The sequence below is a fragment of the Candidatus Woesearchaeota archaeon genome (assembly GCA_030651135.1).
Lineage (GTDB): Archaea > Nanobdellota > Nanobdellia > Woesearchaeales > JACPBO01 > JACPBO01.
Map to the genome: position 1 here is coordinate 217,869 of JAUSCS010000013.1, position 54,319 is coordinate 272,187.

Sequence of the window (54,319 nt, forward strand, 5' to 3'; positions counted from 1 at the left end):
GAGGTACGGAGAGAATATATGATAGATGCGATGATGCTGATACCTATAGCTGTACAAAGACCAATACGCCCTATTCTCTCCATCGATTTAGATTCAGCTAGTTGTGTCTCTAATGATTCAATACGCTGATCAATTTCACTTTCTTCAGTCATTTTGTTTTCCTCCAAACTATTTATTCACTTAATAGTGATAAGTATATTCTAACAGATATATAAAACTTTTCATTGATTTTTTTACGATTTAACCAAAAAGTATATAAATAATAGTCAATTAGTAGGTTAAATGGCTTATAAATTAGATAAGAAAGATAGGCTAATCCTGTATCAGCTGGATCTCAACAGCAGGCAGAGCTTTAACCAGATCGCAAAAAAGGTAAAGCTGAGCAGGGAGGTAGTGCAGTACCGCGTCAAACAATTAGAAAAAGCAGGCATAATTAAGGGCTACCAAACTTTAATTGATGTAAGCAAACTGGGGTATCTTAATTGCAGATTCTTCATAAAGTTCCAAAAAGACACGCCTGATGAGGAAAACGAAGTTATTGAATATTATAAGAAACATCCAAGATTCTGGTGGGTTGACAGTATTGATGGCTTCAGAGACTTAGGAATTGCATGCTGGGTAAAAAACATGTATGAATTCTTTGAAATCAAAGAGGACTTAATAAAAAGATTTGGAAACTACATTTATGATTTAGATATTTCAGTTTATTATAAATTCCATATTTACAAGAGAACATATTTATTGGATGATAAAAAAATCGAATCCCCTCCGGCAAAAAGCATGTTTTCACCAGAAACAGCTGAATTTGATAACAAGGACATGGAAATATTGAGGTTAATCGCCCCAAACGCAAGGATAAGTTCTGTTGAAGTTTCGCAAAAAACAGGAATAAGTGTTTCTAATGTTAATTACAGGATTAAAAAAATGGCTGAAAGGGAGATTATTACAGATTTCAGGGTGATTATCGATTTAGGGAAAATCGGCTATTACTGGTATAAAATTGAAATGCAGTTAGATGACTTAAAGATTAAAAAATCCATGCTTGAATACTTCCATCAGCACCCCAATATAGTTTATGCATATGAAACAGTAAGTGATAATGATCTTGAAGTAGAAATGGAAGTGCAAAGCTATGAGGAGTTTAGAAATGTTTTAGGTGAAATAAGAAACCTATTTGGAAAGCACATTAAAAAATATCATCACTTATTGTGGTACAAGGAGCATAAATTTTTATTTATGCCTTAAACTAGATAGATTTAAATATTAAAAACAAAACAAAGAACACATGATCTCCATAATACTCCCCACATTCAACGAAGAGCATACAATAGAAAGCTCCTTGAGGCAGTTTATTAAGCTGAAAAAGAAATTTGACCTTGAGCTTATTGTTTCTGACGGCGGAAGCACAGATAATACAGTTAAGATCGCAAAAAAGCTTGTTGACAAGATTGTTGTCCATCAAAAAAGCTGGGTAAAAACAATATCGGAAGGAAGAAACAAAGGGGCAGCAAAGGCAAAGGGCGACATCATTATCTTCTTCGATGCTGATGTAAGGCTCGAAAATCCTGAGAAGTTTTTTAACGCTGTTATTGAAAAATTCAAGGATCCAAAAATAGTCGGTGCAACATGCAGGACTCGCGCTCATCTTGATGAAGAAAAAACATTCGACAGGATTTTCTATTCAACAATGTCAAGTTACATAATGTTTCTTAATTTTATTGGAGTGGGAGCTTCATGGGGATGCCAGATGGTGAGAAAAAAGACCTTTGATAAGCTTAAAGGGTACGATTGTTATCTTGTCGCAGGCGAGGATTTTGAATTTTTCCATAGGCTCGCAAAGGAGGGCAGAATATATTTTTTCAATAAGCTCATTATAAGAAAAAGTCCAAGGAGATTTAGGAAACTGGGATATCCAAGAGTGCTATGGCAATGGTTTTTAAACTACTTGTTTTCATTTTTTGGAAAAGCTTACTCAAAGGAATGGAAGCCAGTCAGATAATGACAAGAATAATCTATTCAGTGAATGGCGAAGGATTGGGCCATGCAACAAGAAGCAAGCCCATAATCGAGCATCTGCTCAAGAAGCACGATGTTAAGATCCTCGCAGGCTACAGGGCGTATGATTACTTATCAAAATTCTTTAAAGTTGACAGGATACACTCCCCAGATATAATCTACAAAAGGGATTCTGTCAACATAACTGCGACAGCATTGAAATGGATTTTATCTTTCCCGTTCATTACAATACCGACTCTCTTCAAAGTGATGTATATGTTTTTGAAATTCAAGCCTGACATTGTAATATCTGATTTCGAGCCTTATTCCAATTGGGCCTGCAATATTTTAAGGGTTCCTTCAATATGCTACGACAACCAGCACATTGTAACCAATGCAAAAGTCGAGTTTCCTCCAAGATATTGGTTCAGCGCATTCCTCGACACATTCATAATTGTAATGTTCATGGCATTTTCTGAATACTATCTTATAACAACTTTCTTTTACCCTGAAGTCAGGTCAAAAAGAACATTTCTTTTTGCGCCTATTGTAAGGAAGGATGTATTGAAATTGAAGCCGCAAAAGAAGGATCATTTTCTTGTTTACCAGACATCGCATTCTTATGATTATTTGATACCTATATTGAAGCAGCTGAAGAATGAAAAGTTCATGATCTACAAGTCAGCGCATCATGGTGTAGATCAAAATGTTGTTTACAGGGAGTTCAACGAAGAGAATTTCCTGGAAGATCTCAGGACATGCAAGGCGATAATAACAAATGGCGGCTTCAGCTTAATAAGTGAAGCGCTTTATCTCAAAAAGCCGATCTTGTCTGTTCCTGTAAGAGGCCAGTTCGAGCAGATCCTGAATGCAATCTATTTGGAGAAAGAAGGCTTTGGAAAGTTCTATGGGAAATTGAGCAAGGACGCTATTGAAAATTTTGTTAAGAATCTCGAAAAATACGAGAAGAGCCTCAAAAAGTTCAATAAGGTTGGGAATGAAGATGTTATAAGGAAGATGGAAGAGATAATAAAATCGCATAAAAATAAAACCTAAAATGATCACCATCATAATCCCGGCATTGAACGAAGAAGAGTATCTTCCTGTTTTATTGAAATCCATAGAAGAGCAGGGCTTAAAGGATTATGAAATAATAGTTGCTGACGCAGGATCAAAAGACAAAACAAGGCATATTGCAAAAAGCTTTGGGGCAAAGGTTGTAAAAGGAGGGCTGCCTGCAGCAGGAAGAAACAGAGGCGCTAACGCTGCAAAAAAAGAGCTACTGCTGTTTCTTGACGCTGATGTAAAGCTGCCAAAAGGATTTCTTAAAAAAACAATAGATGAGTTCCATAAAAGAAAGCTCGATGTTGCAACTTGCTTCTATAAGCCGCAGAGCAGGCATCTGGCAGATCATGCCATAATGAACATAATGAATGTCTGGACTTACTTATCGCAGTTCTTCTGGCCGCATGCAATCGGAGTGTGCATATTTGCAAAAAGCGATGTGCATAAAAAGCTCAATGGGTTTGATGAAACTATAAAGATAGCTGAGGACATGGATTATGTGAACAGGGCAGGGAAGATCGGGAAGTTCAGGGTAATGCATGCGCATCATGTGCTTGTTTCAATGAGGAGATATGAGAAGAAAGGCAGGCTTAAGATGGTAATTTCATATCTTAAAGGATTTTTCTATAGAATGTTGTTTGGCGAGATAAGGGATGGCAAAGTAATGGAATATGAATTTGGAAAATTTAAAAAGAAATAACTCATCGAAATCTATTTAAATTATCGTATATTAAATGATAATATGAGCCCCTTATTAATCTTTATTTGGATATTCATTGCAATGACTGCTGCAGCTTTTTGGGAATCTTATGCAGAAGGAAGAAACGCTTGGCATAAAGGTAAATTGGGCTGGAAAATAAAATTAGGCAATTCTTTTATATTGACTGCTTATCATTTTTATCTTTTTTGGATTATGTGGCCGATATTATTAACGCTGCCATTTATAATCTACGGATGGAATTTTAAATTATTCGGAGTTTTGGTCAGCGCATATTTTTCCGGACTCGTCTACCAAGACATTATGTGGTTCATAGTAAACCCAGTTGTAAATTTTTCAGAGCTGAATCCTAAATTTGCAAATTATTATCCTTGGATCAAGTTGGGAAGGTTCAAGGTACCGCTCTTTTATGCCGTAGAATTGTTCATAGCTTTTCTATCATGGTTTTTTATATGGAGGTAACTTAGGTGTTCGTAAGTTTTTACTTGTTATTTTTCCTTTGGCTTAAAAATAAATAAGAGAACAATATAAATCATCAATAAAATCATCTCAACAATCAGCTGAAGTTTTTTTGCCGGGGCGCCAAGCTGAACGAAATCAATCTTCCACAGTTGCCAGATATTGGCAATGACTGTAAGAATTCCTCCAACTATTACAACTTTGAGTGCATCAATATTTTTTATCGGATTTTTTGCAATAACAAACAATAACATTGAAATGACTATTGCGACTAATGCGACCATCGTGTCGTGGTATGGGGAATAAAGTTCTTTTACAAAGAAAGGGAAGATAGTTAAGCCAAAGAAATGGGCAATAGCCCCGATTAGATAATATATAGATCCCAGAATCAGTAATATTTGAAGGAATTTTGTTTTATTAAATGCCATGAAAGTTGTTCGCATTAAATTGTATATAAATGTTTCTAAAGGCAAATGAAAATGATTCTACTTCAGTAAGATGCCGTGAAAACGCCAACTAAGCAGCAATTAAAAATAGCTTACTCAATGAAGCCCATCAATAAATCTTCAATGACTTCATGATTTTATTGAGTTTTTCGTTAATTTGCTCAAATTCGTTTCTATATGGGTCTGATCTATACGAATCCTGGCTGGGCCTTCGTGATTCAGAATTTTCGCCTTTTCTAAAACAATCACTGCAAAAAACAGGCTTGTCTCTTATTGGCCTGAATGGAACCTGACATTGTTTCCCGCATTTATCGCAAGTAACATCATGCATTTCAAGAGGCCTTCTTTCAGAGCTACCTGAATCTCTTCTGTCAAACCTTGGCTCATCTGATCTTGAAGTTCTTCTTCCGAATTTACTTTCCCTATTGAAATTTTTCATTTTTCACCCATATTGTTGAATGTTTCACGTTCGTATATAAACTTATCTGTAAAGAGCGCTAATGCCAAACCCTCACATAACTGTTTAAGCTAAAAAACAAAAAAAATAATAAAAAAACTAAGAAAAACTAAAATCTTTTCTTCCTTTTCATGAAGCAGTCTTTGCAAAAAACTGGCTTGCCTTCGGTTGGCTTGAATGGAACTTCGCATTCCTGATTGCATTCCGAGCAAGTTGCCTTATGCATTTCCCTTGGTCCAAAATCTCCTCGTGGCCCAAAATCTCTTCTGGGTTCCCTATTAAATTCTCCCATTTTCGTTCGTTCCTCCTCGTATATTATTGGCATAAAGAAAACATTGAAAAAGTAAATTTTCAAAGCCTCCCCTATGCTGTTACGCAGAAAAGCCCTTTGTTTTATAAATCTTTGCTATTTTGTCACGCTCGCCTTGACATTCTTCTCCTTCAAAGCAGCCTGGGCAGCAGCCAATATCGCTATCGGCACCCTGAATGGAGAGCAGCTCACATAATCCAGGCCAAGCTCATGGCAGAACTCAACTGAGTTCGGGTCTCCGCCATGCTCCCCGCATATTCCTATTTCAAGCTCATGATTCGCTTTTCTTCCCTTTTCAATGCAGAGCTTCATCATTCCGCCCACTCCTCTCCTGTCAATTGTCTGGAATGGGTCCTTTTCAAATATCTTCTGCTCCACATACTTTGGAATAAATTTGCCTGCATCGTCCCTTGAAAAGCCCAATGTTGTCTGCGTCAGGTCATTTGTCCCGAAAGAGAAGAATTCAACTTCTTTTGCCAAATCATCAGCAACAATGCATGCTCGAGGCAGCTCAATCATTGTTCCGATCTTGTAATCAACCTTTACTCCTGATTTCCTGATAAGCTCATCTGCTATTCTCTTCACCATTGGCTTTAAATTCAGTATCTCTTCATTAAAGCCGACAACAGGAATCTCAATCTCAGGAATTGCCTTTCCGCCTTTTTTATTGACTTCAATTGCAGCATTTATTATTGCCCTGACCTGCATTTCAGAGATCTCAGGATAAACAACACCTAAGCGGCATCCTCTAAAGCCAAGCATTGGATTGAATTCATGCAGTGATATGACTTTATTCTTTAATTTTTCAACAGGCACTTTCATCTCCTTTGCAATCTCTTTTATATCCTCTTCTTCTTTTGGCAAAAACTCGTGCAACGGAGGATCAAGCAGCCTTATTGTAACTGGGTAGCCGCTCATAACCTTAAAAATTCCTATAAAATCTTCCTTCTGCATTGGCTCTATTTTTGCCAATGCCCTCTTCCTCTCTTCAGCAGTTTCTGCCAGAATCATCTCTCTCACTGCTTTAATCCTGTCTTCCTGGAAGAACATATGCTCTGTTCTTGTCAAGCCAATTCCTTCTGCGCCGAATTTCCTTGCCACTTCGCTGTCATGCGGCGTATCTGCATTAGCCCTTACTTTCAATTTTCTTACTGCATTCGACCATTCCATCAAAATTTTGAATTCGCCCTTTAATTCCGGATCAACAGTCGGAACCTTGCCAAGAATAACTTCGCCTGTATTTCCATTCAAAGTTATGTAATCGCCTTCTTTTACAACTTCACCGCCAACAACAAACTCGCCTTCATCTTCTTTTACAATAACTTTTTCACATCCTGAAACGCAGCATTTTCCCATGCCTCTTGCTACAACTGCAGCATGTGAAGTCATTCCGCCTCTTGCAGTCAATATTCCTTCTGCGGCATTCATTCCTTCAATATCTTCAGGAGAAGTTTCCTGCCTTACAAGAATAACCTTTTTGCCGTCTTCAGCCCAGTCATGGGCTCTTTCAGAATTAAAAACAGCCTGGCCAACAGCTGCTCCTGGAGACGCTGGCAGGCCTTGCGCAATAACTTTCATTTTAGCTTTTGGATCAATTGTTTTGTGCAATAACTGGTCAAGCTGCTTTGGCTCGAGTCTCATCAATGCTTCATCTTTAGTTATAAGCCCTTCTTTCACCATATCAACTGCAATCTTAACTGCAGCCTGCGCTGTTCTCTTTCCGTTTCTTGTCTGCAGCATGTATAATTTTCCTGTTTCAATTGTAAATTCAATGTCCTGCATGTCCTTATAATGTTTTTCAAGCTTATGATAAATTTCTTCAAGCTGCTTGTAAGCATGCGGCATTTCTTTTTTCAAATCAGTTATTGGATGCGGAGTTCTTATTCCTGCAACAACATCTTCTCCCTGCGCATTCATCAGATATTCGCCGTAAAAATGATTATCTCCTGTACTTGGGTTTCTTGTAAAGGCAACTCCTGTGCCGCAATCATCGCCCATATTGCCGAACACCATTGTCTGCACATTGACCGCTGTTCCTAGATTGTTTGGAATGTCGTTCAATCTTCTGTATGTTATCGCCCTTTCATTGTTCCACGAGTTGAAAACAGAATCAATCGCCATCTTCAGCTGCTTTTTTGGATCTTCCGGGAAATCTATGTTTGCTTCCTGCTTTATTGCTTTCTTATACAGGCTGATGATCTCTTTGAGCTCTTCAATATTAAGCTCTGTGTCTAATTTTATTTTCCTCAGATTTTTCACTTCATCAAGAACTGATTCAAAAACCTCGCGTTTTACTCCTAAAACAACATTGCCGAACATCTGGATGAATCGCCTGTAGCTGTCAAGTGCAAATCTTTCGTTTCCGGTTAATTCTGACAATCCTTCAACTGCATCTGGGTTTATTCCGAGGTTAAGGATAGTGTCCATCATTCCCGGCATTGAGAATTTTGCCCCAGACCTTACAGAAACAAGCAACGGATTTTTATCATCTCCGAACTTCTTGCCTGTTTTCTTCTCCAGCTCTTTCAGCTTTGTCTCAACCTGGTCCATTGCTCCTTCAGGATATTTTTTTCCAAGCTTGTAGAACAAAACACATGCTTCTGTTGTTATTGTAAATCCAGGCGGAACTGGAATTCCTAGATTTGTCATCTCAGCAAGATTAGCTCCCTTGCCGCCAAGAAGATCCTTCATCTTTGCATTTCCTTCTTCAAATGCATAAACATATTTTTCAGTATTGTTTGCCATTTTAAATCGCCTTTTGTATTAGATGCGGATTATTACTAAATTCAGAATGGGCGGTTTATTTATAAAGATTGTGGTGGTTTTTTATGCTTTATTTTTAGAAATTTTTATAAACAAGCAAAATAAATAACAAAAATAATGAAAAACCTCGAAATCGCAGCATTGTTCTATGAAATAGCAGATATGCTCGAAATGCAAAATGTGCAGTGGAAGCCTCAGGCATATAGAAAGGCTGCAAAAGGATTAGAAGCATTAGGCGAGGATGTTGAGGAGATCTATAAAAAAGAAGGCATAGACGGCTTCAGAAAAATTCCCGGTGTCGGCGAAAATCTTGCCCTGAAAATAGAGCAGTACATCAAGACAGGCAAAATAAATGAATATGAAAAATTAAAAAGATCAATGCCTGCTCATCTTAATGATCTGATGGCAATTTCATCTCTTGGCCCGAAAAAAGCCATTATTCTGAATAAAAAATTAGGCATTAAAAGTGTTGGTGATTTAGGAAGAGCGATAAAACAGCACAGGATTGCAAAATTATTTGGGTTCGGGGCAAAAACAGAGGAAAACATTTTGAGAGGAATTGAGCTGATGAAAAGAGGCCAGGAGAGAAAATTGCTTGGTATTGTGCTGCCAATTGCCCGCGATATTGCTGCTAAATTAAAGAAACTGAAAGAGGTTGATAAGATTGAAGTCGGCGGCAGCATCAGAAGAAGAAAAGAAACAATAAGGGACATTGACATTTTAATAACATCAAAAAAGCCCGCTCCTGTGATGGATCTTTTCACATCTCTGCCTGATGTTGATAGAGTTTTAGCTAAAGGCATTACAAAATCTTCAGTTATCTTAAAAAACAATATGCAGGTTGATTTAAGGGTTCTCGATCCAAAATGTTTTGGCGCAGCATTGCAGTACTTTACAGGCAACAAAGAGCACAACATAATATTAAGGGAAAGGGCAATCAAAAAAGGATTAAAGTTAAGTGAATATGGCTTGTTTAACAAAAAGACAAACAGATTAGTCGCTGGCAAAACAGAGGAAGAAGTCTATAAAAAATTAGGTTTGCCTTATATCGAACCAGAGTTAAGAGAAAATACAGGCGAAATAGATGCTGCATTAAATAAAAAACTGCCTAAAGTAATCGGCTATAATGACATCAAAGGGGATTTGCACGTGCACAGCAAATATTCTGATGGTGATGACAGCATAGAAGATATTGCGAATTACGCCAAAAAAATTGGTTACGAATATATTTGCATTTCAGACCATTCCAAAAGCCAGCATATCGCGCATGGCCTTGATGAAAACAGATTGTTAAAGCAGATTGATGAAATTAAAAAAATAAACAAAAAACTGAAAAATTTCAGAATACTGATGGGAAGCGAAGTTGATATAAAATCAGACGGCAGCCTGGATTTCAGCGACGATATTCTTAAAAAATTGGATGTTGTTATTGCATCTGTCCATTCTGGGTTTAAATCTCCAAAAGAAGAAATGACAAACAGAGTTGTTAAAGCCCTTAAAAATGAAAATGTTGACATCTTCGGCCATCCAACAGGAAGGCTGATCAATGAAAGAGAGCCTTATGAAATCGATCTTAATGAAGTCTTTGATGTTGCAAAAGAAAGAAAAAACCTCTTTTTGGAGATCAATGCTTCTCCTTCAAGAATGGATCTAAATGATGCAAACATAAAACTGGCAGTAAGCAAAGGGTTAAAATTGGCAATAAACACAGATTCTCACAGCATAATGCAGCTTCATTATATGGAGCTAGGCATAGCAGCTGCAAGAAGAGGATGGGCTGAAAAGAAAGACATTATTAATTGCCTCGGATTGAAAGAAATAATGAAAATCTTCAGAATAAGTAATTATCTTAATTCCGCGCCTTCTCTGGCTTCAACAGCAACTTCACTGCTTACAATCCTTCCCGAAAGAAAGTCTAAAATTTTTCTGCCGCCCCGCCTTAATGACCATCTAGTTCCTCTTAAGTAATCATCCAAATAGTTAGCTCCTTTTGATTCGACAACAGCAGGCGGCCCAGTGATGTCAAGAAAGGGCTCTATGACTTTTTTTATATTTTCTGCTTCTCCCCTTAAATGAACCGAGTACCTTGAAAGAGGAAGATTATAAAAATAATCCTGCCGCCCTTCTTCTGTAGTGATCCAGTATTCAACTCCTTCTTGTTTTAGTTTATCACCCACTTCTTTTAATGCTTCAAAAAATGCAATATGATCATCAATTCCAGAAGGGCATTCATAAGTCACATAAAATTGTTCCATATTAAAATAGAATTATTTAAAACTATATAAATTTAACGGCACGGCTCTGTCATAACTCGAAAATATATAAATTTCATTACTCTCAGATAGTTTTAAAAAGATAAAGCTCTTCTTGTGGGATGTGAAACAATATTTAGATGACAAGCTATTAAGGATTGAAAAAAGTTTGCAAAGATTTTATAATAAATTAAAATCCAGTGATTTGCTTGATAATTTAGCTACAATTGGGTCAATTAACAAGGATACTTTTAGAAAAGCGATTTATGAGCCATCAAAGGAGGCCGTAGTTGTTACTGGTGGAAAAAGGATAAGGCCTGTTTTGGTTTACCTTGCTCATGATATAGTTGGAGGATCATTCAAGCACATTGATGATTTGGCCATTCTTCCAGAATTTTCCCATAAGGGTTCTGTTGTTATTGATGATGTTGAAGATGAAGCACAAAAAAGAGATGGCAGAGATCCTCTGTATAAATCTCATGGAGTATCAATCGCATTAAATACGGGTAATTTTCTTTATTTTGTTGTGAAGTTAGTTTTGGATGGAGTTGAGATAGATGAAAAAAGAAAATTAGAAATTCTGCAAGATTATTTTCATGGTGGATTAATCGCACATATTGGACAAGGTTCAGATATATATTGGAGAGAAACGCAAACATTACCGACAGAACAAGAATATTTACAAATGAATGCTTACAAAAATTCTACATTCAGGTTTGCTACCAAACTAGGAGCAATTTCAGGAAATGGAACTAAAGAACAAAAAAGAAGTTTAGAAGAAATTGCGGAAGCTACAGGAACCGCTTATCAACTAAGAGATGACTTGTTAAGTTTAGAAGAAAATGCACATGATTATGGAGATGATATTACAGAAGGAAAAATTAGTTTAATGGTTTTGAGAACATTGCAGAATCAAGGTAAAAATGCAGAAAGGTTAAGGAGCATTTTATCTTCAAAAACAAGAACTCCGGCAGTGATAAGGGAAGCGATTAACATAATGAAGAATAACGGTTCAATTGAATATGCAGAACATACAGCAAGAAATTTGGTTGATAAGGCTAATGAAAAATTATTCAAAGAATTTCCAGAATCAAAATACAGGAAACTTTTTTCACAATTTATTGAATACGCAGTCTCACGAAAGAAATAAAAAATATTTTTAGATAACGGGCTGTAATAAATTTCTAAGTGCTACCACTACCGAAAAGTATTTATATCTATTGATTTCTCTAAACACAATGGCAAACCAAGAAGAATTAGATGCTATTAAGATTTATGAAAGGGCAAGTTCAGATATACGAAGAGAAGAAGACGTATTATTTAGGGAGCTAAATGTCGAGTATGAAAGCTTCAATGATATTTTTAAAGCACTTGCATTTGGGATGAAAGAAATCTACGACCCAAACATCTATTTTAATTATAAGCGGCTAAAAGGAGAAAAGCGGCTAAATTGCCTTACTCATGTTGATCTTGGGCTTTTAGTTATGGATAAGGCACTTTCTTTAAAACCAGACGGAATGATAGGAAAAGAGGAGTATTTAGCTGCGGTACGCGAAGCTTACAATGAAGTGGGTTTTGAAAATGTGGAAATATTGCTTGGAATAGATGATTTATCATTAGAGCTTGAAAAAACCATCGAAGAAGAAAGGCTAAGGCCATCTGAACACAGGAATAACATTGTAACAACGATCTATAAAAGATTTTTTGAATACATAACTAACAGTTCTTTATAGCAATTAAAAACAAAGACATAAGAATTATTCTTCCTCTTCCCCTGTCTTCTTTCTAACAAACTCTTTTGCGCATGTAGTAGAGCAAAACCTGTGGATCTTGCTGCTGATCTCCTCTTCAACAAAGCTTACTCCAAGGACTTTGCCGCAGTTCCTGCACTTGGCTCCCTGGCCTCCTGCTTCTGCGCCTTCCATAAACCCTTCTTCCCATGGCTCTATCTCATCATCATCCATTTCTTCTTCTCTTCCTTCTGCGGAATAGATGTCCTTGTCTTCGTCATCATCTGCCATGAAAAGAGAAATTTCGGTTTTCATATATAAATATTTGTGTTTTTAAAAAATTTTATAAGAAAAAAATAAAAATTATCTTGTCTGGTTGCTGCCAGTTTGGTTGCTTGTTTGCCTGACGCATTTTCCAGCAACACAGCCATTCGGGCAGGTATAATTCAGCCATTTGTACTGGGTTCCGCTGCAATAGCCTTCTTTCAATATAACGGGGCCAATGCATATGTCAGGGTAAGACACTGCTCCGACTTTAACGATCCCTTTTGTGTAATAGCTGATGCCGTCGCTGTCGCTGCAATTCTTAATTATTTTTAAAGCTTCTCCCGTTGTACATCCAGCTAAAACAAATATCAAAGCCAATAAAGGAATCATTCCGAACAACAGAGTTCTTGTTTTCATATTTTGCACCTTCTTTTTTATCATTTAATCTTTAAAGCAAGCGCCAGCATCGCAGCCGTCAAATCCATAGGCCTTGCAGCTGTACTCCACAAAATCGCATGACTTGGGATCCTGCAATAACGGCGAGCAGTAATAATCAACCAAATAATCTCCCTTGCAGTAATCAGCATTAACATCTGCGCCCACAGTGCAATTTCCTTTAGTTGCAAGCCTGTCATGAATGCTGCCAAACCAGTCTTCATCCACGCATGCCTCATTTGTTGCAGAAATGCAGGCGCCATCTTTGCAGCCGGCAGCGCAGACATATGTTCTTGAAATAGCTGCATTGCCATCGCAGTAATATTCTGTAAGCGCATCTGAATCAATGCATTTGTCTTGATAGTCTTTTCCCCTATAGCTCACTGTTCCAATGCTGTAATAATTGATTCCGCTGTCGCTGTCTTTGCAGGCAGCATACTGGATTTTTATAGCCTCGCCTGTAGGCTGACCTGATTGGCAGGCAGCCAAAACAAAAACTAGCGCAAATAAAGAAATGCCAAGAATTAGCAGCCTCTTGTTTGTCATTTTCATAATCTTTACTTCAGCGATATTTTAATCTTTCGTTTTTCTCTGGATAATGAAGGCCCCCTGATAATTGTTATGGGGGTGGTTTACAAGAAGTAAATCCAGGGGGCCGATGCCAAAAAGCGCGATCTTCATTTTGAGCTTCTCACCTTAAACGGCGGCTTGTCCATTTCCTTGGACCACATAACTCCGATCTCCATCATCACTTCTTTAAATTTCCTTGATACCTTGTAAGTTTTCTTGTACATGTCATAGTCTATCAATCCCATTGCTTTCATTGGAGTCAATATCCTGTCGTAAAACTGCCTTTTGTTATAGCTCAGCTTCACTTTTTTTCCCTTGAATTCGGGCTCATCAATCTCTGCCACTAAATTGCCTTCATGCAGCTGATTTGCGAACATAGACATCTCTGTCTTGCCTATCTCGCCGTCATTCGTTTTCATGTGGTCGATCAGCAGCTTTGCCACTATCTTCTGCTGGCTTGTAGCAAAGATCACTTCAAATATATCTTCAGGTAAATGAAACTGATCAAGTAAAATTACCATTATTGCCTGTTAAGAGAAGCTTATATATAAATGTTACGTTTTTGTATACTGGTGTGGTAATTAAGTACATTATACTGTAAGCCCAGCAAATCTGTGTTGTATTCAAATTACTAGCCGTGCCCTAAAAAACAAAATATAAAAAGAGCAAAAATTATTTTCTAGAAGCCATTAAAGCCTTTTTCATTAAAACTGCTTTTTGATGTTTTGATAAACGAAGATATTCAATTATTGCTCCTTTTTCAGGAAAAAGAACTTCCTCTCTACCTTCATAAAGAACAACTTTCTCTAGCCCTTTTATGTTTTTAATTAAATCATCAGGAATTTCTCCTCTTTTTGAAGGAAAAAAACTTTCAAATCTTTGCTCTCTCAAAAAATATCCCTTTTCTTTAATATCTGCATCTGGAGTACCGCATAGATGTTTTCCAAGTATACGTTGTGAGTCATCCCATACGACAATTTTTTGATATCTCCCTAAAATAACTCCATAATCGCCCATTGTATTAATTCCAAAGTGAAAACTAATATATAAATATTTGTTTTCTACAGCTCATCACACAAGAATTATAAACTAAAAAACTTCTTTATCTCTTCCATATACTCATTCGTCACCTTAAGATTCGTCTCATTCTCAAAGCACCTGAAATAAGTCGGCAAAATATATCTTTCTTCCAAAAATACAATAACGCCCTTGTCTGTTTCTGATCTTATGCATCTCCCTGCAGCCTGCAGGATTTTCTGGAGAGCAGGCAGTATATAGCCGTAATCAACGCCTTTCCCGAATTTCTCTTCATAGTATTTCATCAACTCCTTTATTTCAAGGCTTGGCTTCTGCAATGGCAGGCCGACTATTACAACAGCTTTCAATAAATCTGGAAGATCTATCCCCTCTGCAAAATTCGCACCGATAACAGCCAATAAAGTTGCACCGCCTTTATTTTTATAACTTTTAAATTTCTCAAGAAACTCAATTTTTTCTTTTTTGTTGAATTTCCTGTCTTCAATAAAAGTTGTTATCCTGCATAAATCCTTAAAAAATAAATTTACATTCTTCATAAGCTCATAGCTTGGGAAGAAAATTATTGAATTGCCCGGGACATTATTTGCTATATCCGCGCAAATGGCTGCAATCTTCCTGTACTGCTCTTCATTTCTTTTTGTGAATTTTGTTGTTGTCTGCGGAACAACCAGCATCAGTTTGTTTTTCTCCGGAAAAGGGCTTTTAAGGCTGGCTTCAACTGTCCCTTTTGGAAAGCCAAGCAGATCAGCATACATTGAAGTGGGAGTCAATGTGCCTGACATCATGATTGTTGAATGCGAATTGGCTATTACCGGCCTCGTTGTCAGCGAAGGATCAAGGCAGCGATAGGTTAATGCAATTGAAGGCCCGAATTTGGTATTCTTGTTTTCCAATATTCTTGTAAATCCCTCGTCATCGCCATGCCATGATTCCAGAAAATTTGCAACAGATCCTATAAAGCTCTTTTTTTCATTCTCCCTTATCTCTGTTCCAATCAGCTCAAGCTCTGCAGTTAATTCATCATAGTCTGCAAACTTCTTTGTTTTGTCAATGAATTCTTCTTTTTCAACAAGCTTCTCATGGTCAGTTTCAAGGTCTTCAGCCAGATCATTCAGCACATCCTGTATCTGCGATAATTTGGGTATTATATCCTTGTTGTTCTTCTTTGCCTCCTGTATTGCCCTTTTAATTGTAAAGCTCGAAATGATGCTTGTCATCAGCTCCCGCATCCTTGAAGGCAGGTTATGGCCCTCGTCAATTATTATTACGGATTTTCCAATCTCCTTGCCTGTTTTTGCAAAAAACGAATCCTGTATTTTTGGATTGAAAATATAATTATAATCTGTTATTATCACCTTGGAATTCTTGGCAAGCTCAATTGCAATCTCATAAGGGCATAGCTTTCTATTCCTGCAGAGCTCTATTATCCTTTCCGAGCTGCATGGGGAATCATTTTCAAGCTGATCTATTGCCTGCTTTGCCTCAACGCTCAGCTTTGCTTTTTTTGTGTTGACATAGAATTCGCATTTGTCATCTTTCCTCATTGATTTGCAGTAATCCGCAAAATCATTTGAGCCCAGATTTTCCACTTCCGGAAAAGAGCACATCCATTTCTTCCCGATTATGTCTGCTACTGTGAACTTCAGATCATATTTTTCTTTTATTTCCTTTAAGGTTTTTATTGCAATCTGATGCTGTGTATGCCTTGATGTTAAAAAGAAAACAGTCAGATCGTTTTTTATTGAGTTCTTTAAAGCAGGCGCCAATACTGCAGCTGTTTTCCCCAGCCCAGTCGGAGCATGGACGATCAGCTTTTTCCCGTTCATTATCGCATCATCAACCAAAGAAAGCATCTCTTTCTGGACATCTCTCACAGCGTCATAAGGGAATAAAAGATCTTTCATACAAAAAATGATTTGAGCGGGTTATTTAAAGTTTTATGTTTTGCATTTTAATTTGTAATATGTATCGAAAGATATATAATACAAACTATATTTTACAAAATAGTAATGTTTAAATATAGATATTAAATCACATTTACTATAATATACATCGAACTGGGGGCTTTAAGGTGATTTAATTGGATAACAAAAAAATATTCCATGTATTTTTCAGGGACAAGCCGACGCTGATGCTTATAGGCCTAAGGAATTCAAAATCTAAGATTTACGCTTCTAACCTTGCAAAATCAATTGACTGCACTTATTCGCATGTTGTGAAGATCCTGCAGGAAATGGAAAAAGCAGGCCTTGTGAACTTCGACAAGCAGGGAAGATTAAAGCTGCTGGCCCTTACAAAGAAAGGCGAAGAGATCGCAGAGCACATGGAAAAGGTAAGGAATTTATTGTAAGGTTTATGGGCGGTTAATGAGTGTTGAATACGATTAAAAAGGTGCCCCCCCTTAATAAACTTCATATATTTTAATCATTTTATCCAACTAATATGAAACACAATATCATAAAAAATAATGAAAAATATTCAAAGCAAGAATACAAAGAGGAAGAAGAATTAACTGACTTATTTACCAAAAACTATAGAAATATAATATCTGAAAAATCTCTTTTTATTAAAATAGAAAAACAGGTTAAAAGTAAAAATTTCAAAAATTTTAAACATTCAATTAGTGATGGCTTTCTGCTTGTATGGAATAATCCAACAACACCATCATTGTATATAACGGAGATTGAATTAGAAGAACATGATATTGATAGACACATTCTACCTCAATTAGGAAACTTCATTTCATTTATACAAAGTGCTTTAGCAGAAGAATTAAATGCAGTCAGGAACTTTTTATATGCTGAAATAAAGAAGAACAAGCAGATTTTTGATAAAATACAAAAAGACACAGGAAAGGAAGTGTATGAATTATTAGATAATTCAATGGAAGATTTACAAATCTTGTTGGTGATTGATAGGATTTCACCAGAATTAAGCATAGGTTTATCTCAAATAGAAAAAGCAATAAAGGTGAAGATTAGAAAAATGGAGATTTCTTTATTCACTAAAGATAAAGAAGAAGTCGTATTATTCAGTGATAGTGAGGTAGAAGTAACAGAAGAAGAAATCTCTACATCTAAAGAAAGATATGAGATGGAAGAATATACATTAGAATATCATACAGAAAATAAACCTGAAAAAACATCTGCTATGCTTAATTCATTTTTAGAACACCTCAAAACAAAGGAAATAAAAATCTCTCCAATGAAACACTATATTGGCTTTTTTAAGAATGATAAGATGATATTTTCATGTGTAGTTAGAAAAAACAGTTTAGTATATTATTCCAAATCAAAAATAAATGAATTCAAAACCGAAAATTATAAGATCCCTTTCAGGGATGTTAGATCAATAGGTCATTATACAAACCATTTACCTACAGAAATTGTTATAACAGAAACAGAACAAATAGGAGATTTAATCAAATATTTTGATGAGGTATTTAAAAAATATTAGGTGGCATTTTTTCAACTTCTTCAAATCCTTATTAATCTCACTCGCCAATCTTCTCTTCAATTGCATACCTTCTTAAAACGCTCTTTGCCGCTTCTATGAATTCATGCTCTTTTTCAGTCCTGATCAAAGCTCCTGCTGCCTGTTTGTGGCCTCCGATCTCAGATCCTTCTGCTTTGCCAACTATTTCCTCAATTATGTCCTTCAGATTCATATCATTAGCTTCATGCCCGGCAACTCTTAACGAAATCTTTGTCATTTTGCCGTCAGTCCTTGCCATTGAAAGAATAAGCGTGCCTTCCCTAAAGCCACCTGATTTAGAGATTATTGATGCCATTGTCCCTATCATGGTCGGCATTATATTGTCTTCTGCATTTATTATCATAAACCCATCTTCAGTCATTATATTTTTACTGCTCTTGTTTTCATCAAACCATCTCATCGCATTTACAATTTCTTTTTTGTATTCAGTCAGCTGCCTTATCGCTTTCAATTTTATTTTTTTATCATTCAAACAAGCGCCAATGCCAAGCGATGCTTTATTCAGTCTTCCGCAGGCATTCAATAAAGTTGAAAACTCCTTTGCATCCCTTAATGGAGATTCTTTCTCTTCTTCAACCAAAGTATAAACATCAGCAAAAATATCCTCGGGCTTTTTCTCTGACAATCTCCTCAAAATTATCCCAGTTGCTAATTTCTGCAAATCCTCTTCTTCAAGCCTTGAAAGCTTGTTCCAGTCCTTGCCTGTTTTTGCATCTACGCCGATATCATTAAGAAATTGTATAGCTCCGGATTCAGATCCTGTAACACCCGGGATAAACACATCAGAGCTGTATTCGAGAACTTTGTGCAGCGGCTTTGTCTCGCCGCCAAACACCTTTAACCCTCTTGTTACCTTTATCTTTCCCTGCTTCTCTGCTTCTCTCAAAATCTCCTCATTTAATCTTAAAAAACCATTATTGTTCTGTATGTCGCCGATTGCGCCGACAATTGCAATATGCGCCATATCCTTGTTTTTCTCATTCAATGTTGAAGCAAAAAGATAAGCCAGCCCTGCTCCTGCTATTTCCTTCGAGCCGTCTATGCCAAGAAGATGAGGGTTAATGAATGTCATATTATCATTAGTTTCAAATTCTTCAACCTCATGGTGGTCAAGCACGATTGTTGTTTTATTCGCAAGTGTTTTTTTGATTGCGTCTATCTGCCCTGAGCCAAGGTCGACAAAGAAATAATAGCTGTAATTTTCAGCAGCAAGCTCCTTGATAACATCCTGCGTCAGCTGGTGCACTATGGAAATAGAGTATTTTCTGTTAGCATTATTCAGCGCCCTTATCATAATGGAAGACGCGGCAATTCCGTCGGAATCCAGATGCCCTATAAGCCTTATTGTTTCATTTTTGTCCCACTGCCTGAAGCTTTCGACTGCTTTGGCTATCTCTTCCTTGAATTGCTCGTACTTGTCCATTTTTATTCTAAGTAAAGCTTTATGTTGCTGGGATCGTATGTCCAGCTTTCTGGCAATCTGCGCGATTTCTTATAGTACTTGACTAGCTTCTTGATTTTTGACTCTGTTATTGTCAGCCCTCTTTTTGCAGCCTCGTCTTTCTTATTTGCTTCGATATGCTTTCTGATAATGATTGATCTTTTGATGAGCGCCACAATATCCTCAGGAATTTCCTTCAGCAAACCCTTTTCTTTCAGAACAGCTGTTACATTTTTTTTCATCAGTGTTTTTATATCTGGAATTCCATAAGCATCCCTTAGAATAATGCCTATCTGAGACGATGTTTTTCCTTCTTTTGCCAATTTTGTAATCAGCAGTTCTACTTCCTTGTCCTTATAGCGGACCCAGCTTGATATTGCTCTTTTGCTTGGCCTTTTTGATCCAGCATGCCCTCTTTTCCTTGAATACATTCTTGCCATTTTGTTTTCTCCGAGACAATAAGAATCAGCTCTTTTGTCTCCAGTATAAGCAAGCCAGGGACATTAAATTGACGAAGTCAATTTATGGCGTCTCCCAACCGGCTTATCCCTCGATGCATTACAGAATTATCTTTTTATTTATAAATATGATGGTTTTTAACTTATTTAAATATCGTCTGCGCTTTTCTGCTGTAGCTCAATGGATCTTTCACCCTTAAAATTTCAAGGACGGTTGTGAAAGGCAGCAATTCTTTATTTATCTCTTCAAACAATCTCCTGCCTCTTGCTGTCAATGAAAGATTCTTGTTTTTATAGCTGACGATCTTCTTCTTTTCCAGAGTTTCAAGATGCTTGTATAATGTCCTTTCATCCCGCTCTGTAATGTGGGCTTTTTTGATCAGATCAATAAAAACAGCTTTTGAAATCGCAATCTCCAGCTGCTGCTCTTTCAGCTTCTTGTTCGCCTCAAGATACCAGCTGCCAAGAGAATACAAAATGAATTGTTGTTTTTTCGTAAGCCCCATAACCATACACCCCTTTATTGCAATTAAGCAGAGTTTATATTTAAATTTATCTTTTATAAATAGCTTTAAATAAGCCGGCGCATTCATTCTTAATTAACAAGATGAAAAAAGGATTTTCGAAAGCAACAGATGATGTTATCAGGAAGTCAGACATAGTCTTAGAAATACTGGATGCAAGGTATGTTTCCGAAAGCAGAAACCTAAAGACTGAGAATAAAATAAAGTCATATGGAAAGAAGCTCATTTATGTTGCGAATAAATGCGATCTTGTGGATAAAGATGTCCTTGAAAAACAGATGAAAGCGCTTAAGCCCTCTGCCTTTGTTTCCGCTAAAAAGCATTACGGAATGACTATTTTAAAAAAATTAATAATCAGGGAAAGCAATAAAATAACCGATCCTAAAGTGGGCGTAATCGGCTACCCGAATGTCGGGAAAAGCTCGATCATCAACATGCTGAAAGGCACAAAAGCAGCGATTACAGGCTCTATGCCGGGCATTACAAGGGGCCTGCAGCTTGTCCGCGCGGGAAAGATCATGCTGATCGACGCTCCCGGCGTAATCCCATTCTCAGAGAAAGATTCAACAAAGCATGCGCTTATGGGTGCAAAATCTTTTGTTAATGTTGAAGATCCTTCCTTTGTTGTCATGGACATCATGAAAGAAAGGCCTGGCTTGATCGAGGATGCTTACGGCGTTGCTGTTGATGATGACAAAGAAAAAACACTTGAAGAGATCGCATTGAAAACAAATGCAGTTATCAAAGGCAACAAGCCCGACATCAACAGAATTTCAAAAAGGATTCTGATGAGGATTATGAAAGCAGAGATTAAGGTTTAATGTTTGCTGATAAAGGGCTATAATTTTTAAGAAAAATTAGTAGCCCCGGGCGGATTCGAACCGCCGTCTCAGCCTCCAAAGGGCCGAATGAATTGCCTTCTCTAATAAATTAGAGAATTTGACCGCTACACTACGGGGCTGTAAGCTGAAAGAAATCAATTTTGTTTAAAAATGTTGTTGTTTTAAATCACCTAAATGATTCAATCATTTCTTCTTCCATAAAATGCATCTTAGAAGGAACTATCAGGCATTGCAGCCCTTCCTTAAACTTGTAATTCATCAGCTCTTTCGCAGCCCCTGATTTTATCTCCTGATCAAGGCTGCCAAGCTTCACGCACCCCACACATAAATTTTTTTCACTGAAAACCTTCTCATTCCTTCTCAGCTCGACTTTGAGCAAATACCTGATCGCATCGTTTATTGACATAAACTTATTCTCATCAGGCCTCAGATCAAGCAGAAACAGCGTATGCGCATTTATTGATCTGTTCTCTTTCAGAACATCATAAGGCGATTCAACATTTTCATTGCCAAACGGAATGCTTGTTGTCTTTCCAAACTTGTAAAGCTGCAGCCCTGTCATAGCTATTGATGTGAGGGCAGATGCGTTATGTATTACATAGCATTTTATATTCTCTTTTCTCGCCCTCAGATACAAATCAATGTGCGTTGTCGCTGCAAATGGATCTCCCGCAACAAGAAATGCAATAGTTTTCGTCTTTGCATTGTTCAAGATGGCATCAGGTTTTTTTTCAACAATCTCCCTTGTCGCAAGGGTTATTTTTTTATTATAAAATTTTTCAAGAATCTCGATCGGTATGTTCAATTTTGAAGTATAATCTTCCAAATAAATAAAATCTGCTTTCTTGATTATTTCAAGCCCTTTGACTGATACATCTTTCTCGTCATTCAATCCCAATCCGATAAAATATAATGCCATATCATTATTATTCTCAGCTATTTTTTAAATTTATTGGAAAAAATACATACATTGCGGTGTTTTCTATTTTTCATAAATCAGCTCAATCTGCCTGTAAAGCCTCATGATCTTAGAATCAGCAAATTCTTTCAAAATAACAGTTCCACGAACTACAGATATCCTGAACTCATGATGGGAAACTGCCTTTCTTGCAGCAAACAACGGATTTTTATAATATGTCCTATGTTCGTAAGAAATTTTGATTTGCACATCGGAACTTTTGCACATGTATGCCTTTACAGCAAATTCATGATCAAGTACAACCATGTTTGCCATATTAATGCTGCTCTGCGAAGAATGCACAGCGGGGAGTTCTTCCCAACCAGATATCTCTTCTGCCAAAAGCAGCAATTCATTCAAAGATAATTCGTCTATCTCCATGCTCGTTGGTGTAAAACTCGAATTTATAAATATTCCTCTTATTTGCATTTAAAACCGCAACAAATAAAAACAATCTAAGATTACAGTCAGTTATGTGCGGCATTATCGGAGTGTTCGGAAGGAAGGATGCAAAAGCCCTTGTTGAAAAAGGCATGCTTGTTTTGAAGAACAGGGGCAGGGATGCAAAAGGCATTTATTTTAAAGGCAATAACTGTGTCGGTCATCTGCTTCATTCAATTGTAGGCTTTCTGAAGCAGCCTTTGATCGGAAAAGGCGTATTTGGGGCCAATTGTGAAATATATAACTGGAAAGAACTGAACAAAAAATACAGTTTAAACGCAAAAAATGACTCTGATCTTATTTTTAAGCTGTTGGAAAAAAGAGGCATTGAAGATATAAAAAATATTCTCGAAGAGCTTGACGGTGTTTATGCCTTTTTTTATTGGATTGAAAATCATATTTTCCTTGCAAGAGACATAATCGGGGAAAAGCCAATCTGGTTCTCAAATACAGATGGCTTTGCATTTGCATCTGAAAAGAAAGCGCTTGAAAAATCAGGCTATTTGGATATTGTTGAATTAAACCCAAGGCAGATATTGAAATACAATATAAAAGAAAACAGCATTCAGCTCATAAACAGGGATTTCTTTAAAATAGAGCCGGAAATAAAGGACAAGTTAGAAACAATAAAAAACAATGTAAAAAGCCTTTTGATTGGTGCAGTTAAAAGAAGACTCCCGGAAACAAAGTTCGGCTTATTATTTTCAGGCGGCCTTGATTCTGCAGTTATAGCTTCTATTTTAAAAAAGCTTGGGAAAAAGTTCAATTGTTACACCGCAGTATTGGAAGACAATGAAATGAAGCAGCCGCATGACTTAATTGCTGCAAAATATGCTGCAGATGCCCTTGGCTTAAAACTGAATGTTGTGAAAATAAAATTAAATGATGTTGAAAAATATCTGAAAAAAATAGTTCCGTTGATTGAGGATTCAAATGTTGTTAAAGTCGGCGTTGCTCTGACTTTTTTTGAAGCATGCAGCAGAGCAAGAAAAGACGGCTGCAAGGTTGTTTTCTCTGGATTAGGATCAGAAGAAATCTTTGCAGGCTACAAAAGGCACAAGGATTCAGCAAACATCAACAAGGAATGCCTATCTGGATTGCTAAAGCTTTATGAGAGGGATCTTTACAGGGATGATGTAATAACAATGTTCAATAGCCTTGAGCTTAGGCTTCCGTTTCTGGATAAAAAACTAGTTGACTATTGTTTAAAAATACCTGGCGAATACAAAATAAAAAATAACCAGGAAAAATACATCTTGAGATTGGCTGCAAAAGATCTCGGATTGAAAAAAGAAATTTACGAGAGAAAAAAGAAAGCAGCCCAGTACGGCTCAAATTTTCACAAAGCAATTGGAAAGCTTGCAAGAAGAAATAAATTCAAGTTAAAATCAGACTATCTGAGGCAATTTTATCCTAGCCATAATCTAAAGCTCGGCGCATTAGTGAGTTCTGGAAAGGACAGCATCTATGCGATGTACGTAATGCTAAAACAAAATTATAAAATTGGATGCTTAATAACAATAAAAAGCAAAAATCCTGATTCTTTCATGTTCCACACGCCTTCTGTTGATTTAGTCAGGCTGCAGGCCGAGTCAATGAATATTCCTTTGGTTGAATTTGAAACAAAAGGCGAAAAAGAAGAAGAACTGAAAGATTTAAAAAAAGCATTAGAAATTGCAAAAAAAGAGCACAAAATAGAAGGCGTTGTAACAGGCGCGCTTTACTCAACTTACCAGCGCGACAGAATTGAAAAAATCTGCGATGATCTTGGATTAAAAATATTCTCTCCATTATGGCACATCAACCAGGAAACTGAGCTTAGGGAAATACTGAATGCCGGCTTTAAATTTATACTGGCATCTGTTGCTGCTGATGGGCTTGACAAAAGCTTTTTAGGCAAGACAGTTGATAACGAATTTGTTGATAAATTAAAAAAAATAAGCGAAAAGAACAGGATGAACATTGCAGGCGAAGGCGGAGAATATGAGAGTTTTGTTGTTGACGGCCCGATTTTTAATAGAAAAATAAAGATCTTAGATTACGAGATAAAGGAAGAAAGCAGGAATACTGCAAAGCTTATAATAAAGAAAGCTGAGTTGGTTGAAAAATAAACTTATTGTTCGTCTTTGTGGTATAAATCAAAGAAAAGCACTTTATTTTCTTCTTTTATGTACAGGTAAGAAAGTCTGAAAGGGTGTATGTAGACTTCTCTTGTGCCTTTTCTGTCATATTTCATTGGCTTGCCAACTTCAGGATTCTCTCTGATCTTTGAAAATTGCTTTATTATTCTCTCTTTTAATGATCTATCCTTAATCTTAGAAAAGATCTCCTTAAAATAAGGATGAAAGGCAGCACTTACCATTTTTCTACTTCTTTTAAGAAATCATCAAAATCCATCTCTATAAATTCGCCTTTCTCATATCTCTTCCAAGCTTCCTCAGTTCGTCTGGCAAATTCCAGATCCTCTTCAAGGTTTTTATCCAGATCGCTTGCCTTTTCCAGAATAAACTGGTGTTTGTTTTTTATAATGACTAATTTTTCGCCTTCATTAATGCCTTCCCTCATTTCAGCAGGTATTACGATCTGCCCTTTTGAGCTCATTCTTGTTATAGCAATGTCCATGTTATATCACCTAGTAAGATTAATCTTACATGATATATAAACTTTTCGGTTTTTGATTTGTTATTTCTTCAGAGGCAGATAATTGATATACGGCTCGTAATAAATTATAAAAGAAGAATAGTTTTTTATCAAATCTGAAAATTTATACCTTAACTCCCTCATAATGTCATGGAATTCTTCATTTGATCTAACCATAACCTCGAACTCAAGCTCTGCAATGCCTACTGCCTTAGTTATATAAATGGAATTAGTTAATGACTTCAAATAAGTAATCAATTTTAAGATACTTTCTTTAGATATATTTGTCAGATTTAAGAAAACCTTATGATGATCATATCCTAATAACCTATGATTCAGCTTTACATTAAAGCCCAAAATTATCTTTTTCTTCAAAAGAGCATTAATCCTGTATTTCACAACTTTGGGATGTAATTTTAGCTCTTCCCCAATCTCCAATAATGATTTTCTTGCATCCTTTGTTAAAATCCCGATAATATTGTAATCAATTTCATCCAGCTTTGTTTCCTCGACCTTGCCGCCTAATACAAACTCTGTTGAATCCTCTTTGTTCAGGAGAAATTTGTATTTTAAATGATGAATTCTGGTAGCGACCGATATGAGCTTTTCTTCAAAATATTTTCCGAATTTATCTAATATTTCATCTATAACCTCTTCAAATTCTATAATATCCTTTGCCCACACTGCAACTGCAAAATCCCAGTCGCCATCAAGCTGGAATACCCGCCCGATCTTTTTATGCTTTCTGCAGAACTCTATTATTTCGTTTTCTTTCTCCGGGTTGACGTTTTGAAATTTAACGAAAAATCTATAATATAAATAACCTAACTTATTGATATTCAAAATAGCATAATAACCCTCAATTATTCCTCTTTTCTCCAGATTTTCAAGCCTGTATTTGACAACTTGTTTAGACAAACCGACTTTCTTTGCTACATCTGATATGTTTTCTCTTGCATTCAGGCTTAACTCAGCAATGATCTTCTTATCTTTCAGATCCAACTTTATTTCCACCATATTTTAACTTAAGGATAAATTAGTATTTAAATCTTTCTATAAGTTAAAAAATTTAATAAGAAGTTTAATTAATAGGTTAATACTTACTAATAAGTAATTAAAACAAACTTAAACAAAACAAGGAGGTAAATAAAAATGACAAGTTTACTAGAAAGATTATGTAAATCACCAGATGCAAAAGTAGAACGAACATATGATCTAGTTAAAAAAACTTTCAAAGAAAGCTACGAGTTCGAATCATATGAAGGAATAGCTGATGCAAGAATATCGAATGCATTTAAATGTGAAATTGATAGAGGCGGATATTTTCCAGATGTCAGTTATTTTATATATCGCGGTAAGTACTTCACAGCTGTTAAAAAGCGAAATGGTGAGAGTGTTGACGTCATTATTGAAATTGACGGCAGGCGTCATACGGGTAGAACAGATTATGACTATGGCCCAAAACCAACTTTACCGGGTGTAGATGAAAATCTTTGGCCTACAATTTTAAAAAATAGGGAACATGTCATAGATTTAATTGCAGAAAAGTATGGACTTGAAAGACCATGGAATGACCATAGCGGATTTGTATACCTATTAAAAAAGAACATAATTGGCACTTATGACGCAAAAGGCAAAAGAAAACAACACCTTGATGAAAAGGGCGTTGTTAAGAGACTAGAAGAATTTATGCATGCCCTTTCAGAATGGGCTACAAATGATCCATCTTGTTAAATTTTAATTTTAAAATTAAATTAATAAAACCAATAGGAGGTAAATGGAAACTAACCAAAATAATATAACGGGTATAAAATACAAATTAGTAGGTAGAGTACCAGCAATACCAAGAGACTGTAATAGTTTTGATGCTTTTTTTATACATAGCACAGCTACTGATCTTGCAAAGAAAGCTGGTGCTAAGGATAAGTTTTTTTATTGGGGAACACCTAAGCACGAAATAGGATATATAGCGAATAATTTTGAAGATATGAGGGGTAAAATAAAAGGTCTTATTGGTTTAATTGATAAGATTTTTTTGGATAACCTATTTTTTCCAGAACAATATAGGCATGAATGGGGTGTTTATATAGGAATTGAAGAGAAAAATAATAGGACAATATAAAATCAATAAAGTGGGTTAGAAAGGAGAAGCATAAGAAAGAACAACGCCTTGCTGCTCCTCCTTTCTGATAGCTTTAGGTGATTCATACACGGAGGTGTTCTGAACGCCTATACTATAATAGGATGAGGGGTTTATAAATACATTATGAAAGGCTGGTAAAGAACAAAAATACGCAAACTTTATAAAGGGCAATTCTCAAGCAATATTGATGGCTTTAGTGTTTAGTTTGGAATGGTTTCAAGGCATTAACTTTTTATTCGAATTATTCGCCTTAATCAGCACTTTATTGATAGCATTCTTCAGCTACAGGGTTTTCAAGTACACTTCGCAGAGAAAATATTTTCATTTCGCGCTGGCTTTTTTCCTTGTGGCAGCTGCCTTTTTCCTGAAGATAATCTCGAGCGTCATAGTTTATTCAGGCGAACAGCAGCTTCAGACAATCGGCGCAGCCACTCTAACAACATACAACATTTATTATTTTGAATGGATCCAGTCAAGCGGCTTCTTCATTGCGAGATTCGTGATGCTGCTTGCATTCCTGCTTCTCTTCATCGTTCATTTCAAGGTAAGAAGCAAAGTTGTGATGCTGCTTTTGATGTATCTTGTATTTGTTTCAATACTGGCGCGCGATTCTTATCTCATATTCCACGCCACGCTTTTTGTGATTCTGCTTCCGTTAACTTACTATTATTTAAGGAATTATTTAAAGAACAGGAAGCTAAGCTCGGCCCTTGTACTCAGCTCTTTCTTCCTCATGCTCATCAGCCACCCTGTTTTCTCTTTCGTATTGCTCTATGACAAGCTTTACATCATAGCTGAATTCATACAGAGCCTTGCATTTTTGATCTTGCTGCTTACAATTTTAATCCCAAGGTTCAGAAAATGAGCGCCAGAAGAACGAAGATCGAGATAATCCATGACATTCTTACTTCTATACAGCAGAAAGGCGGCAAGATAAAGCCCACTCACCTGTTGTATAAATCAAATCTCTCGCATAAGAAGATGATGGAATACCTTGGAGAATTAATGGCTAAAAAGATGGTTGGGGAAACGTTCGAAGGCAAGGACAAGAAATACATCATAACTGAAGAAGGCCTGAAGTACATATTCGAATTTAAGAAGATCAAAGAGTTCACTGATTCGTTTGGGTTATAAAACCGGGGGTGATTTAATGCAAGAAACAATGCAGGAAAGGTTAGTCGCATGTCTAAGTAGGAAACTTATAACATTATGCCCTTGCTCGTGCTACATGGTCACAGAAAAAGGCAAGGAGCTTTTAAAAAGCCATGATATGGAAAAAGATATAAAACATGTACTGGACACCCAGCTAGGGGGATATATTTTTCGTGAACCTGACCGGGAACTCGAGCAAGATTATTTTATAGAGCATTTCTGGAGCGCATTGGAAGAAAAGGCAGAAGGCGATGTAAAAGAAAGAATTCATAATGCCATCAGCGATATTTCAGACAGAGAGGTTATTACTTGGGGAGCAGGCGCAATTTTTGTTTTTATAGGCGCATTAGATATGGCAAGAAATTTTGGTTATATCCGCCACAGAGGAGAAAACAAACTGGAATTAATGGATCACGAAAGATTTTTTAAAGAAAAAGAAAACCTGGCAGAGGTGATTAGAAGATGACACCAGAACAATTTATTGCTTGGTTTATCCCAGTCTTGATCATATTATCAATCTGGGATGCTGTATGGAAAGGCATCGGAATGTGGAAAGCAGGAAGAAACAACCATCTTGCATGGTTCGTCTGCATCTTCATATTCAACACAGTCGGGATACTGCCGATAATCTATCTTGCATTTTTCCAGCCGAAGATCAAGGCAAAGAAAAAATAGAAACCTTTATTAAAACCAAAGTATTTTTCTCATAATTAAATTAACTAATGGGGTGGTCGAAATAGCAAAAAACAATAATGGCAAAACCAATGGCAATTCAAAAGCTGTCTGCAAGCCAGCAAGGATGAATTTCTGGAAGATCTTATTGAGCGGAATTTTATTTGCAATAATCGCGCAGATAGTCCACACAATAGGGGCATTTTTAACAATGAGCTATTATACTGATGCAAATTATTTTGCGATATGGAGCAAGCTCATGATGCCAAGTGCTGCTCCGCCAGGCTGGGAGTTCTATGCTTATGCAATTGGGTTCAGCATAATAACGGGCATTCTTTTGTCAATAGTCTATGTCATGGTGAGCTGCTGCTTTTCAGGCAGTGCTTTTAAGAAAGGAGCGCTATATGGAGTTTTATTATTTTTGGCAGCAGGCATACCCTCAGCATTATCGCTTTATCTGCTGATAAGCCTACCTTTGGCATTAATCATAAGCTGGGCAATCGGAGGCCTCGTTGCATATTTAATCGGAGGAATCATAATAGCGGCAATAAACAAATGAAGAGGCGATAAGAATGAAACTCAAAGGAACAAAAACAGAGCAGAATCTTTTAAAGGCATTTGCAGGTGAATCACAGGCAAGAAACAGATACACTTATTTTTCTTCTGCTGCAAGAAAAGAGGGATTCGAGCAGATCTCAGCAATATTCGCAGAAACAGCTGACAATGAAAAAGAGCATGCAAAGATTTTCTTCAAATATCTTGAAGGTGGATCAATTGAGATCACAGCAGCCTATCCTGCAGGAGCGATAAAGGATACTAAGCAGAATCTTGAGGCAGCTGCAGAGGGTGAAAGGATGGAATGGGGAACTATTTATCCGAACTTTGCAAAGATTGCCATGGAAGAGGGATTTTCAGAAATAGCAAGGTCTTTTGAAGAGATCGCAGAAGTCGAGAAATTCCATGACGCAAGGTACAGGAAACTGATCAGCAACGTTGCAGGTAAGGAAGTGTTCATGAAAAACTCAGCTGTGAAGTGGCACTGCAGGAACTGCGGCTATATCTTTGAAGGCAAGGAAGCTCCAAAGGATTGCCCTGCATGCAAGCATCCTCGTGCATTTTACGAACTGCTGGCTGAGAATTATTAATTTTTATTTTAAAATGATAGCGATAATATAGTAAAGGGCACAAAAATTTGAGCAATAGATATGCCCTTTACTTATTACGAGCGGACAACAATTGGTCAATTAATCTTGTCCGCGAGTATAGCTGGGAAAAAAGTTTGGAGATGTAATGTTTGATGAGGTGAATACGAATGAAAGGGCTATGCCAAATATGCAAAGAAAAACTCGATAAAAAGGAAAACTCTGCTCTGTTCTATTGCATTAAATGCGATGAAGAGATAAAGAAAAGAAAGCTGAGCCCTTTAGAATATAAAAGATATTTTGAGGAGAATAAATAAAAGGCCAAGATGGTAAAGCTATGGAGATGTGAAATTTGCGGGGATTCTTTTATAGCTGATGAGCCAGAAATATGCCCCTTCTGCGGCGCGCATAAAGGATTTGTTAAGGAAGCAAAAGATGCAAAAGCTGATTTTGATGTTGAATTGAATGAAAAAGAAAAGGCAAATGCAGAAAAAGCATTAAAGCTTGAAATTTCGAATTCAGAATTTTATTTCTGCGCTGCAGAGAAAACTGATAATGAGGAAGGCAAGCTGTTATTTAATGTTTTAGGCAGGGTTGAAGCAGAGCATGTTTCTATTTGGAGGAAAATATTAAAATTAGATAAAATTAATCTTGGAAAAAGCCAATGTTCCGGCTCAAATATAGCTAATCTGGAAGAAAGCCATAATAGGGAAGAGATGGCAATTAAATTTTACAGAGAAGCGGTAAAAGAATCAGAAAATCCATTTGTAAGAAAGATATTTGGCGCTTTAGTTCAGGTAGAGAGCGATCATCTGCAGCTTTCTGAAGAAAGGCTGAAATAAATGGAATACGCAACAATATGGCAACGGTTTTTGGCCACTGTTCTTGACAACATAATTTTAACTGTGTTTTTTTGGTTAATTATCATCTTTTTAGTGTTTATTCGAATCAATCCTGCAATAACAGCCGCAATCTTTATTCTACTTCTTTTATTTGAAGATATATTGTACTTCACACTGCTTGAAGCAAAATATTTTAAAACAATAGGAAAAATGGCATTAAATATCAAAGTTGTATCTGAAAATAATAAAAAAGTAAACTTCAAACAAGCTCTGATAAGGAATATAACTAAGTCGATGCCTTTTTTCATGGTCATATTTAGAATAATCGGCTTTTTCTTAATAATCTGCACAAAAAAACATCAGAGAATAGGCGATATGCTGGCAAAAACTATTGTTGTAAAAGGATAATTTTCTCAAAAGTCAAAATAAAAAAATTTGCCTTCATCGTTTATATTGTTAGGGGCGGTATAAAGATGAAGACAAGAAATTAAAACAGAAACCTTTAAATACTACTTCATAGTTACTAATCTTAATGGGTACAAAAGAATATACAAATCCACAAGAAGCATACGATCTCATGAATCGATGGACTAGAATAAAAACTAGTTATGAAACTCAGTTTCATGGAAAGGATGTAACTAGAGTTGATATTCTGTTTGAAGGCGATCAACCAGTATTTGCTTCAGTACACTATAAAACGGGTACACATATAGGAGTTGAATCTATTGATTTATCCAAAAAAATGCTTCTTGATCAACCAGAGAAACCAACTTTGGATTTGAAATTAGTAAATCAAGAGTAACTTCTTACCTTAATTCTTTTAATTGATTGAACTTAGTTCTTGGTCTAAAGTCCGTAAGAGTATCTTTACCCATTCAAATTAAAAAATTTGCCTTCATCGTTTATATTTTTGGGGGTGGTATAAAGATGAAGGCAAGAAGTTCTCACATAAAGTGAGCGTGAAATAAAAAAAGACAAAAACTTGCCTTTTGTCCTTAGTTGATGATCTCTATTCCCAGCTCTTCTGACATCTGCCTTGACTGTGCAGCTTTCTGCCTGCGATCAACCTTGCCAAGCACCCATGGCGATTTGACGCCGGTTATTATTGTCATCACTGTTATCTTTCCTTTCATGCTTTCGCTGACTCTTGCGCCCCAGATCACATTTGCATCTTCATCAAGGCTTTCAGTTACTAATTCTCCAATCCTGTTTACTTCCTCCAATGTCATGTCTGTGCCTCCTGAGATGTGGATCAATGCGCCTGTTGCGCCCTCATAGTTGATGTCAAGCAATGGGTTTGACAATGCTCCTTTGACTGCTTCATCTACCCTGTTGTTTGTGTCAGATGCGCCTACGCCGATTACTGCTACTCCGCCATTCTGCATTATTGCCTTTACATCTGCATAATCCAGGTTAACCAACGAAGGAATTGCTATTGTCTCAACTATTCCTTTAATCATTGTCGAGATCAATTCATTTGCCACTGCAAATGCCTGCTGTATTGGCAAATTTCCTGCAATCTGAACCAGCCTGTTGTTATCAATAACAATAACAGTATCTGCTACTTGCCTTAATTGCTGCAGTCCAAATTCTGCTTTGTCAACCCTTGCCCTTTCAATCTTGAAAGGCATTGTTACTGTTCCGATAACTATTGCGCCAGTGTCTTTTGCAACCTGCGCAACCACAGGGCATGCTCCTGTTCCTGTTCCGCCGCCCATTCCTCCGCATACGAAAACCATGTCAGATCCTTTTAATGATTCTTTTAGCGTGCTTAGGCTTTCTTGTGCTGCTTCAGCTCCTTTTTCTGGAAATCCTCCGCATCCAAGCCCTCTTGTTACATCTCTGCCGAGCAGGAATTTCCTGTCAGATTCACTAATATCCAAATGCTGCTTGTCTGTGTTGCAGGCTATAATCTCTGCTCCCTTGATTCCTTTCTTGTAAAGCCAGGAAACCATGTTGTTGCCTGCTCCGCCAACGCCTATTACCTTTATGTTCGCTTGCCCTACTTCTACATCCGTGTACCCTATAGAAGCTGCTTTTGCTCCTTCCACAATAAAATCCATTGCTCCCATTTTAAACCCCCTGTTTGTTTTTATATACTGCAATATAAATATTCCAATTACGAAATATTTATATTTAAGTTCGTTCTTACTCCTCCTTAGAAAACGTTTTTACATTTGCGCCAACGAATGTATGCCAAAAAGCGTTTTGAGTATCAAATCGTCCGTTATCGTCGAGAAAAGTTACACCATAACTAGTTTACGCCAATAAACTGAGTTAATTTTTATACTTCTGTATAAACTTATATTTAAAGATTTAGGAACTAAAAGATATATTTTGCATTACAACAATCAAAAGCCTGCTTTTTATGCAAAAAACAAGGATCTATCTCGAATAAATTATCTTCTTTTCACGAGGAAATAAGTTCATGTCGCTCATCTGGGCATATTGCTCCTGCGTCAATATCAGATATGTTATTGTAAAACTATATTTCTCTCTTATATCTGTGCAGATCGCTTTTATTCCGTCTGAATTTATATTTGCCCCTATCAGCAGTATGTTTGCCTTGTCTTTTTTATCCTCGCCATGCAGAATAATCGAGCTGATGCCCTCTATTTTCTTGATTTCATCGACGAATAAATCCAAAACATGCTTCTCTATTTTTATAAAGCCTTCAATGAATTTTGTGTCATCATTTTCATTCAGCTGATACAGCCTGAACCTGCTCACGTTCACTTCTTTTACCAGATTAAGGCTCAGTAAATGCTTCATTATCCTGAAGCACGATGCAACAGGCACTTTTGCTGCTTTTGAAATCTCCCTTAGATAGAGCTGCTTCTCCTTGTTTTCAACAAACAGCTTCAGAACAGCAAGAATCTTTGGATCAAACAGCTTTTCCATCAACTGTATGTCATGCATAATGCTTTTGAAACAACCTTATATTTAAAGATTTCGTTTTTGGAACAATGTTCCAAAATTGAAACATCAAAATTCCGCCATTCTGAATGAATGGTGGTTTATAACCAAAACATTATTCAGTGGAATTTTGACTGTGCTCAAAAACCACCTAATGCTATGAATGGCGGCAAATGCCATCTATCTATGATGAGTGGTTTTTGACATAGAACTTACCTGATTTGTTTTTTGCCTCTCTGGCTCCCATAAATCTTCTCAACAATCTTCATATCTGCTATCTCATCAACCGGCTTTTCAGGCCTGTACCTCAAAACTCGGGGAAATCTCAAAGCATAGCCGCTCGTATAAGTTGGGCTTTTCTGTATTTCTTCATAGCCGACTTCTATCACAATCTGCGGCTTTATAGCAACTTCCTTGCCTTTCTGGGAAATTATCAATGGCTTAAGAATCTTGGTCAGCTGCTCAAATGTTACTCCTTCCTCCTCTTTCTCCTTCATTCCTGTGCTTACCTTGCCGATTTCAATCAGCTTCCCATCCTTCTCGCATGCCACTGTATAGCTGCTCAGCCATTTGGCTCTTTTGCCCTCTCCCCATTCAGCTCCAACAATCACAAGGTCAAGCGGCTCAAGCACTTCCTTCAGCTTACACCACCCATCAACATATCTGCCAGGCTTGTAAAGGGAATTTACATTTTTAAGCATAACTCCTTCAACACCTGAATCAAGTGCTTCTTTATAGAATTTCTCTGCTTTTTTATCATCATCAGTTATAAGCTTTTTAGTCAGAATTATTTTGCCTTTTTCTTCTTTCATAATTTTTTCAATAACCTCTCTTCGCTTCAATAAAGGAAGCTCCATCAAATCTTTTCCCTCATAATACATTGCATCAAACACATTAAGCTCAACTGGGAATTTCCTTGCCATATCTTCAATGTCATATTTTCTCTTTATCCTCTGCGATATTGACTGGAACGGAAGGCATTTCCCTGTTTTCCTTTCATAGCCAACTGCCTCGGCATCAATTATAAAGCTCTTCCCCTTAACATTTTCTTTTACAGCTTTCACAACATCGGGGAATTGCGCAGTCACGTTTTCCATTCTCCGTGTAAATAACAAAATTGCTTTTCCATCGAAATGGACCTGCAGCCTGAAGCCATCAAGCTTGTATTCCAGCTGCATTGGCCTTCCCACTGCTTCAAACGCTTCTTCAATGCTTTTAACAAGAACCGCCAGCATTACTTTTAATGGCCTGCCTGGCTTTAGCTGTATTTTTCCAAGCTTGTTTTCCTTTGCAAGCACAGCAGTTTCGCCGTAATCAACTAACAGGTTAAACGTTGCTTCAACATCTTCAACATTTCTGCCAAATGCCTTTGCAATCGCATCCCTTATAATGCCGCCCGCTGTTCCCACTCGTAATTCTTCCAAAATCATTTTTACTATATATTTAGCTTCAGGCGGCTTTGCATTGCTCACCAGCTCTGTAACTAATGAGATTTTTCTTGCAACTGTTCCCTCGCCTTCCATTTCCGCCAGCTTTCTTATATTCGACAAAACATCGCTTACGCTTAATTCCCTTGCATGCAATGCAGACTGCATTCTCTTCGCCATCAGTTCTTCTGCAACAATGCCGAGATCCCCTTTCCTGCTCCATAGGCTTTCCACTTCCTTGGCGCTTGCTCCGCTTACGCTTGCTATTGCCTTAATCACCAGCCTATTGCTGAAGCCGATTTTCCTTTCATCCCATTCAGGGAAAACCCTGCCTTCAAGCAGATAAACTATATCCTTCAGGTCATCGGATTTTGCTTTTTTAAGAATCTCCTCGATAATTGCTGTTTTTTCAAGGTGTTTTGTTGTTGCTTCAAGCTTTTCATAGATTTCAACTAATTCGGAATATTTCATATCAATAAATATAAATATAAGTAATATTTAAATATTCTCTAAAGAAGATCATATAAAAAGAGGTAAAATGGACATTTTCGAATGCATAAGGACAAGGCGTTCTGTCAGAAAGTACTTGACTATCCCTGTTGAATGGGATAAAATCGGGCAGATAGTAGATTCTGCGAGATATGCCCCGTCTTCTGGAAACTTACAGAATTGGAAGTTCATTGTTGTTACTGAAGCTGATAAAAGAAGGGCATTGGCAGAAGCCTCTCTGCAGCAGTACTGGATGGCTGATGCTCCTATTCATATTGTCGTTTGCACTGTTTTGGAAAGGGCTGTCCAGTTCTATGGGGTAAGAGGAGAAAGATTGTATTCAATACAGAATTGCGCAGCTGCAGTTGAAAACATGCTGTTGGCAGCGAATGCCCTTGGCCTTGGCGCATGCTGGGTCGGCGCATTTGAAGAGGAAGCTGTAAAAAGAACATGCGGCATTCCGGATTATGCAAGGCCGCAGGCGATTATTACAGTAGGATATGCCGATGAAAAGCCTCCTGAGCCATTGCGATATACTATTGAAAATGTTGTTTTCATTGAGAGATATTTAAAAAGAATAACTGATGTTGATGCTGTAATGGAGTGGTATGGCCCCAGGATAAAAAGAACTTTCAATGCAGGAAAAGATCTGATCGAGAAGGGTGTTGAAAAGGGAGCATCTGCAGCTGAAGCTGCTTCCAGGAATATTTTTGAAAAGTTAAAGCACCACATAAACAAAATGAAGAAAAAGAAATAACTACTCTTCTTCCTCGAACAAGAAATTAACTGCAGAATCAATCATCTTCTTAATGGAAAATGTACTCTTCTTTTTGTGGTTGTTCCTGCCGTTTGATATCAGATAAACATAAGAGAATGAATTTAAAACAAACAAAACATTGACAATAGGTATGATGTACATCGGAATAAGGATGACATTAAAATTAAAGATCTGGGCAATGCTTACAATAAGGTTGAATGGGTTGATTGCAAGTATTAAGCTTAACACCCCAAACACAACCAATGTTGCGAACATGAATTTTTTCATAATTTAAGGAAAAAGCCACTCATTTATAAATCTTATGGTGAAATTGAAGAAACAAGTAAAGCAATCATTTAAGGAATAAAATCACAGCATCTTCAGCTTTCCAGTTATCTTGTCTATCTTCTCTTCCTTATCCGGCCCAATTCCTAAGCACGTTATTGTCCCCGGCTCTACAACAGTTCTGCCGGCATCTGTTATCAAAGCAGAAACTAAGTCTGCATCCTGCGCTTCTTCCCTGTATTTTTTTAATTCATCCAGATCCTTGACTTTCAGAACAACCTTCTTCATCCCTTCATCTTTCCACTTCGCAATATCACCTTTATGAGATTTAAGAAGAGAAGCAACAGAGGCATGGGCTACCTGGGCTGCTAATTTTCCCTTGGGCAATTGAAGATCTTCCCTGACCAAAATAACCTGCTTGTATGTCATTTTATACTCCTGCAAATTTTTCAACAAAAAATATGATTATTGTGCATACTATTCCTGCAGCAATCATTTTCATTCCTTCTTTAAATACGTTTTCTTTTGAAATAGTGCCGAGGAATGCTCCCACTAAAAACAAGAATAACACAGCCAGGGCAAAAGACAGGTAATATGCCAAAGCCATGCTGCTTGTTATAAAAAACGGCATAATGATTATTATTGCTATCAGAAACGGCGAAAGCCCGTCAATTGCTGCAAGCGCGAACGTGGCAAAGCTGTGCGCGCTCTGAATCTGCGATTCTTTAAGAAACATGCCCACGCTTTTTTCAAGCTTCTTTATTTTTCTCGTTCTCTCTGCCTTCTCTGTGATGAATGTCCCGTAAAATCCTGAAACTGCTATTGCTACTGCTATTCCCAATGATGCTGTTATCACCGTGCTTCTTGACTGTATATCCGCGAAAAAGCTTGCCAAAAGAATTCCAAGGATCGCAAGAACACCGTCAAAGCTGTTCATTGCCAGATATCTTCTTGCTATTTCATCTATCTCAGCTATTTTGTTGAACTGCTTAATTTTGAATAATGCCCTGTTTATCCTTGTTTTCATTTTATCACGAATGAATCTGTGAAAAGTCTCGCTTAAAAAGGTTACTAATTCCCTTGCTTATCCAAACAAACTAAAAATTTATAAATGTGAGAATAAAAAAGCCAGTAACATGATGCAAATAACCTTTCCGGATGGAACAAAGAGAGAATACAAAGAAGGCATAACTCCGATAGAAATAATCAAAAAGGACATCGGAGAAGGATTAGCGAGAGCCGCATTGGCTGCAAAGATAAATGATAAACTAATAGATTTAAACACTCCGATAAAAGAATCATGCAGCTTCAAAGTCATAACTTTCAAAGACAAGGAAGGTGTGGAAATTTTCAGGCACAGCACAGCGCATGTTTTGGCTCATGCTGTTATTCAGCTTTTTCCTAAAGTAAAGCCGACCATAGGCCCTGTTGTTGAGGAAGGCTTCTATTATGATTTTGACGCAGATCCGTTCAAGCCGGAAGACATAAAGAAAATAGAAGAGAAGATGCACAACATTGTAAATCAGGATCTGCCTTTTGAAAGAATAGAATTGACAAAGGCAGAAGCGCAGAAATTATTCAAAAACAACCCATACAAGCTTGAACTGATTGAAGAGTTTGGCAAAGATTTGACTGCTTACAGACAGGGCGATTTTATAGATTTGTGCCGCGGCCCTCATGTTTCATCAACAGGAAAAATAAAAGCATTCAAATTGACAAAAATTGCAGGAGCATATTGGAGAGGCGACATTAAAAACAAGCAATTGCAGAGAGTCTATGGAATAAGCTTCCCTGACTCCAAAGAACTTAATGATTATCTTAAGATGATCGAGGAAGCTAAGAAAAGAGACCATACAATAATCGGAAAGCAGCTCGACTTGTTTTCAATTCATGAAGAAGGCCCTGGATTTACTTTCTGGCACAATAATGGAATGATTCTCAGAAACAAGCTTATTGATTATTGGAGAGAAGAGCACAGGAAAGCAGGATATATTGAAGTATCCACTCCTACAATGCTGAACAGAGTGCTGTGGGAGAAAAGCGGGCATTGGAAGCTTTACCAGGATATGATGTATACAACAAGGATCGATGATCAGGATTATGCCATAAAGCCGATGAACTGCCCTGGAGGAATGCTGATTTACAAGACAAAGGTACATTCTTACAGAGAGATGCCTTTAAGAGTGGGCGAGCTTGGCCATGTCCATCGCCATGAATTAAGCGGAGTGCTGCACGGCTTGTTCAGGGTACGAGCTTTTACACAGGATGATGCGCATATATTCTGCATACCTGAGCAGCTTGAAGATGAGATAATAAATGTTATTTCATTAATCAAGAAAATGCTTGCTGTATTTGGCTTTGAAAAATATTTTTTTACTTTATCTGTAAGAAGCGAAGAGAAAAAAGACAAGTATCTCGGAGATGATACGGGCTGGAAGAAAGCAGAAGATTCATTGAAGAGTGCATTAAATAAATTAAAAATACCTTTCAATACATTGGCTGGAGAGGCAAAATTCTACGGCCCTTCATTGGATGTGCAGATAGCAGATGCTTTAGGCAGGAGATGGCAGTGCTCCACAATACAGGTTGACTTTAACCTTCCTGAAAGATTTGACATAACTTATGAAGGAAAGGATGGAAAGCAGCACAGGCCGTTTATACTACACAGAGTTGTTTATGGCAGCCTTGAAAGGTTTATTGGAGTTTTAATAGAGCATTTTGCAGGAAGATTCCCGTTGTGGATCAGCCCATCGCAGATCATAATCCTGACAGTTGCAGACAGGTTCAATGATTATGCTTTGGAATTGAAAAAGAAATTCGAGGAGCATGGCTTAAGAGCTGATATTGATTTGAGGGCAGAATCCATTCCAAAGAAAGTAAGGGATGCCCAGGTGCAGCAGATTCCATTGATCATAACTGTCGGCGAGAGGGAAATCAGGGACAAGACAATTTCAGTAAGGACATTGGACGGAAAGCTTGCGGATCTGAAGGTTGAAGATTTTATTAAAAAGGTCAAAGAGAATATTGAGAAGAAAGAGATAAGTGTGAAGTTTTAATAATATTTTTTATGTCAACTCTACTTTAAACGAATGCGCTGTCAGAGCTTCTATTCTTATTTTTTTACCAACTTTTGCTCCAAACTCATGAAGCGCATCAGGCAATGTCAGGCCCATGGAGTTTCCTATTTTTATTATCTTCCTTTCTGCATCCATAATCTGGTGCAATTGCTTTAATTTCGCATATTTTTCTGCCTGTTCCTTCGTCAATGTGGTAAAGCCGCATTTTGGGCAGACCATTGCTTCGGTTTCAAAATTGTCAAAAACCGTGGTTTTTTCTTCAAAATACCCCCCGCAATCGCATTTTATCTTCCTTTCTTTGGCCATGCTGTTTTCACCTCGATAAAATTGTCATGATACCTCACAATTACAGTGTAAGTCATATTTTCTTTGCCATAATATCTTTCAAAGCAAAGCTTGTTTGGCTCTTCGCATTTCTCATCAAACATTTTTCCTGTTCTTATTGTTTCCTCGATTTTATCTAAATCGAGATTCCAGTATTCTTGCCTGTCAAATAAATGTGGATCAAATGTGATCTCTGCTTTTGTCCTGTCTAATCTCTTTGCCAGCTCTTCTTTCCACATTATTTAAGCCTCTTTTGTTATAATGTATGTTATAACTACTATTTAAACATTTCGTTTTATAAATGTCAGAAATTTTCCCGACTATGGCGCCGAATTCTTGAAGCGCATTAGCCAAGAAGAAATTACTCCAGAGCCAAACTAACTTTAATTGCCAGGTTTATTTTGCTCATCATTTCTGCATTCAATGCGCTGATCTTTTTTATAATCCTTGATTTATCGATTGTTCTTATTTGATTCAATAATATCGTAGAATCTTCTTTCAAATTAGATTCCTTTCTTGTTATTGCAACATTTGTCGGGAATTCTTTGCTGAATATTTTGGAAGTGATGGGGGCCACAATTGTTGTTGGGCTGTACTCATTCCCAGTATCATTTTGTATAACAGCGGCTGGCCTGATTTTGCCTTGTTCAGATCCAGTAACAGGCTCTAAATTGACTAGTACAATATCGCCTCTTTTTATCAGCATTTTTATTTCCAAACTTTATCAGCATTTGACCATTCTTTGCTAACAGCCAAACTTTCTTTTGTCATTTCCTTGTAGCCTTCAATTAACAATGACTTCTGCTCTCTTTTGCATTTTTCAGCAACATTCATGAGATTTAAGATGACTTCTTCGTAAGTCTCTTTGCCTGTTTCTTTAAGCCTATCAAGTTCGTTTTTCACATCTTCGTGAATTTGAATTGTTGTTGTCATACATTCTATAGTATAACTATAGTATATAAACTTTTTGTTTTTTGTTTCTATAATGGAAAAAACAAAAACTTATTAGCTGGTGAAACTCGGAATAACAGGATTCAACCATAAACATTTATAAACCAAAACTCATTCTTATATCCTATGGTATTGGACAGCCTCGGCTCTGCACTGAGAAACACACTGCAGAAGATCACAAAAGCCCTTTTTGTAGATGAAAGACTGATCAATGAGCTGATAAAAGACATACAAAAAGCATTGCTGGCAGCAGATGTAAATGTAAAGCTTGTCTTTGATCTTACAAAGAAAATAAAGGAAAGGGCATTAAAAGAGGAAGCCCCATCGGGATTGACAAAGAAAGAATATCTGATAAAGATTGTTTATGACGAACTGGCCAATTTCCTGGGAGGAGAGGGCGCCAAAATAGACATTGTAAAGAGGCCTTTCAAAATAATGCTTGTTGGATTGTTCGGAAATGGAAAAACAACAACAGCCGGAAAATTGGCAAAATTCTTCCAGAAGCGCGGCTTGAAAATCGCAGTGGTCCAGACTGACACTTGGCGTCCGGCAGCATACGAACAGCTGGAGCAGCTGGCAAAGCAGATTAATGTTGATTTTTACGGGATAAAAAAAGAGAAAGATCCGATAAAAATCTATTCTGAATTTGAAAAAAACATAAAAAAATATGATATTGCCATCATAGACACAGCAGGAAGGGATGCGCTGTCTGAAGATCTGATCGAAGAACTAAATAAAATAAACAAAAAAATTCAGCCTGATGAAGTTCTGCTGACAATAGGCGGGGATTTGGGCCAGGCAGCTGAGTTGCAGGCAAAGAAATTCCATGAAACCTGCAATGTGACTGGTGTTATTGTTACAAAACTCGACGGCACAGCAAAAGGAGGCGGTGCATTAATTGCCTGCTCAGTTACAGGAGCCAAGGTTAAATTTATCGGCGTGGGAGAAAAAATAGATGCTTTGGAAGAATTCAAGCCGAAAAACTTTGTCGGAAGATTGCTCGGCATGGGTGACTTAGAAGCATTGCTGGAAAAAGCAAAAGATGCTATAACAGAAGAGGAAGCAAAGGATCTGGGCAAGAGATTTCTAAAGGGCGAATACAACCTTATTGACCTTTACGAGCAGATGGAAGCAATGTCCAAAATGGGGCCAATAAGCAAGGTAATGGAGATGATACCTGGATTTTCACAATTGCAATTGCCAAAAGACGTGCTGCAGGTGCAGGAAGGCAAGCTTAAGAAATGGCGGTATGTGATGAACTCGATGACTAAGGAAGAGCTTGAAGATCCTGAAATAATAGATTCTGCAAGAACAGAAAGAATAGCAAAAGGAAGCGGCTGCTCAACAAGCGTTGTAAGAGAGCTTGTAAAGCAGTACAAGCAGAGCAAAAAGCTCGTCAAGTTATTGAAGGGACAGGGATCTCCTGAAAAACTTATGAAGAAGTTCCAGGGCAAAATGCCAAAAGGGTTTAAGTTCTAAGATAGTTTCTGAAATAAAACAAAAAACAAGCTAAAATCTGTTTAGTCGTCCCCAAAATCGCCATCATCTTTATCGGGTTCACCATCTGGTTCTTCGCCATCTAAATATTGCATATTAGCACCCCCTATTGTTTAATGTTGTTCCAGCAGTATTGTCAGATTTATTTATAAATGTTTTGCTTTTCAGTTTCACAAATTTAAGACATATCTTTTTAAACCTGTTTCCATTCTTTCTCATAATGCTCGAATTCAAGGAAAAGCCAAACACAGCCGAGGAAATAGACAATATTTTAAACCCTATTGTAAAAAAATGGTTTTACAGCAGATTCAAGGCTTATTCCCTGCCGCAGTTGTATGGTGTTATGGAAATACACAGCAGGAAAAATATCCTGATTTCAGCTCCGACAGGAGCAACAAAAACATTAACTGGATTCCTGTCAATTTTAAACGAGCTTGTTGATTCCTCTGAAAAAAGCATTCTGGAAGACAAGATATACTGCATTTACATTTCGCCTTTGAAGGCATTGTCAAATGACATTCTTGTAAACCTTGTGCAGCCATTGAAAGAAATGGAAGCAATAGCAGATAAAAAATTAAACATCAGGGTTGGAGTCAGAACAGGCGATACAACAGCAGCAGAGAAATCAAAGATGCTCAAAACCCCGCCGCACATATTGATAACCACTCCCGAAAGCCTTGCATTAATGCTTTCTTCTTCAAAATTTGTAGAGCATCTTAAAAATGTGCAGTGGTGCATTATTGATGAGATCCATGCACTGGCTGAGAACAAGCGCGGAGTTCATCTTTCTTTGTCAGTTGAAAGGCTGGCAGCATTATCCTCGCATATGACAAGAATCGGATTATCTGCTACAATTTCTCCTCTAGAAGAGATTGCAAAATTTCTTGTTGGCTATGATGAAGGAAAAGTTAGAGATTGTGTTATTGTTGATGTACAGTTCATAAAAGAATTGGATTTAAAAGTTTTATCTCCTGTTGAAAATTTGATTGACATTGAATATGCATATATGCATGACGCGCTTTATACTTTAATAGACAAGCTTGTGCAGGATCACAAAACAACACTGATATTTACAAATACAAGGAGCGCAACTGAAAGAGTTGTCGATCACCTGAAAGAAAAATTTCCTAAAAATTATACAGAAAACATTGGTGCGCATCATGGCAGCCTGAGCAAATTCCTGAGGCAAAACATTGAGCAAAGATTAAGGGAAGGAAAAATAAAGGTTGTTGTCTGCTCAACCTCGCTTGAATTAGGCATAGACATCGGCTTTATTGATTTGGTGATTCTTCTCGGCTCTCCTAAATCGGTTGCCAGGGCATTGCAGAGAACAGGAAGAAGCGGCCACCAGTTGCATTCCAAAACAATGGGCAGGATAATTGTGCTTGACAGGGATGATCTGATAGAATGCGCTGTTCTGCTTAAATCTGCAGTTGAAAGAAAAATAGACAAGATACATATTCCGGTTAACTGCCTTGATGTCCTTGCGCAGCAGATATTTGGCATTGCAATTGCGGACAAGATCCAGATAAATGATTTGTTCAGGATGATAAGGTCATCATACTGCTATAAAGATCTTCCATGGGAGGATTTTCTCGAGATAATAAAATATCTTTCAGGGGAATTTGCAAGCCTGGAATCAAGGCACGTCTATGCAAAGATATGGCATGACAAGGAAACAGGAATGATCGGAAGAAGAGGCAGGCTCAGCAGAGTTCTTTATATGACGAATATCGGAACAATTCCTGAAGAAATGTTCATAACAGTAAAAGTTGGCGAGGAAACAATAGGCCATTTGGATGAAGGATTTTTGGAAAAATTAAGGCAGGGTGACAGTTTTGTTTTGGGCGGAAATGTTTATGAATTCAAGTTCAGCAGGGGAATGGTTGCCCAGGTTTCAGCCAGCGTGCACAGGCCGCCAACTATTCCGTCATGGATCAGCGAGATGCTGCCTTTATCTTTTGACCTTGCTCTCGATATCGGCAGATTCAGAAGATTGATGAGCGAGAAATTCTGCGCAAACAAAACAAAAGATGAAATACTCGAATTCATAAATTCCTATCTTTATGTTGACAAATATGCTGCTAACTCAATTTACGAATATTTCAGGGAGCAGTTTGAATATGCAACAATTCCAAGCGACAAAAGGATAATTGTAGAGCATTTCAATAATGAGAACGGCAGCCATTTGATATTTCATTCTTTGTTCGGAAGAAGGGTCAATGACTGCCTGTCAAGAGCCATCGCATATATCGCAGGGCAATTATCGCACCATGATGTTGAAATCGGAATGAATGACAACGGGTTTTTTATAAGAACTAAAAAAGGAATAAGTATTGAGCAGATAATCAAAGTCCTGAAAAAATCAAATTTTGATGAAATTGCAAAGCTTTCAATAGAGCAGACTGAAATTTTGAAGAGAAGATTCAGGCATTGCGCAGCGCGTGCTTTGATGATATTGAGGAATTACAAAGGCCATCAGAAAAGGGTTGGAAGGCAGCAGGTCAGCTCTATGATACTGATGTCTGCATTAAAAAGAATCAGCAACAATTTTCCGATATTGAAGGAAGCAAGACGGGAAGTTTTAGAGGATCTGATGGATGTCCAGAATGCAAAGCTCGTGATTGATCAGGTAAATGAAGGAAAAATAAAAATCGAGGAGATAACAACAACTGTGCCAAGCCCGTTTGCATTTAATCTGATCATACAGGGCTACACAGATGTTCTTAAGATGGAAGACAGAATGGAGTTTCTGAAGAGGATGCATCAGATGGTGATGGCGAAGATAGCGCTGAAGAAAAATGACTGAAATTAAAAACATTTAAATATATTGATAACCAAAAGAGGCATTATGTTCGAAAAATTCACCAAAAAGCCATTTAAAGACCGTTTAAAAGATACAGCCTTCTTATTTAAGAATTCCTTTACAATTATTGGCAAGGGCAGGGACATTAAAAAACCAACAATCAATATGGTCATTTTTTCAGCATTAATTACGACATTGATATTTGGTTCTATCTTGCTCTTCATCCTTAAGTTTGTTTTGGCTGGAATATTTGTTTTGCTTTTTGCTGTTCTTATTTTGATTCCTTTCAGATTTTTCTATAATGTCCGCCAAAAGGCAGATCAAAGCTGGCTTGTTTATAGCACATTGTGCGGCAAGGATATAAGCTACAAGGATGCTCATCTTCACACAAGGTCTGAAAAATGGAAGTTAAGATTAATCGCTTTTGTTGATATTTTAATGAGATATGCAGGAAGCCAAAGAGGTGAGAAGAAGGGCATTCTTGGCTTTTTAATTAATTTATTTCTTACTGTATTAGTTGAAATTTGGGATTTGCTGAGCCATTACATGCTTCCAGCAGTCGTGATAGAGCAGAAGCCACTAAAAGATATTGTTCCGGAGCTTAAGGCCCTTAGAAATAATGTTCCTGCAGCATTAGCCGGTGTATTTGGAATAGACTTTGTAGGCAATGTTATAGGCCTTCTGCTTATTCCAATCTATTTGGTTTTTCTCGCAATCTCAGTAGGAATTGGCTATTTAATTTCATTAGTGACCCAAAATACCGCAATCACAATCAGCGGGTTTTCATTTTCATGGGTGCCGATTTTAATAATGATGTACATTATATTTATTATCGGAGGCATTCTTGGAAAATTTGTTGAATCGATTAAAGTGATTTATTTTACAATATTTTATACTTCAATAACAAGGCCAATGGCCATTATCCCATCTATACGAAATGAGCTAACAAATTATTTGTTAATGAAAAAATCAGATTTTGAACCACAATCGCCACGGGACCAATATATTGGCCAATTAACAGCTTATATTGAGCAATACATTAATAGCGGCCACTCAAGAGAGCAAATAAGACACTTTCTTCTAGCCAAGGGCTACCCTGCAAAAGATATTACTGCTGCATTCAATCTTGCGAAAAAGTAGTTTTCCGAAATATTTAAATAAAAGCATTGAAATAAGTAATTACCTGATGAAAAAAAGAGTGCTAGTATATATTCCGGTGTTTATTTTGTTATTTATACTTCTTTCTGCTCCTGTTAATGCTGGCTTTTGGGATTGGATTTTTAATAAAATCAGAACAGCAGGAAAAGCCTACTCAACTGGAAATGAATGTACCGATTCTGATGGTGGAATAAACTATTATAAATACGGTGTCCTTAACTTTACAATACCTCAATTCCCAGGAGAAACATTGCATCAGTATGATTTCTGCTTTAACAGCACCCTGCTGATAGAATATTACTGTACTGAAACTAATGAGTATGCTGAGATTAATTACAAATGCCCCAATGGCTGCAAAGATGGTGCTTGTCTGCAGCAGCAAATAACCCAAAAACCAGATCTAATAGTTTCTAACATAAACTTCAATTTTTTAACTACTCGTTCACCTTATGTAGCGCATGTTGAGATAATACTGACTATAAAGAACATTGGAAATGCGCCACTTACAGGGAGTTTTTCAGTTCTTGTGAGCATAAAGGACTCTGCTGGAGAACTTTTAGCTAGCTATGGTAGTTCTTATAGCCTCTCGCTTCAAACTAATGAAGAGAAGGTTTTACCTTCGGATGAGCAAATTTTCGATGAATATGGAAGCTATACTGTGAGTGTTAGGGTAGATTATAATTCCCAGGTAGATGAATTAAACGAAACTAATAATCGTTTGGATAAAATTTTAGATATTAGCGCTTGCACAGAATCATGGTCTTGCAGTGAATGGAGTAGCTGCGTAAATAATCAGCAAACAAGAACATGCACAGACGCAAATAATTGCGGAACAACTGCAAATAAGCCTGCAACAACACAAAGCTGCACATCTGCACAACTATGTACTGATTCTGACAATGGAAGAGATTACAATTCTAGAGGGACCGTTTATGGATTTTGTTACGATTGCAGTATTGTTGGCATTGGTTCAAATTCAGACGGTTGTATTGATACAAATAATCTAATGGAATTTTATTGTATTAACTCAACAGGATGGGTAAGAGAAACTGTAAATTGTCAATATACCTGCAAAGATGGTGCTTGCATAAATCAAACAATACAAACAAAACCAGACCTAACAGTTTTAGGAATTACAATTACTCCCTCAGCACCGAAAGTTAATGAAAATATTACCATTACTACAACAGTTAAGAATATCGGAAATTCAGCTGCCAGTACCCTCGGCATTGTAACGGAAAGTAACCCCTCGCCTGATTATATTAAAATATATGCTAATACAGGTACCCTACTGCCAGGTGAATTAATAGAATCAAAAATCATAGTAAGCTATAACAAGACAGATTCTTATCAAATAAAATCCACTGCAGATGCGTTTAATTCTATAGACGAATTAAATGAAAACAATAATGAACTAACAAAAACAATAACTGTAGCAACAACACCTCAAGCCTGTTCTGACGATACTTCTTACAATTCATGTTCATCAACAAAGCCAGTATATTGTGATAACGGAAATCTAGTCAATAAATGTTCTTTATGTGGTTGTGAAGAACCTTTAATTTGCCAAAGCGATGGAAGCTGTAAGCTCGGATTAGTGGATGCAAACCCCCCAATAATCTATTCTGAAAAAACAATAGTAACTCCTACTTCCGCAATGAAAGGCACAATATTTACAATAACTACTGGGGTTAGTGACGATTCATCTGGAGTTAATTTGGTAAAAGCCTATATTGAAAAGGGATCCACCGTAATAGCAGAAATAACACTTTATGACGATAGTGCTCATGGAGATGGAGCAGCCAATGATGGAATTTATGGAAATGTGTGGGATTCAAAAGATCAAATAGAAGGGACTTATGATATTGCTATATATGCTGAAGATAATGCTGGAAATTCTCTAACGGATGATAATGCAGCAAGTTTTGAAATAATCTCAGAGCAGCTTTGTAAAGAATTGATTCTGGGGCATAATAATAAAGATGCTGATAGAGTGAATATAGTTTTTGTAGGTTCGGGTTATACTAATTTTGATTATTTTAAAGACGGGATTACTAAGATGATTGATTTTGAATCAACTTCTGGAGGTCTAATGTCAGTTGAGCCTTTTAAATCAAATAAAAATAAATTTAATTTCTGGTATGTTGATGAAATTGGTGAGTGGAATGTTCCAAGAGAGAGTTGTGAACATGAAAATCTTCTATACAGTGATTATTTTTGTGAAGATGATTCTCTAAGGTTATTAGATTACTGTGCTTTAAGTAATAAACAATATTTCGGGGTGATCAATTTAGGATATGGTGGGGGTATGGCATGGAGTGGGGCCGGTATTCTTTCTCTACCCGAATCCGAAGGGGATGAAGAGTATAATGAAGAAGTAACATTTGTTCATGAGTTTGGTCATGCCTTTGGCTTATTGCATGATGAATATGCTCTATATGAAGAAAAGATTCCTGATAATTACTATGCAGACAAAAATTGTTTTATAGCTAGTTCAAAACAAGAATGTGAGGCAAATGCGCCATGGAGATATTTATATGGAAATGGTTGCGGAGAGAATGGTGTTGTCGACTGTATCCGCGGATATAATAATAATATACCCGAACCTATAGCAATTTGTAATGATCCGAACAATAATTGTTATACAGAAATATCTTGTTATGAGGGTTGTAGATATTATCAATATGGCATCTTCAGACCAAATTATAATACAGTTATGAGATGGCCCAGTGGTAGTTGGGTAACAAGTGGTAATTGGATAAATTCCTATGGCCCTTATAATGAAGATTTATTAAGTCAAAAACTGGCTGAATATAGTGGAGGTTAATATGAAAAATAAACTAAAATTAATTATCCTTGGGATTACCTTAATGTTTTTATTTGGGCTATTATTTGGCACAGTTATAGCTGTAAAAAATAAGATTTATGAATTAAATTTAGAATATAATAATGGGATAATTACTTCTAAAGAGATTGTTGTTAAACCTATTTCAATTCCTGAGAAGAGAATACAACCAACAATAGGATATAATTTGGAACTAATCTCTTTTAGTAATGAAATTCTAGATTCATTTAAATTTGAAATCCCTCTAACCATTTTTGTTGACAGGATTGATCCTCAAACAGGAGAAATGACTGGTGAGGCAATTCGATTAGATAAAACGGAGTTTATACTTAAAGTTCCTTACTTTAAAAACGGCAAGACAATTAATATTTACGACCCAAACAATACAAAGGTTCTTTCAGTAGATGTCGGCCATTTTGCAGTTACTTGCCCTAATAATATTTGTGAGCCAAATGAAAACTATAAGACCTGCCCTCAAGATTGTCCTTATATTAATAAAAACATATTTATTTTTGTAGTTATAGGAATAATTGCCATTATCATCTTTGTACTTATATGGATATATTTAAGAAAAAGTTCCCAACCATAAATTCTCGAAATATTTTTAAAGGGCTTGATTTTATTACTTAAAATGCCTAAAATAAAAAATATTGCTCTTATAATGGACCTGCTGAAAAAAGAATCCGAAAACTGGAAACATCCTTTTGTTTCGGAATGGGGCAGGATAGTTAGGGATCCGTTTACAACGCTGATCTCTTGTTTATTAAGTTTAAGGACAAAAGACAAGACAACAGCAGAAGCATCAATAAGATTATTGAAAAAATACAACACTCCTGAAAAAATATTAAAGCTGTCAAATAAAAAAATAGAGAAATTGATCTATCCAGTCGGATTTTACAGGACAAAGGCAAAAAGGATAAAAGAGATCTGCAGGGTTTTGATTAAAAGGTATAAAAGTAAAGTTCCAGATACATTCGATGAATTAATCAAATTAAAAGGCGTTGGGCCCAAAACAGCCTCAATTGTTGTTGTTTACGGATATAACAAGCCAGACCACATTCCAGTTGATACGCACGTTCATCAGATTGCCAACAGGCTCGGATGGGTAAATACAAAAACACCTGAAAAAACCCAGCCAGCGCTTGAAAAAATAATTCCTAAGAAATACTGGTATGACTTAAACGAGCTTTTTGTCCGGTTCGGGCAGAATATCTGCGTTCCAGTTTCGCCATTCTGCTCAAGATGCCCGATAAGCAAATACTGCCCGAGAATCGGGGTGAAAAGAAGCAGATGAAAATCGCAGACAATATTGAAATCTTTGATCTTGCACTTTATTTGATTAAAGAAAAAACTTTGGTATTTGCAGACTTCCACATAGGATATGAAGAAGCATTGAACAAAGAAGGTGTTTTAATTCCAAGATTCCAATTGAAAGAAACGCTTGAAAGATTGGAAAGGATTTTTTTAAATCTTAAAAAAAATAAAAAAGAAATTAATAAAATAATAGTGAATGGCGATCTAAAGCACGAGTTCGGAACAATATCCGAGCAGGAATGGCGGGATGCATTAAAGCTGCTGGATTTTTTGAATAAATATTGCAAAGAAATTGTCTTAATTAAAGGCAATCATGACACGATACTGGGGCCTATTGCAGATAAAAGGAATTTGGAAATAATTAATTTTCTGAAAATAAATGGCATTTTAATAATCCATGGCGATAAAACAAATAAAAACATCGAAATCCTGATTAAAAAATCCAAAATAATAGTTATCGCGCATGAGCATCCTGCTGTTTCTTTAAAAGAAGGCGGCCGCGTAGAAACATTCAAATGCTTTCTGAAGGGAAAATATAAAAAGAAAACTTTGATTGTGCAGCCCTCTTTCAATCTTGTTACAGAAGGGGCAGATGTTGCAAAAGAAAAATTATTGAGCCCTTTTCTGCAACAGAAGTTGGATGATTTTGAAGTCTATGTCATTGCCGACAAGGTTTATTATTTTGAGAGATTGAAAAACATTGTGAAATTCTGAAATAGGCTCACGTTAAATTCTAAAATAGAAAGCTTTATTAATAAATAAAATATTAAAAAAATTAATATAATTATTAATAACATGTATGGATTATTGAGAAATAAAAACATTTAAATATTAATAGAATAAATAATATGAAAAATATTTAAAATATTAATATAATGAAAATAGAAACATTTAAATACTAATATATCAGATAATATAAAAAATAAATAAAATTTTAATAAAAATCATATTTGTAATACTAATATGGTAAAAATACAGCAACTGCCGAATGGACAGCTTATGATTACAGTACCCAAAAGGCTAGCCGAGCTCAAGGGCTGGCAGAAAGGGACTGTTGTGATTTTCAGGGATCATTCTTTTTCATCATTCATAATCGAAGTTGAGAACAAAGAGCTAAAAAAGAAAGGTGTAAAATGAAATTCGAAATAAATATCGCAAAAAAACATCTATATTACTTAATTGGATTAGTTGTTTTTGTTTTCATAATTGGAATTGCAATGGCACAGACCGCTGCCAATAATCCAGGACATCCTGCAGAACAGATTGATGAAGGGACGATTGCTGGAACTTTGACTATTGCTGGAGGAAATGTTGGGATTGGGATGACGAGTCCTGGGGAGATGTTGGATGTAAATGGCAACATTCGGGCAAAATCCACAGGTCACTCATCTTTGTATATTGATGCTGGTACTAATAAATTTCCTCAATTTGTATTCGCTGTAAATGGGGTTAACAAATGGAACATATATAGTGATTATGCAAATTCTGATATTTTACGTATCACCAATCCGGCTACTGCAGTTACTGTTATGGCTCTACAACAAAACGGCAACATCGGCATCGGAACAACAAGCCCAGACCAAGCACTCCAAGTTATTGGTAAAGCAAGGATTGGTGGCGTCACAAGTTCTAATACTGTGTTAATTGATACCAATGCCATAGATGCTTTACTTAATGGTGTTTCTACAACTTTTTATATAAACCACTTGGGCACAGGTAATGTTATTATAGATGGTGGTGGCAACGTCGGCATCGGGACAGCAAGCCCTGCTGAAAAATTGCACGTAACTGGCGGAAATTTGGCTATTGGAGAAACAAGCGGCGGAACAACAAGGGCATTGAAGTTTTTTGATGGAACTGCTACAACTTTCTCCTCTATTATAAACCCAAGCTCTGCAGGATTGCGTTTTTTAACTAACAATGACAATATAGATGCTATGTCTATCTTATCAAACGGCAATGTCGGCATCGGGACGACGAGCCCTACATCAGGTGTAAAATTAGAGGTAGTCGGAGCAAACTCAAAATTTCAATTGACAGACACGGGTTTTCTATACGGCGGGTATAATGGCGCTGGCTCATTTTCGATTGCGCCAGGTTCATGGAGCAATGGTAATTTGATTTTAAATGCGGCTGGTAGCGGTAACATTATATTGGGCAACAGTGTTGGCAGCGTCGGCATTGGAACATCAAGCCCTAGCTCTAAGTTGGATGTTAGAGGCAAGGTTTATGTTTACAACGCGGGGCAAGATGCCCAGTTGATGCTGGATTCCAATACTAACCAGGCAATTTTACAGGGTCCATCCAGCAGAGGTTTAGGTTTTCAGCTTACCGGAGCCAGTGGTGAAAATAGCAGATTTTTCTTTAGAAATATTGTTGGTACAGACCTCATGTATATCGCTGATGCAGGCAACGTCGGCATCGGAACATCAAGCCCTACAGCTGCACTTTATGTGCAACCATCATCTTCTGAAGATGAAGCATTAAAACTTAGACCAAAATCAGGATTATCTGGGTATACTCTCACATTCCTACTTGATGATACTGCCGCGTATATTACCCATGATTCAGCTTTAAGAAAGCTTATTCTTGGGGCAAATAATCTTAATACTCTTACAATGGATGCATCCGGCAATGTTGGCATAGGAACAACGAGCCCTTCAGTAAAATTGCAGGTAGCAGGGACAGTCAAGGCAACAGCATTCAATACAGGGGATATTGTTTTCAACAAAGACGATAAGCCTGTATGGAGAATGTTTGAAGATGAAGAGGGATTGTACTTGGAGAGCTTAAAGACAGGTGAAACATACAAATTTTTATTGCAAAAGATCGAGAGAAAATAAAAACTGTTGATAAATAATAAAAGAGGGTATAAAATGAAATTAGAACTAAATATTGCAAAAAAGCACATATACTACATATTGGGATTTGTTGTTTTTGTTTTTATTGTTGGAATTGCAATAGCACAGACCGCTGTCAACAACCCAGGGCATCCTGCAGAACAGATTGATGAAGGGACGATTGCAGGGACTTTGACCATATCAAATAATGCTGTTGGCATCGGGACAACGAATCCGAGAGGAAGACTTCAGATAGGAGATTTATCTTCTACATTGGGATTACCTACTTATCCTGGCGATATAATACTTGATAAAGACCCAGGCGGTTCTAATGGCATAGGAGGAATAGAATTTAGATCTTCTGTTAGCGCAGGCGGT

General features: G+C 36.9%; 65 protein-coding genes and 1 tRNA gene (1 of these 66 running past the window's edge). 36 read left to right on the plus strand and 30 right to left on the minus strand.

Annotated features, from left to right (window positions below; all coding sequences use genetic code 11):
• Positions 1-152: the 5' portion of a hypothetical protein gene (locus tag Q7J54_07860; GenBank protein MDO8741449.1), read on the minus strand. The gene continues 196 nt to the left of window position 1, outside the view; 152 of the gene's 348 nt are visible here — the first part of the coding sequence; the start codon lies at positions 150-152; its stop codon lies off the left edge, out of view.
• 130 nt (positions 153-282) lie between these two features.
• Between Q7J54_07860 and Q7J54_07865 the strand changes: the two genes are divergently transcribed.
• Genes Q7J54_07865 through Q7J54_07885 form a run of 5 tightly spaced genes read left to right on the plus strand, consistent with a single transcriptional unit; the run spans position 283 to position 4,240 of the window.
• A complete protein-coding gene (locus Q7J54_07865; GenBank protein MDO8741450.1) occupies positions 283-1,245 on the plus strand; it encodes a winged helix-turn-helix transcriptional regulator in 963 nt (320 codons plus the stop codon).
• Positions 1,246-1,285: 40 nt separating this feature from the next.
• Positions 1,286-1,999, plus strand: a complete 714-nt coding sequence (locus tag Q7J54_07870; protein MDO8741451.1) for a glycosyltransferase — start codon at positions 1,286-1,288, stop codon at positions 1,997-1,999.
• Positions 1,999-3,051, plus strand: coding sequence for a glycosyltransferase family protein (locus Q7J54_07875; GenBank protein ID MDO8741452.1), 1,053 nt, complete (start codon positions 1,999-2,001; stop codon positions 3,049-3,051). Before Q7J54_07870 ends, Q7J54_07875 begins: the two co-directional genes overlap by 1 nt.
• A 1-nt stretch (position 3,052) precedes the next feature.
• Positions 3,053-3,760, plus strand: a complete 708-nt coding sequence (locus Q7J54_07880; GenBank protein MDO8741453.1) for a glycosyltransferase — start codon at positions 3,053-3,055, stop codon at positions 3,758-3,760.
• A gap of 42 nt (positions 3,761-3,802) precedes the next feature.
• Positions 3,803-4,240, plus strand: coding sequence for a hypothetical protein (locus Q7J54_07885; protein MDO8741454.1), 438 nt, complete (start codon positions 3,803-3,805; stop codon positions 4,238-4,240).
• Between the two features lie 26 nt (positions 4,241-4,266).
• On the opposite strand, the gene Q7J54_07890 is transcribed toward Q7J54_07885, so the two are convergent.
• The 4 genes from Q7J54_07890 to ppdK form a co-directional block, all read right to left on the minus strand.
• On the minus strand, positions 4,267-4,665 hold the full coding sequence (locus tag Q7J54_07890; protein MDO8741455.1) for a hypothetical protein: 399 nt from the start codon (positions 4,663-4,665) through the stop codon (positions 4,267-4,269).
• A gap of 127 nt (positions 4,666-4,792) precedes the next feature.
• The gene (locus Q7J54_07895; GenBank protein ID MDO8741456.1) at positions 4,793-5,122 is read right to left on the minus strand and encodes a hypothetical protein; all 330 of its coding nucleotides are present in this window, start codon (positions 5,120-5,122) and stop codon (positions 4,793-4,795) included.
• A 127-nt stretch (positions 5,123-5,249) separates the two neighbouring features.
• Entirely contained in the window at positions 5,250-5,432 is a 183-nt protein-coding gene (locus Q7J54_07900) for a DNA-directed RNA polymerase (GenBank protein ID MDO8741457.1), read from the minus strand.
• A 114-nt stretch (positions 5,433-5,546) separates the two neighbouring features.
• The gene (gene ppdK, locus Q7J54_07905; protein ID MDO8741458.1) at positions 5,547-8,195 is read right to left on the minus strand and encodes a pyruvate, phosphate dikinase; all 2,649 of its coding nucleotides are present in this window, start codon (positions 8,193-8,195) and stop codon (positions 5,547-5,549) included.
• Positions 8,196-8,330: 135 nt separating this feature from the next.
• Between ppdK and polX the strand changes: the two genes are divergently transcribed.
• The 3 genes from polX to Q7J54_07920 all read left to right on the plus strand — a co-directional run bounded on the left by polX (position 8,331) and on the right by Q7J54_07920 (position 12,198).
• Positions 8,331-10,181 (plus strand): DNA polymerase/3'-5' exonuclease PolX, encoded by a 1,851-nt coding sequence (gene polX / locus Q7J54_07910; protein MDO8741459.1) that lies wholly within the window; start codon positions 8,331-8,333, stop codon positions 10,179-10,181.
• Between the two features lie 408 nt (positions 10,182-10,589).
• Positions 10,590-11,615, plus strand: coding sequence for a polyprenyl synthetase family protein (locus tag Q7J54_07915; protein MDO8741460.1), 1,026 nt, complete (start codon positions 10,590-10,592; stop codon positions 11,613-11,615).
• A gap of 88 nt (positions 11,616-11,703) precedes the next feature.
• Positions 11,704-12,198 carry a hypothetical protein gene (locus Q7J54_07920; protein ID MDO8741461.1) on the plus strand — a complete coding sequence of 165 codons (495 nt, stop codon included), beginning with the start codon at positions 11,704-11,706 and terminating at the stop codon, positions 12,196-12,198.
• Positions 12,199-12,222: 24 nt separating this feature from the next.
• On the opposite strand, the gene Q7J54_07925 is transcribed toward Q7J54_07920, so the two are convergent.
• The 6 genes from Q7J54_07925 to Q7J54_07950 all read right to left on the minus strand — a co-directional run bounded on the left by Q7J54_07925 (position 12,223) and on the right by Q7J54_07950 (position 16,409).
• Positions 12,223-12,510 (minus strand): hypothetical protein, encoded by a 288-nt coding sequence (locus Q7J54_07925; GenBank protein MDO8741462.1) that lies wholly within the window; start codon positions 12,508-12,510, stop codon positions 12,223-12,225.
• Positions 12,511-12,558: 48 nt separating this feature from the next.
• Positions 12,559-12,879 carry a hypothetical protein gene (locus Q7J54_07930; protein MDO8741463.1) on the minus strand — a complete coding sequence of 107 codons (321 nt, stop codon included), beginning with the start codon at positions 12,877-12,879 and terminating at the stop codon, positions 12,559-12,561.
• A 24-nt stretch (positions 12,880-12,903) separates the two neighbouring features.
• Positions 12,904-13,443: a hypothetical protein gene (locus Q7J54_07935; protein MDO8741464.1), complete on the minus strand. Its 540-nt coding sequence runs from the start codon at positions 13,441-13,443 to the stop codon at positions 12,904-12,906.
• A 131-nt stretch (positions 13,444-13,574) separates the two neighbouring features.
• The gene (locus Q7J54_07940) at positions 13,575-13,988 is read right to left on the minus strand and encodes a hypothetical protein (protein ID MDO8741465.1); all 414 of its coding nucleotides are present in this window, start codon (positions 13,986-13,988) and stop codon (positions 13,575-13,577) included.
• 151 nt (positions 13,989-14,139) lie between these two features.
• A complete protein-coding gene (locus Q7J54_07945; protein ID MDO8741466.1) occupies positions 14,140-14,484 on the minus strand; it encodes a hypothetical protein in 345 nt (114 codons plus the stop codon).
• A 65-nt stretch (positions 14,485-14,549) separates the two neighbouring features.
• Positions 14,550-16,409 (minus strand): ATP-dependent DNA helicase, encoded by a 1,860-nt coding sequence (locus tag Q7J54_07950; GenBank protein ID MDO8741467.1) that lies wholly within the window; start codon positions 16,407-16,409, stop codon positions 14,550-14,552.
• 176 nt (positions 16,410-16,585) lie between these two features.
• On the opposite strand from Q7J54_07950, the gene Q7J54_07955 reads away from it, so the two are divergent.
• Complete coding sequence (locus tag Q7J54_07955; GenBank protein MDO8741468.1) at positions 16,586-16,855, plus strand: winged helix DNA-binding protein; 270 nt, start codon at positions 16,586-16,588, stop codon at positions 16,853-16,855.
• 92 nt (positions 16,856-16,947) lie between these two features.
• Complete coding sequence (locus Q7J54_07960) at positions 16,948-17,961, plus strand: hypothetical protein (GenBank protein ID MDO8741469.1); 1,014 nt, start codon at positions 16,948-16,950, stop codon at positions 17,959-17,961.
• Between the two features lie 37 nt (positions 17,962-17,998).
• Here the strand turns inward: Q7J54_07960 and Q7J54_07965 are convergent, their stop codons facing one another.
• From Q7J54_07965 to Q7J54_07975, 3 genes are all read right to left on the minus strand, one after another.
• The gene (locus Q7J54_07965) at positions 17,999-19,423 is read right to left on the minus strand and encodes a DHH family phosphoesterase (GenBank protein MDO8741470.1); all 1,425 of its coding nucleotides are present in this window, start codon (positions 19,421-19,423) and stop codon (positions 17,999-18,001) included.
• Between the two features lie 2 nt (positions 19,424-19,425).
• The gene (locus Q7J54_07970) at positions 19,426-19,881 is read right to left on the minus strand and encodes a 30S ribosomal protein S15 (protein ID MDO8741471.1); all 456 of its coding nucleotides are present in this window, start codon (positions 19,879-19,881) and stop codon (positions 19,426-19,428) included.
• Positions 19,882-20,042: 161 nt separating this feature from the next.
• A complete protein-coding gene (locus Q7J54_07975) occupies positions 20,043-20,405 on the minus strand; it encodes a hypothetical protein (GenBank protein ID MDO8741472.1) in 363 nt (120 codons plus the stop codon).
• A gap of 101 nt (positions 20,406-20,506) precedes the next feature.
• On the opposite strand from Q7J54_07975, the gene Q7J54_07980 reads away from it, so the two are divergent.
• Entirely contained in the window at positions 20,507-21,244 is a 738-nt protein-coding gene (locus Q7J54_07980) for a GTPase (GenBank protein ID MDO8741473.1), read from the plus strand.
• Between the two features lie 40 nt (positions 21,245-21,284).
• Here the strand turns inward: Q7J54_07980 and Q7J54_07985 are convergent.
• The 3 genes from Q7J54_07985 to Q7J54_07995 form a co-directional block, all read right to left on the minus strand.
• A tRNA-Gln gene (locus Q7J54_07985) sits at positions 21,285-21,384 on the minus strand.
• Between the two features lie 47 nt (positions 21,385-21,431).
• Positions 21,432-22,184 (minus strand): diphthine synthase, encoded by a 753-nt coding sequence (gene dph5, locus Q7J54_07990; GenBank protein MDO8741474.1) that lies wholly within the window; start codon positions 22,182-22,184, stop codon positions 21,432-21,434.
• Between the two features lie 63 nt (positions 22,185-22,247).
• A complete protein-coding gene (locus Q7J54_07995; GenBank protein MDO8741475.1) occupies positions 22,248-22,604 on the minus strand; it encodes a hypothetical protein in 357 nt (118 codons plus the stop codon).
• A gap of 92 nt (positions 22,605-22,696) precedes the next feature.
• On the opposite strand from Q7J54_07995, the gene Q7J54_08000 reads away from it, so the two are divergent.
• Positions 22,697-24,775 carry a diphthine--ammonia ligase gene (locus Q7J54_08000; protein MDO8741476.1) on the plus strand — a complete coding sequence of 693 codons (2,079 nt, stop codon included), beginning with the start codon at positions 22,697-22,699 and terminating at the stop codon, positions 24,773-24,775.
• Between the two features lie 2 nt (positions 24,776-24,777).
• On the opposite strand, the gene Q7J54_08005 is transcribed toward Q7J54_08000, so the two are convergent.
• Genes Q7J54_08005 through Q7J54_08015 form a run of 3 tightly spaced genes read right to left on the minus strand, consistent with a single transcriptional unit; the run spans position 24,778 to position 26,321 of the window.
• Positions 24,778-25,026 (minus strand): type II toxin-antitoxin system RelE/ParE family toxin, encoded by a 249-nt coding sequence (locus tag Q7J54_08005; protein MDO8741477.1) that lies wholly within the window; start codon positions 25,024-25,026, stop codon positions 24,778-24,780.
• Entirely contained in the window at positions 25,020-25,286 is a 267-nt protein-coding gene (locus Q7J54_08010; GenBank protein ID MDO8741478.1) for an AbrB/MazE/SpoVT family DNA-binding domain-containing protein, read from the minus strand. The genes Q7J54_08005 and Q7J54_08010 overlap by 7 nt, the downstream gene beginning before the upstream one ends.
• Before the next feature lie 60 nt (positions 25,287-25,346).
• Positions 25,347-26,321, minus strand: a complete 975-nt coding sequence (locus tag Q7J54_08015; GenBank protein ID MDO8741479.1) for an Lrp/AsnC family transcriptional regulator — start codon at positions 26,319-26,321, stop codon at positions 25,347-25,349.
• 135 nt (positions 26,322-26,456) lie between these two features.
• Here Q7J54_08015 and Q7J54_08020 point away from each other — a divergent pair, with 135 nt between their 5' ends.
• The 12 genes from Q7J54_08020 (at position 26,457) to Q7J54_08075 (ending at position 32,057) form a co-directional block, all read left to right on the plus strand.
• Complete coding sequence (locus Q7J54_08020) at positions 26,457-27,038, plus strand: hypothetical protein (protein MDO8741480.1); 582 nt, start codon at positions 26,457-26,459, stop codon at positions 27,036-27,038.
• A gap of 43 nt (positions 27,039-27,081) precedes the next feature.
• Positions 27,082-27,426 carry a hypothetical protein gene (locus Q7J54_08025; protein ID MDO8741481.1) on the plus strand — a complete coding sequence of 115 codons (345 nt, stop codon included), beginning with the start codon at positions 27,082-27,084 and terminating at the stop codon, positions 27,424-27,426.
• 208 nt (positions 27,427-27,634) lie between these two features.
• A complete protein-coding gene (locus tag Q7J54_08030) occupies positions 27,635-28,312 on the plus strand; it encodes a hypothetical protein (protein ID MDO8741482.1) in 678 nt (225 codons plus the stop codon).
• Positions 28,309-28,581, plus strand: coding sequence for a winged helix-turn-helix domain-containing protein (locus Q7J54_08035; protein MDO8741483.1), 273 nt, complete (start codon positions 28,309-28,311; stop codon positions 28,579-28,581). The genes Q7J54_08030 and Q7J54_08035 overlap by 4 nt, the downstream gene beginning before the upstream one ends.
• 16 nt (positions 28,582-28,597) lie before the next feature.
• On the plus strand, positions 28,598-29,065 hold the full coding sequence (locus tag Q7J54_08040; GenBank protein ID MDO8741484.1) for a hypothetical protein: 468 nt from the start codon (positions 28,598-28,600) through the stop codon (positions 29,063-29,065).
• Positions 29,062-29,274, plus strand: coding sequence for a DUF5652 family protein (locus Q7J54_08045; protein ID MDO8741485.1), 213 nt, complete (start codon positions 29,062-29,064; stop codon positions 29,272-29,274). The genes Q7J54_08040 and Q7J54_08045 overlap by 4 nt, the downstream gene beginning before the upstream one ends.
• Positions 29,275-29,326: 52 nt before the next feature.
• Entirely contained in the window at positions 29,327-29,830 is a 504-nt protein-coding gene (locus tag Q7J54_08050) for a hypothetical protein (protein ID MDO8741486.1), read from the plus strand.
• Between the two features lie 13 nt (positions 29,831-29,843).
• Positions 29,844-30,416, plus strand: a complete 573-nt coding sequence (locus tag Q7J54_08055) for a rubrerythrin family protein (GenBank protein MDO8741487.1) — start codon at positions 29,844-29,846, stop codon at positions 30,414-30,416.
• 167 nt (positions 30,417-30,583) lie between these two features.
• Positions 30,584-30,730: a hypothetical protein gene (locus tag Q7J54_08060; GenBank protein ID MDO8741488.1), complete on the plus strand. Its 147-nt coding sequence runs from the start codon at positions 30,584-30,586 to the stop codon at positions 30,728-30,730.
• Between the two features lie 9 nt (positions 30,731-30,739).
• A complete protein-coding gene (locus tag Q7J54_08065; protein MDO8741489.1) occupies positions 30,740-31,255 on the plus strand; it encodes a ferritin family protein in 516 nt (171 codons plus the stop codon).
• Complete coding sequence (locus Q7J54_08070) at positions 31,256-31,663, plus strand: RDD family protein (GenBank protein MDO8741490.1); 408 nt, start codon at positions 31,256-31,258, stop codon at positions 31,661-31,663. It abuts the gene before it with no gap.
• 124 nt (positions 31,664-31,787) lie between these two features.
• On the plus strand, positions 31,788-32,057 hold the full coding sequence (locus Q7J54_08075; protein MDO8741491.1) for a hypothetical protein: 270 nt from the start codon (positions 31,788-31,790) through the stop codon (positions 32,055-32,057).
• Positions 32,058-32,250: 193 nt separating this feature from the next.
• On the opposite strand, the gene ftsZ is transcribed toward Q7J54_08075, so the two are convergent.
• The 3 genes from ftsZ to Q7J54_08090 form a co-directional block, all read right to left on the minus strand.
• Entirely contained in the window at positions 32,251-33,327 is a 1,077-nt protein-coding gene (gene ftsZ / locus Q7J54_08080; protein MDO8741492.1) for a cell division protein FtsZ, read from the minus strand.
• 313 nt (positions 33,328-33,640) lie between these two features.
• On the minus strand, positions 33,641-34,174 hold the full coding sequence (locus tag Q7J54_08085) for a hypothetical protein (GenBank protein ID MDO8741493.1): 534 nt from the start codon (positions 34,172-34,174) through the stop codon (positions 33,641-33,643).
• Positions 34,175-34,383: 209 nt separating this feature from the next.
• Positions 34,384-36,069 (minus strand): ATP-dependent DNA ligase, encoded by a 1,686-nt coding sequence (locus Q7J54_08090; protein ID MDO8741494.1) that lies wholly within the window; start codon positions 36,067-36,069, stop codon positions 34,384-34,386.
• 67 nt (positions 36,070-36,136) lie between these two features.
• Here Q7J54_08090 and Q7J54_08095 point away from each other — a divergent pair, with 67 nt between their 5' ends.
• The gene (locus tag Q7J54_08095; GenBank protein ID MDO8741495.1) at positions 36,137-36,844 is read left to right on the plus strand and encodes a nitroreductase family protein; all 708 of its coding nucleotides are present in this window, start codon (positions 36,137-36,139) and stop codon (positions 36,842-36,844) included.
• Here the strand turns inward: Q7J54_08095 and Q7J54_08100 are convergent, their stop codons facing one another.
• The 3 genes from Q7J54_08100 to Q7J54_08110 form a co-directional block, all read right to left on the minus strand.
• Positions 36,845-37,132, minus strand: coding sequence for a hypothetical protein (locus Q7J54_08100; protein ID MDO8741496.1), 288 nt, complete (start codon positions 37,130-37,132; stop codon positions 36,845-36,847).
• An 81-nt stretch (positions 37,133-37,213) separates the two neighbouring features.
• Positions 37,214-37,558 (minus strand): peptidyl-tRNA hydrolase Pth2, encoded by a 345-nt coding sequence (gene pth2 / locus Q7J54_08105; protein MDO8741497.1) that lies wholly within the window; start codon positions 37,556-37,558, stop codon positions 37,214-37,216.
• A 1-nt stretch (position 37,559) separates the two neighbouring features.
• Entirely contained in the window at positions 37,560-38,156 is a 597-nt protein-coding gene (locus Q7J54_08110) for a VIT1/CCC1 transporter family protein (GenBank protein MDO8741498.1), read from the minus strand.
• Between the two features lie 109 nt (positions 38,157-38,265).
• Between Q7J54_08110 and thrS the strand changes: the two genes are divergently transcribed.
• Positions 38,266-40,185: a threonine--tRNA ligase gene (thrS, locus tag Q7J54_08115; GenBank protein ID MDO8741499.1), complete on the plus strand. Its 1,920-nt coding sequence runs from the start codon at positions 38,266-38,268 to the stop codon at positions 40,183-40,185.
• A 9-nt stretch (positions 40,186-40,194) separates the two neighbouring features.
• On the opposite strand, the gene Q7J54_08120 is transcribed toward thrS, so the two are convergent.
• The 4 genes from Q7J54_08120 to Q7J54_08135 form a co-directional block, all read right to left on the minus strand.
• Positions 40,195-40,512: a hypothetical protein gene (locus Q7J54_08120; protein MDO8741500.1), complete on the minus strand. Its 318-nt coding sequence runs from the start codon at positions 40,510-40,512 to the stop codon at positions 40,195-40,197.
• Positions 40,491-40,769 carry a hypothetical protein gene (locus Q7J54_08125; GenBank protein ID MDO8741501.1) on the minus strand — a complete coding sequence of 93 codons (279 nt, stop codon included), beginning with the start codon at positions 40,767-40,769 and terminating at the stop codon, positions 40,491-40,493. The genes Q7J54_08120 and Q7J54_08125 overlap by 22 nt, the downstream gene beginning before the upstream one ends.
• Positions 40,770-40,891: 122 nt before the next feature.
• Positions 40,892-41,236 (minus strand): type II toxin-antitoxin system PemK/MazF family toxin, encoded by a 345-nt coding sequence (locus Q7J54_08130; GenBank protein MDO8741502.1) that lies wholly within the window; start codon positions 41,234-41,236, stop codon positions 40,892-40,894.
• Between the two features lie 2 nt (positions 41,237-41,238).
• Complete coding sequence (locus Q7J54_08135) at positions 41,239-41,463, minus strand: hypothetical protein (protein MDO8741503.1); 225 nt, start codon at positions 41,461-41,463, stop codon at positions 41,239-41,241.
• Positions 41,464-41,607: 144 nt separating this feature from the next.
• On the opposite strand from Q7J54_08135, the gene Q7J54_08140 reads away from it, so the two are divergent.
• From Q7J54_08140 to Q7J54_08185, 10 genes are all read left to right on the plus strand, one after another.
• Positions 41,608-42,960, plus strand: a complete 1,353-nt coding sequence (locus Q7J54_08140) for a signal recognition particle protein Srp54 (GenBank protein MDO8741504.1) — start codon at positions 41,608-41,610, stop codon at positions 42,958-42,960.
• 238 nt (positions 42,961-43,198) lie between these two features.
• Positions 43,199-45,787 (plus strand): ATP-dependent helicase, encoded by a 2,589-nt coding sequence (locus tag Q7J54_08145; protein ID MDO8741505.1) that lies wholly within the window; start codon positions 43,199-43,201, stop codon positions 45,785-45,787.
• Positions 45,788-45,829: 42 nt separating this feature from the next.
• Entirely contained in the window at positions 45,830-46,924 is a 1,095-nt protein-coding gene (locus Q7J54_08150) for a hypothetical protein (GenBank protein ID MDO8741506.1), read from the plus strand.
• A 46-nt stretch (positions 46,925-46,970) separates the two neighbouring features.
• A complete protein-coding gene (locus Q7J54_08155) occupies positions 46,971-49,769 on the plus strand; it encodes a CARDB domain-containing protein (protein MDO8741507.1) in 2,799 nt (932 codons plus the stop codon).
• A 1-nt stretch (position 49,770) separates the two neighbouring features.
• A complete protein-coding gene (locus Q7J54_08160; protein MDO8741508.1) occupies positions 49,771-50,376 on the plus strand; it encodes a hypothetical protein in 606 nt (201 codons plus the stop codon).
• 42 nt (positions 50,377-50,418) lie between these two features.
• Complete coding sequence (gene nth, locus Q7J54_08165) at positions 50,419-51,081, plus strand: endonuclease III (GenBank protein MDO8741509.1); 663 nt, start codon at positions 50,419-50,421, stop codon at positions 51,079-51,081.
• Positions 51,078-51,815: a metallophosphoesterase gene (locus Q7J54_08170; protein MDO8741510.1), complete on the plus strand. Its 738-nt coding sequence runs from the start codon at positions 51,078-51,080 to the stop codon at positions 51,813-51,815. The genes nth and Q7J54_08170 overlap by 4 nt, the downstream gene beginning before the upstream one ends.
• Positions 51,816-52,064: 249 nt before the next feature.
• A complete protein-coding gene (locus tag Q7J54_08175) occupies positions 52,065-52,238 on the plus strand; it encodes a hypothetical protein (GenBank protein MDO8741511.1) in 174 nt (57 codons plus the stop codon).
• Positions 52,235-53,944 (plus strand): hypothetical protein, encoded by a 1,710-nt coding sequence (locus Q7J54_08180; GenBank protein ID MDO8741512.1) that lies wholly within the window; start codon positions 52,235-52,237, stop codon positions 53,942-53,944. The genes Q7J54_08175 and Q7J54_08180 overlap by 4 nt, the downstream gene beginning before the upstream one ends.
• A 33-nt stretch (positions 53,945-53,977) precedes the next feature.
• The coding region (locus tag Q7J54_08185) for a hypothetical protein (protein ID MDO8741513.1) at positions 53,978-54,319 on the plus strand (342 nt) is incomplete at its 3' end.

Bases quoted from the DNA above. Each gene is read 5' to 3' on its own strand.
- Q7J54_07865 (MDO8741450.1), top strand. From the start codon at position 283: ATGGCTTATAAATTAGATAAGAAAGATAGGCTAATCCTGTATCAGCTG.
- Q7J54_07870 (MDO8741451.1), top strand. From the start codon at position 1,286: ATGATCTCCATAATACTCCCCACATTCAACGAAGAGCATACAATAGAA.
- Q7J54_07875 (MDO8741452.1), top strand. From the start codon at position 1,999: ATGACAAGAATAATCTATTCAGTGAATGGCGAAGGATTGGGCCATGCA.
- Q7J54_07880 (MDO8741453.1), top strand. From the start codon at position 3,053: ATGATCACCATCATAATCCCGGCATTGAACGAAGAAGAGTATCTTCCT.
- Q7J54_07885 (MDO8741454.1), top strand. From the start codon at position 3,803: ATGAGCCCCTTATTAATCTTTATTTGGATATTCATTGCAATGACTGCT.
- Q7J54_07890 (MDO8741455.1), bottom strand. From the start codon at position 4,665: ATGGCATTTAATAAAACAAAATTCCTTCAAATATTACTGATTCTGGGA.
- Q7J54_07895 (MDO8741456.1), bottom strand. From the start codon at position 5,122: ATGAAAAATTTCAATAGGGAAAGTAAATTCGGAAGAAGAACTTCAAGA.
- Q7J54_07900 (MDO8741457.1), bottom strand. From the start codon at position 5,432: ATGGGAGAATTTAATAGGGAACCCAGAAGAGATTTTGGGCCACGAGGA.
- ppdK (MDO8741458.1), bottom strand. From the start codon at position 8,195: ATGGCAAACAATACTGAAAAATATGTTTATGCATTTGAAGAAGGAAAT.
- polX (MDO8741459.1), top strand. From the start codon at position 8,331: ATGAAAAACCTCGAAATCGCAGCATTGTTCTATGAAATAGCAGATATG.
- Q7J54_07920 (MDO8741461.1), top strand. From the start codon at position 11,704: ATGGCAAACCAAGAAGAATTAGATGCTATTAAGATTTATGAAAGGGCA.
- Q7J54_07925 (MDO8741462.1), bottom strand. From the start codon at position 12,510: ATGAAAACCGAAATTTCTCTTTTCATGGCAGATGATGACGAAGACAAG.
- Q7J54_07930 (MDO8741463.1), bottom strand. From the start codon at position 12,879: ATGAAAACAAGAACTCTGTTGTTCGGAATGATTCCTTTATTGGCTTTG.
- Q7J54_07935 (MDO8741464.1), bottom strand. From the start codon at position 13,443: ATGACAAACAAGAGGCTGCTAATTCTTGGCATTTCTTTATTTGCGCTA.
- Q7J54_07940 (MDO8741465.1), bottom strand. From the start codon at position 13,988: ATGGTAATTTTACTTGATCAGTTTCATTTACCTGAAGATATATTTGAA.
- Q7J54_07945 (MDO8741466.1), bottom strand. From the start codon at position 14,484: ATGGGCGATTATGGAGTTATTTTAGGGAGATATCAAAAAATTGTCGTA.
- Q7J54_07950 (MDO8741467.1), bottom strand. From the start codon at position 16,409: ATGAAAGATCTTTTATTCCCTTATGACGCTGTGAGAGATGTCCAGAAA.
- Q7J54_07960 (MDO8741469.1), top strand. From the start codon at position 16,948: ATGAAACACAATATCATAAAAAATAATGAAAAATATTCAAAGCAAGAA.
- Q7J54_07965 (MDO8741470.1), bottom strand. From the start codon at position 19,423: ATGGACAAGTACGAGCAATTCAAGGAAGAGATAGCCAAAGCAGTCGAA.
- Q7J54_07970 (MDO8741471.1), bottom strand. From the start codon at position 19,881: ATGGCAAGAATGTATTCAAGGAAAAGAGGGCATGCTGGATCAAAAAGG.
- Q7J54_07975 (MDO8741472.1), bottom strand. From the start codon at position 20,405: ATGGGGCTTACGAAAAAACAACAATTCATTTTGTATTCTCTTGGCAGC.
- Q7J54_07980 (MDO8741473.1), top strand. From the start codon at position 20,507: ATGAAAAAAGGATTTTCGAAAGCAACAGATGATGTTATCAGGAAGTCA.
- dph5 (MDO8741474.1), bottom strand. From the start codon at position 22,184: ATGGCATTATATTTTATCGGATTGGGATTGAATGACGAGAAAGATGTA.
- Q7J54_07995 (MDO8741475.1), bottom strand. From the start codon at position 22,604: ATGGAGATAGACGAATTATCTTTGAATGAATTGCTGCTTTTGGCAGAA.
- Q7J54_08000 (MDO8741476.1), top strand. From the start codon at position 22,697: ATGTGCGGCATTATCGGAGTGTTCGGAAGGAAGGATGCAAAAGCCCTT.
- Q7J54_08005 (MDO8741477.1), bottom strand. From the start codon at position 25,026: ATGGTAAGTGCTGCCTTTCATCCTTATTTTAAGGAGATCTTTTCTAAG.
- Q7J54_08010 (MDO8741478.1), bottom strand. From the start codon at position 25,286: ATGGACATTGCTATAACAAGAATGAGCTCAAAAGGGCAGATCGTAATA.
- Q7J54_08015 (MDO8741479.1), bottom strand. From the start codon at position 26,321: ATGGTGGAAATAAAGTTGGATCTGAAAGATAAGAAGATCATTGCTGAG.
- Q7J54_08020 (MDO8741480.1), top strand. From the start codon at position 26,457: ATGACAAGTTTACTAGAAAGATTATGTAAATCACCAGATGCAAAAGTA.
- Q7J54_08025 (MDO8741481.1), top strand. From the start codon at position 27,082: ATGGAAACTAACCAAAATAATATAACGGGTATAAAATACAAATTAGTA.
- Q7J54_08030 (MDO8741482.1), top strand. From the start codon at position 27,635: ATGGCTTTAGTGTTTAGTTTGGAATGGTTTCAAGGCATTAACTTTTTA.
- Q7J54_08035 (MDO8741483.1), top strand. From the start codon at position 28,309: ATGAGCGCCAGAAGAACGAAGATCGAGATAATCCATGACATTCTTACT.
- Q7J54_08040 (MDO8741484.1), top strand. From the start codon at position 28,598: ATGCAAGAAACAATGCAGGAAAGGTTAGTCGCATGTCTAAGTAGGAAA.
- Q7J54_08045 (MDO8741485.1), top strand. From the start codon at position 29,062: ATGACACCAGAACAATTTATTGCTTGGTTTATCCCAGTCTTGATCATA.
- Q7J54_08055 (MDO8741487.1), top strand. From the start codon at position 29,844: ATGAAACTCAAAGGAACAAAAACAGAGCAGAATCTTTTAAAGGCATTT.
- Q7J54_08060 (MDO8741488.1), top strand. From the start codon at position 30,584: ATGAAAGGGCTATGCCAAATATGCAAAGAAAAACTCGATAAAAAGGAA.
- Q7J54_08065 (MDO8741489.1), top strand. From the start codon at position 30,740: ATGGTAAAGCTATGGAGATGTGAAATTTGCGGGGATTCTTTTATAGCT.
- Q7J54_08070 (MDO8741490.1), top strand. From the start codon at position 31,256: ATGGAATACGCAACAATATGGCAACGGTTTTTGGCCACTGTTCTTGAC.
- Q7J54_08075 (MDO8741491.1), top strand. From the start codon at position 31,788: ATGGGTACAAAAGAATATACAAATCCACAAGAAGCATACGATCTCATG.
- ftsZ (MDO8741492.1), bottom strand. From the start codon at position 33,327: ATGGGAGCAATGGATTTTATTGTGGAAGGAGCAAAAGCAGCTTCTATA.
- Q7J54_08085 (MDO8741493.1), bottom strand. From the start codon at position 34,174: ATGCATGACATACAGTTGATGGAAAAGCTGTTTGATCCAAAGATTCTT.
- Q7J54_08090 (MDO8741494.1), bottom strand. From the start codon at position 36,069: ATGAAATATTCCGAATTAGTTGAAATCTATGAAAAGCTTGAAGCAACA.
- Q7J54_08095 (MDO8741495.1), top strand. From the start codon at position 36,137: ATGGACATTTTCGAATGCATAAGGACAAGGCGTTCTGTCAGAAAGTAC.
- Q7J54_08100 (MDO8741496.1), bottom strand. From the start codon at position 37,132: ATGAAAAAATTCATGTTCGCAACATTGGTTGTGTTTGGGGTGTTAAGC.
- pth2 (MDO8741497.1), bottom strand. From the start codon at position 37,558: ATGACATACAAGCAGGTTATTTTGGTCAGGGAAGATCTTCAATTGCCC.
- Q7J54_08110 (MDO8741498.1), bottom strand. From the start codon at position 38,156: ATGAAAACAAGGATAAACAGGGCATTATTCAAAATTAAGCAGTTCAAC.
- thrS (MDO8741499.1), top strand. From the start codon at position 38,266: ATGATGCAAATAACCTTTCCGGATGGAACAAAGAGAGAATACAAAGAA.
- Q7J54_08120 (MDO8741500.1), bottom strand. From the start codon at position 40,512: ATGGCCAAAGAAAGGAAGATAAAATGCGATTGCGGGGGGTATTTTGAA.
- Q7J54_08125 (MDO8741501.1), bottom strand. From the start codon at position 40,769: ATGTGGAAAGAAGAGCTGGCAAAGAGATTAGACAGGACAAAAGCAGAG.
- Q7J54_08130 (MDO8741502.1), bottom strand. From the start codon at position 41,236: ATGCTGATAAAAAGAGGCGATATTGTACTAGTCAATTTAGAGCCTGTT.
- Q7J54_08135 (MDO8741503.1), bottom strand. From the start codon at position 41,463: ATGACAACAACAATTCAAATTCACGAAGATGTGAAAAACGAACTTGAT.
- Q7J54_08140 (MDO8741504.1), top strand. From the start codon at position 41,608: ATGGTATTGGACAGCCTCGGCTCTGCACTGAGAAACACACTGCAGAAG.
- Q7J54_08145 (MDO8741505.1), top strand. From the start codon at position 43,199: ATGCTCGAATTCAAGGAAAAGCCAAACACAGCCGAGGAAATAGACAAT.
- Q7J54_08150 (MDO8741506.1), top strand. From the start codon at position 45,830: ATGTTCGAAAAATTCACCAAAAAGCCATTTAAAGACCGTTTAAAAGAT.
- Q7J54_08155 (MDO8741507.1), top strand. From the start codon at position 46,971: ATGAAAAAAAGAGTGCTAGTATATATTCCGGTGTTTATTTTGTTATTT.
- Q7J54_08160 (MDO8741508.1), top strand. From the start codon at position 49,771: ATGAAAAATAAACTAAAATTAATTATCCTTGGGATTACCTTAATGTTT.
- nth (MDO8741509.1), top strand. From the start codon at position 50,419: ATGCCTAAAATAAAAAATATTGCTCTTATAATGGACCTGCTGAAAAAA.
- Q7J54_08170 (MDO8741510.1), top strand. From the start codon at position 51,078: ATGAAAATCGCAGACAATATTGAAATCTTTGATCTTGCACTTTATTTG.
- Q7J54_08175 (MDO8741511.1), top strand. From the start codon at position 52,065: ATGGTAAAAATACAGCAACTGCCGAATGGACAGCTTATGATTACAGTA.
- Q7J54_08180 (MDO8741512.1), top strand. From the start codon at position 52,235: ATGAAATTCGAAATAAATATCGCAAAAAAACATCTATATTACTTAATT.